Source organism: Streptomyces sp. NBC_01429 (genome assembly GCF_036231945.1).
In the GTDB taxonomy this organism is placed as follows: domain Bacteria; phylum Actinomycetota; class Actinomycetes; order Streptomycetales; family Streptomycetaceae; genus Streptomyces.
The window spans coordinates 2,238,529-2,295,464 of record NZ_CP109599.1 but is presented as its reverse complement, the minus strand read 5'-3'; the positions used below and the strand labels follow the sequence as shown (position 1 = coordinate 2,295,464).

Here is a 56,936-nt window from a genome sequence, read left to right as displayed (position 1 = left end):
GCGGGTGGTGCGCGCGTCGTCCAGCGAGAGGGCGGCCGTCGAGTGGATCGCGATCGCGGAGAGGTGGTTGGCGACCACGTCGTGCAACTCGCGGGCCATCCGCGCCCGCTCGGCCGTCACGGCCTGGGCGCGGTCCATCTCGGCGAGCAGCGCGATCTGCTCGGTCCGCAGCCGGGCGGCCTCGGCGGCGTCACGGTGGCCCCGGACCTGGGCCCCGGTGATGGCGGGCAGGAAGCAGACCAGACCGATGGCCAGTCCGAGCAGCAGACCGTCGGCCCGCTGGAGCCAGGCGGTGAGCCCGATCGCGGCCCCCACCGTGAGCAGCCCGGTCGTCCAGGGGATACGGCGGGCCGCCACCGGGCTCCCGTACAGCACCGCCGCGTACACGATGTCGGTGTACATCAGGATCGTCGCCAGGCTGCCCGTCGTGAACTGATTCACGATCAGCGCCACCGTGCCGACCAGCAGGATGGTCCGTGGCGCGGTCCTGCGCAGCAGTTCGAGACCGGCCATGACGGCCAGCGGCGCCAGCACCCACGCCCCGGGCAGCAGGGCCGCGGTGCCCTGGGTGCGTACCCCGACGGCCCACAGCACCAGTCCGCCCACCAGCCCGGCGACGGCGAGCAGCACGCCGTCGCGGTGCGGCTTGAAGGAGCGGAGGGAAGCGGTCACCGCACCATCCAACACGGCGGGCCCGCATCGGGCCTCCGCACCACGGGGGAGCGCCCGCTACATCGAAGGATGCAGTCACGTTTCGTCACCGGCGACGACGTGACACGCGCGCACGGACGGGAGGCTGGAGGGGAAGAGGAAGGGAGTAAGCGCCGTGATCGTCACACTGATCGTCATCTGCGAGGCCGGCTTCTGGGTACTGCTGGCCGCCGGGCTGGCCCTGCGCTACCTGGCGGGGAAGCCGCGCCTCGGCGCGGCGGTCCTGCTGCTCGAACCGCTGCTGGAGGTCGTCCTGCTGACCGCCACGGTCGTCGACCTCAAGAACGGCGCCGAGCCGGACTGGAAGCACGGTCTGGCCGCGCTCTACATCGGCTTCACCGTCGGCTACGGCCACTACACGGTCCGGCGGATCGACGCCCACGCCGCCCACCGCCTCGCCGGCGGGCCGCCCCCGGTGAAACCGCCGCGCCACGGGACGGCCCGCGCCCGCTACGAGGGCGGGCTGTGGCTGCGCACCGCCGTGGCGGCCGTGGTCGCCGTCGCACTGCTCCAGCTCGCGATCCTGTACGTGGGCGACGCGGCCAGGACCGGGCCGCTGACCGACTGGCAGCTGACCGCGGTCCGGGTCGCCGGGATCCACGGAGTCATCGCGCTGACGTATCTGCCCTGGCCCAAGAAGCCCCCGAGGGACGGTGAACCCGCCCACGCGGAGCACTCCGCGCCGCTGACGAAGCGCTGACGAAGCGCTGACGGGCGGGGTTGACGGGAGCGCTGACGGGGCGTTGACGGGCGGGGTCGCTCAGCGCTCGCCGCCCGGGACCCACAGCACGTCCCCGACCTCCTTGTTCGCCACCCGGGCCAGGATGAACAGCAGGTCGGAGAGGCGGTTGAGGTAGGTCGCCGTCAGCACGTTCATGGACTCGCCGTGTTCGTCGATCGCCGCCCAGGTCGAGCGCTCGGCCCGCCGCACGACCGTGCACGCCTGGTGCAGCAGCGCGGCGCCCGGGGTGCCGCCGGGGAGGATGAAGCTGCGCAGCTTCTCCAGCGTCTCCAGGAAGTGGTCGCAGTCGCCCTCCAGCTTGTCGATGTACGACTGCTCGACCCGAAGCGGCGGGTACTCGGGCTCCGCCACGACCGGCGTGGACAGGTCGGCGCCCACGTCGAACAGATCGTTCTGCACCCGGACCAGCACCTTGACGACCTCCGGGGCGAGCTGCCCCAGCGCGATCGCCGTACCGATGACGGCGTTGGCCTCGTTGGCGTCGGCGTAGGCGGCGATCCGCACGTCGGTCTTGGCGGTCCGGCTCATGTCACCGAGCGCGGTGGTGCCCTTGTCGCCGGTGCGGGTGTAGATGCGCGTCAGATTGACCATGCGGCCAGGGTAGTGAGAACGGCCGGGTGCCGGTGCGCCGACCGGCCGGTCCCAGCGACGCGTGCTCAAGTACGCGCCGCACCATGCCCGATGGGCCGCTCCGGTGTGATGTCCGTCATGTGAGACGTGACGCGCATCTCTTCACCGTCACACGGCCGTCCACGACCGCTAACCTCCGGCACAGCACGGAAACGTAAAACAGGCGTTACGGCTGAACAAAAGCCGTTCGAGAATCGTGGGGTGCGTCGTGGCCGGGAAGCTCGCTGTCGTCGGAGCCGGACTCATGGGGTCCGGTATCGCCCAGGTCTCCGCCCAGGCGGGCTGGGACGTCGTGCTGCGGGACGTCACCGATGCCGCGCTGGCCAGGGGGATGGACGGGATCAGGTCCTCGTACGGCAGGTTCGTCGCGAAGGGCAAGCTGGAGGAGGCCGACGCCGACACGGCGCTGTCCCGGATCACCACGACCACCGATCTGGACGCCGTGGCCGACGCGGACATCGTCGTCGAGGCCGTCTTCGAGAAGCTCGACGTCAAGCACGAGATCTTCCGGGCGCTCGACAAGCTCGTACGGGACGACGCGGTCCTCGCGTCCAACACCTCCGCCATCCCCATCACCAAGATCGCGGCCGTGACCGAGCGCCCCGAACGGGTGGTCGGTACGCACTTCTTCTCGCCCGTGCCGATGATGCGGCTCTGCGAACTGGTGCGCGGGTACAAGACCAGTGACGAAACGCTGGCCACCGCAAGGCGGTTCGCGGAGTCGGTGGGCAAGACCTGTATCGTCGTCAACCGCGACGTCGCGGGCTTCGTCACCACCCGGCTGATCTCCGCCCTCGTCGTCGAGGCCGCCAAGCTCTACGAGTCGGGCGTCGCGTCCGCCGAGGACATCGACGTCGCCTGCCAACTGGGGTTCGGCCACGCGATGGGCCCGCTCGCCACCGCCGACCTGACCGGTGTCGACATCCTCCTCCACGCGACCGGCAACATCTACACCGAGTCCCAGGACGAGAAGTTCGCCCCGCCGGAGCTGATGCGCCGGATGGTGGACGCGGGTGACATCGGGCGCAAGAGCGGGCAGGGGTTCTACAAGCACTGAGCCGCATCGGTCGATTTCCCTCACCCCACAGGGTGAATTCGGTATCGGTTCGCTCACGAACGGCAACTTCCGCGGCCGTCAGGCAGTCAGTTGTTGAAAGTACGGAAAAGACGGATTCAGGGACCGAGCACGGAAAAGCACTCTCGGGGAGCGCATATGCACATCAGGGGCGACCACGCCGAGCTGGTCGTCGGGGGCCGCCTCGACGTCCGCAGCGCGGCGGACGCCCGTACGGTCCTGCACTCGGCCGTCGACGACGGAGTCGGCGATCTGGTGCTCGACCTGACCGGACTGGACTCCTGGGACGCCACCGGACTCGGCGTCATCATGGGAGCCCACCGACGCGCCGGGCGGTGCGGCCGGAGGCTTGTGCTGAGGGGTGTCCCCCCGCAGATGCAGCGTCTGCTGGTGGCCACCCGGCTGCACCGCATCCTCGCCATCGAGGGCGGCATCGCCGCTGAATCGCTTCCTCGGGTCTGACCTGCGCGCCGTCCTCGCCGGACGGGACATGACGGCCCGGACCGGTCACATCGCGCAATCCTCATAAGACCGTGATGTCTTGGACTGCGTGCCACCCCGGCCGATCGTAGATACTGGTCCGAGGTCTAGGGTTCGGCCGTCTGCGCATTGACCGACCCGTAGAGCAGGCACCGGACCAGAAGCGACAGATGGGCGTGTGAGGCCGGGGGCAACGGCACGCCACGATCTGGGGGGCTTTCACCATGGACCCGATACACCGGGGACCGGAAGAGTACGGTCACGACGGAGCACGCGACGGCGGTGGCGAACACCCCGGCGAGAGCACGGGCGTGGCGCACGGCGCGCCGCACGGCGCGCCCGGTGGCGCGTCACACGACGCGCCGCGTGACACACCGCGCGACGTGACACCACCCGCGTCCGCGCAGCCGCCCGCGCGCTCCGAAGTCGTCACCGCCTCCTCGGGCGCCGTCGCGCACATCAAGGGCGGCGGCCCCGTCACCCCGCCGCCCGCGCGCACCGTCCAGCTCATCTCGGGCGACCTCCTGCTGACCGTCAACCCCGTCGACGGCAGCGAGATCGAGCACTGCCCGCCCGGCCACCGCACCGCCACGCCCGCCCGGCGCACCGCCGAGGAGCGCGCGGCGCTCCAGCGCGCGGGCCGCCCGCCCGTGCCCCCGGGACCCGCCGCGCCGCCGCTGCCGCTGCTCGAACGCGGCCAGGAGCGCGAGCGCGTGACGGAGCTGCTGGGACGCGGCCGGTCCGTACGCCTCACCGGCGCGCCCGGCTCCGGCCGTACCGCGCTGCTCGAAGCCGTCGCGGCCGACTGCGCGGCCCTCGCGCCCGACGGCGTCGTCCGCCTCTCCGGGCACCGCCGCACCGGCACCGAGCTGCTGTACGAGCTGTACGCGGCCGTCCACCGGGCCCCGCTCGTCCGGCCCGACCGCGCCGCACTGCGCGAACTGGTCCGTGACATCGGCGCGGTGGTCGTCCTCGACGATCTGGAACTGGGCGCCGAGGCGCTGGACGAACTCCTCGCCGCCACCCCCGAATGCGCCTACCTGCTGGCCGCCACCCCCGAGACCGAACCGCCCTCGGCGGACGCGCGCCTGGAGGAGGTCCCGCTCGGCGGACTCGGCCGCGGCTCCTCGCTCGAACTGCTGGAGCGCGTCGTGGAACGGGCGCTCACCGACGAGGAGGCCAACTGGGCGGGCGACCTCTGGTTCGAGTCCGAGGGCCTGCCGCTGCGCTTCGTCCAGGCGGGCGCGCTGCTGCGCCAGCGCGACCGGCTGCGCGCCGGAGCCGAGGTCTCCGACGAGTTCGAGCCCTTCGAACGCCCCGCCGAACCCGCCCAGGACGCCCTCTCCGCCCGCTCCTTCGAACGCGTCACCAGCGACACGCCCCGCGAGAGCGCGGACGGGCCCGACGCCTACGACATCCCGCTGCCCACCCTCGGCGAGGGCGCCGCGCCCGCCGCGCTGCTCGCCTCCCGGCTGAGCGAAGCCGCCCGCGCCACCCTGCGGTTCGCCGTCGCGCTCGGCGGCGAGGTCCCGCACCAGGCCCATCTGCCGGCCCTGGTCGGCGACACCCACGCCGACGCGGCCCTCGGCGAACTCATGAGCTGCGGCCTGCTCACCCCGGTCGGTCCGCGCTACCGGCTCGCCCCCGGCGTCGCCGCGCAGCTGACCGAGCGGGGATACGCGGACGACGCGACCGCCCACGCCCACACCGCCGCCCAGCACTACGCCTGGTGGGCCGGACACCCCTCCGTCACCCCCGAGCGCGCCGTCGCCGAGGCCGACGCCATCCTCGCCGCGATGGGCCCGCTGGTGCCCGGCCAGGAGGCCGTCCACCCCAGCGCCGCCGTACTGCTGGCCCGCAGCGCCGCGCCCGCCTTCCTGGCCGGGCTGCACTGGGGCGCCTGGGAGCGCGTCCTGCGCTCCGGATCCGAGGCCGCGCGGCTCGCCGGCGAGGTCGCCGAGGAGGCGTACTTCCACCACGAGCTGGGCGTCCTCGCGCTCTGCCTCGGCAATCTCGACCGGGCCCGCGCCGAGCTGGAGGCGTCCATCGGGATGCGCGGCGCCGTCGCCGACAAGATCGGCACGGTCGCGGGCCGCCGGGCGCTGGCCCTGGTCACGGACCGCGAGGGCAGGCTGCCCGGGGCTGAGGCACCGACCGTACGGTACGAGGGAACGCCGTCGCCCGCCGCCGTCACACCGCCCCAGCCGTACGGCGCGGACCCGGCGTACGGAGCGGGGCCGCCCGCCGGGCCGGGCTCCGGCGCGGGGACCGGCATCGGTGTCGGCGTCGGAACCGGCTCCGGCATCGGGTCCGGCGTCGGCATCGGCTCCGGCTCCGGCTCCGGCTCCGGCGAGAACGTCACACAGCCGGTCGCGCACAACGAGCAGGGGCCCGTCACCGTCGTCTCCCGGCCCGGCGCGCACGGCCGCCGCCGCCCGGCGTTCGGCGGCGCCCGCCGCAACCTGGTCGCGGCCGGCGCGGGCGCGGTGCTCGCCGCCGTCCTGGGCACGGTGGTGACCCTGGGCGCGACCTCCGGCAACAAGGACGTACCGGCGGACAAGCTCCGTACGGAACAGTCGGCGGACCCGGACAGCGACGACGACACCACCCCCGCGGAACAGCCCGTCGACAACGCGAACAACGACCCCGGCGGGCCGTGGACCGAGCGGAACGCCCCGGACGCCCCGGCCCCGACGGGCAGCGCCGGCCCCTCCGAGACGGAGTCCCCCTCCGAGGACAGCCCGTCGGACGGTGAGACGACCCCCGACGGCGAGAGTCCGTCCGAGCCGGAGGAGTCCTCCGGCCTTCCGTCGGAGCCCTCGGCCTCGCACTCCACGACGCCGCCGAGCAGCCCCTCGTCCCCGGCGTCCCCGTCGACGCCCCCGCCCACGGAGGAGCCGTCCCCCGAGGAGCCCACGGACACGGAGTCCGACCCGCCGCCGTCCTCGCCCCAGACGTCGCTGAGCGGCCCGATGCCGAGCACGACCGTCAGCGCGGACGAGCCGACGGCGACGGCCTCGGACGAGCCGGACACCACGGGCGGGACGGTGCTGTAGCCGCGCGGCGCGCGGTGCGCGGAAAGGGGCGGCCCCGCGGGGCCGCCCCTTCCTCAGTACGAGTGATGTCTCAGAACAGCCGCAGCTTGTCGTCCTCGATGCCGCGCATGCCGTTGTAGTCCAGGACGACGCATCCGATGCCCCGGTCCGTCGCCAGCACCCGGGCCTGCGGCTTGATCTCCTGGGCCGCGAACACCCCTCTGACCGGGGCCAGATGGGGGTCGCGGTTGAGGAGTTCCAGATAGCGGGTGAGCTGCTCGACGCCGTCGATCTCGCCACGCCGCTTGATCTCCACGGCCACCGTCGCGCCGTCCGCGTCGCGGCACAGGATGTCCACCGGGCCGATCGCCGTCGGGTACTCGCGGCGGATCAGGGTGTAGCCCTCGCCCAGTGTCTCGATCCGGTCGGCGAGCAGTTCCTGGAGGTGTGCCTCCACGCCGTCCTTGATGAGACCGGGGTCGACGCCCAGCTCATGGGAGGAGTCGTGCAGGACCTCTTCCATGGTGATGATCAATTTCTCGCCCGCTTTGTTCACGACGGTCCATACGCCGGCCTCGTCGTCCACACCCTCTTTCAGGGTGCACGGCGGAGACATCCAGTTGAGCGGTTTGTACGCCCGGTCGTCGGCGTGGATCGACACACTGCCGTCGGCCTTGACCAGGATGAGGCGGGGGGAGGAGGGCAGATGGGCGGTGAGGCGGCCCGCGTAGTCGACGGAGCAGCGGGCGATGACGAGACGCATGGTCGGCAACGCTACTCGACCGTCGGCGCCGCGCGCGATTCGCCCCGGAAGCCCCGTTCGTTATTGGCCGGTTGTGGTCCCATTCTCCTGGTGCGGGCGGGGCGGCGCGCCTAACGTGGAAGCAGGAGGTCGCCGGTCGTGCACGCTGCGTCGTCGTCGCCTCCTTCCCTGCCCGTAAGGCCCCGGGGCTCTCCCGGGGTCGCGAGAGGAGAACCCATGTCGCTCGACGTCTCACCGGCGCTGTTGGATCAGGCCGAGCGAGGCGAGGTTGACGAAGCGGCTTTCGTCGACTGCGTCCGGACCTCCCTGCCCTACGCATGGGAGATGATCAGTTCTCTGGTGGCTCAGCTGAAGGTGGACGGTGGACAGTTCGCCGACAACCAGACGCCCCCGCCGGACGAGCAGGCACGCGGGCAGCTGCTGCGCGCGCTTGCCAGTGATGCCATTCGTGGCGCTCTTCAGCGACATTTCGGAGTGCGGCTCGCATTCCAGAACTGCCACCGTGTCGCGGTGTTTCCGCTGGACCACTCGGTCGACGAGCGGCTGTCCCGCTTCACCTCGGTGAGGGGCCAGCTGCTCAACCAGTCACCCGAACTCCGGGACTGCTGACGCCTCTTGCTGCCGCTCCGCGCCGTGAGTGCCGTCACGGGTCCGGAGCGGCAGCCGGGCTACGGGCGGGTGGGGACGCGGGCGCGGGTCAGGCGAGGAGCGGCAGTACGTCGGCCCCCAGGCGCCGTACGTTCTCCTCCGTCGCCGCCAGATCGCCCGAGCCTTCCACGAGCAGCGCGAACCGTGTGATGCCCGTGCGCTCGGCGGTCGCCGCCAGCCGGTCCGCCGCCAGCCGGGGCCCGCCCACCGGGTGCAGACCGCACAGCAGTTCCGTGTACGCGACGGGGTCGCGCATCGTGCGCTCCCTGCCGTCGACCGTCACATGCGCGCCGAGCCCCTGGCGCAGCCAGCCCGGCATCGCCTTGACCAGGGTCTCCGCCGCCTCGGTCCGGTGGTCCGCGATCTGAGCCACCCCGGCCGACACATGCGCGGCCTCCGCGATCTCCGCCGCCGGGCGGCCCGCCGCGCGGGCGTGCGTGCGCCAGAGGCCGACCATCTCCGCCTTCTCCTCGTCGCCGCAGTGCATACCCAGCAGCATCGGCAGACCGTGCTCCGCGGCCAGTTTCACGCTCGTCGGCGAGGTACAGGCCATGATCGTCTCGGGACCGCCGGGACCAACGGAGCCGCCGGAGCCACTGCCCGGACCGCTGCCGGGACGGCCGGAGCCGGCCGCGCCGCCGGTGGACCGCCCCGTCTCCTGGTCCGGGGCGATCAGCTCGTCGGGCCGGGGGACGACCTGGACCTCGCGGAAGCCGAAGCGGTCCCCGGAGGCCGATACGCGCGGCTCGCGCAGCCAGCGCAGCAGGAGGCCGAGGGACTCGGGAAAGTCCCGCTCGTAGGCCCTCAGACCGGTCCCGAACACCTCCAGGTCGACCCAGGGGCCGCCCCTGCCCACCCCGAGTGTGAACCGCCCGCCGGACAGCAGATGCAGGAGCGCCGCCTGCTCGCCGAGCGCCACCGGATGTACGTTCGGCAACACGCTGACCGCCGTACCCACCCGGATGTGTCGGGTGCGGCCGAGGAGCAGCCCGGCCAGGGTCACGGCCGACGGGCAGACGCCGTACGGCACGAAGTGGTGCTCGGCCAGCCAGACCGAGTCGAGCCCGGACTCCTCCGCCAGCTCGGTGGTGCGTACCGCCCGGTGCAGGGCTTCCCCCTGTCCCTGGCCCGGGAACTGGGCGGCCAGTACAAAAGCTCCAACACGCATCGCCTTCTGCCTCCTTGCGGCCGACGCGACTCCCCCTACCGGCAACAACGTCTGACACGTGCCAAAGGCACGGCCAAACGTAAAAGTCTTGCGATTGTCCGGTAAGTACCTTCTGTGTATTCATGGGTTCGCGCCGCGCGGGACGTGTACCCGGCGCGAGGAGCCGTAGGCTGGGGCAGATCGTGCCGTCCGTCCCGTGAGGTGTCCTGTGTCCCCGCGCCGCAACCGCCCACGAGGCGGCGAGAGTCCGACCGAGAGCGCCGGCGAGGCGGGGGAGCGGTACGGGGGCTTCCAGAGATCCGAAACATGGCAGGGCGAGAACTGGTCAGTCCGCCACGTGGCCGGGGCAAGTGCCGCGGGCAAGCGGTACCGCTGCCCGGGATGCGACCAGGAGATCCCCTCCTCGGTGCCGCACGTGGTGGCCTGGCCCGAGTACAGCGGGGTGGAGGAGCGGCGCCACTGGCACCAGGCGTGCTGGAAGGCGAAGGACCGCCGCACCTCGCGGGTGCAGCGGTCCCGTAACGCGCCGAAGTACTGAGACCGGGCGGCCGACGCTCACACGTCGCGCCGGTCGAGCGAGAAGAACGCCCCCGCCATCGCGACCGCGGTCACCCCGAGCATGATCCACAGCGGCTCCCAGCCCTGCGGTCCCGAGGCGGCGGTGTCGAGGGAGACGTCGCTGCCGTAGAACACCGCCAGCTGGGCCGGGATGCTGTAGGTGAACAGGGCCTCGCGCAGGGAGGCCAGCGACTCCGAGAACATGAAGATCGCCATGACCAGCGGCAGCAGAACCACCCCGATCATCACGGTGATCGCGCCTGCCGAGTGCCGGATCAGCGCGCCGACCGCCAGCGACAGCAGCCCCAGCAGGGCCAGGTAGAGGCTGACTCCCACGGTCGAACTGAGCCACTCGTCACCGGTGGGCGAGCGGCCGTCCAGGACGGCGACCTGGAGCGCGCCCACCACCAGCGTGGTGACCGTCGAGACCACGAAGACGAGCAGGAAGAAGACCAGCGACTTCGCCGCCAGCACCCGGGCCCGGCTGGGGCACGCGGTCAGGGTCGTACGGATCAGGCCCGTGCCGTACTCGGAGGCGATGACCAGCACTCCCAGCGTGATCACGCACATGGTGCCGAGCAGGACACCGAAGAAACCGAGGATGAGCACGTTCTGGTTGCCGACGTCACCGGTGGCGGCGACCGCCGCCGCCACCAGCAGCCCGGTGCCCGCCATCAGCGCGATCATCACGCCGAGCGTCCACATGGTGGACCGTACGGAGCGGATCTTGGTCCACTCCGAGGTCACGGCGTCGCCGAGATGAGCGCGCCGGGCCGGGATCGGCGAGGTGTACCCGAAGAGGCCGCCGACCGGCGCGGGGCCGTGCTGCGGCCCGGGGTGCTGCGGCGGGGTGCCCTGCTGCGGCGGGGCGCCGGGCCGCGGGGCCTGCGGGTAACCGGGCTGCTGGTACGGGGTCGTCATCGGGCGTCCTCGTCGGTGTCGCTCTTCGTGGGTCCCGCGGCCGGTGCGGGGGCCGTGGCGTACGGGTTCCGGCCGGGCGGCGGCGGGGCGTACCAGCCCTGCTGCGGCACCTCGGGCACGACCGGCGTCACGTACCCCTGCGAACCCGCCCCGTAACCCGGCTGCGGGGGCTGGAATCCGGCCAGTTCGTCGGCCGTCGAACGGTAGTCCACCGTGCTCTGCGTCATCCGCATGTACGCCTCCTCCAGCGACGCCTGGTGCGGCGACAGCTCCCAGAGCCGCACCCCGGCCTCGTGCGCCAGATCGCTGATGCGCGGCAGCGCCAGCCCCGTGATCCGCAGCGCGCCGCCCGGCTCGGACAGCACCTGGCCGCCGGCCTCCGCCAGCACCGTCGTCAGCTTCTCGCGCTGCCCCGGGTCGCCCTCCGGAGTACGGACCCGGGCGAAGTCCGCCGAGTTCGCGGAGATGAAGTCCTTGACGCTCATGTCCGCGAGGAGCCGGCCCCGGCCGATCACGATCAGGTGGTCGGCGGTCACCGCCATCTCGCTCATCAGGTGCGAGGAGACGAAGACCGTCCTGCCCTCGCTCGCGAGCTGCTTCATCAGATTGCGCACCCAGAGGATCCCCTCCGGGTCCAGACCGTTCACCGGCTCGTCGAACAGCAGCACCTGCGGGTCGCCGAGCAGCGCCGCCGCGATGCCCAGCCGCTGCCCCATACCGAGCGAGAAGCCGTTCGTCCGCTTCCTGGCGACGTCCTGGAGCCCGACCACACCGAGCACCTCGTCCACCCTGGTGGCCGGGATGCCGGAGAGCTGGGCCAGCGACAGCAGATGGTTGCGCGCGCTGCGCCCGCCGTGCACCGCCTTGGCGTCGAGCAGCGCGCCGACCTGGCGCGGTGCGTTGGGCAGCGCGCGGAACGGGTGTCCGCCGACCTTCACGTCTCCCGAGGTCGGCCGGTCCAGCCCGACGATCATGCGCATCGTCGTCGATTTTCCGGAACCGTTGGGGCCGAGGAACCCGGTGACGTGTCCGGGCCGCACCTGGAAGGAAAGGTTGTGCACGGCCGTCTGGGCGCCGTAGCGCTTGGTCAGGCCGATCGCCTCGATCATTCTCCAGCCCCATCGACAGATCAGGTCGTCGGGGCAGTGGCCTCTGTGCGCCGAAAGCCCCCGTTAGAGTTAGGAGGATATCCGGGCCTTGACGGTTCCGGCCAAGCCGTTGCGGCGGAGCGTCGCTACGCGTCCCGCTTCCGCATCACCACGTACCCGCCGACCAGCGCCGCCACCACCCAGAGCACCAGGATCCCCAGGCCGCCCCACGGCCCGTACGGCCGGCCGGCCGAGTTCATCGCGTCCGGCACCACCTGAAGAATCCGGGATCCGGCCTGGTCCGGGAAGTAGTGGGCCACGTCCTTGGCGCCAGGGACCGCCGAGAGGATCTGCGAGACCAGGAAGAAGAACGGCATCAGGATGCCGAGCGCCAGCATCGAGCTGCGCAGCATCGCCGCGACGCCCATCGAGAACACGGCGATCAGCGCCATGTAGAGCCCGCTGCCGATCACCGCGCGCAGTACGTTCGGCTCGCCGATGCCCGTACCGTGGTCGCCCAGCAGCGCCTGGCCGAGGAAGAACGACAGGAAGCCGGTCGCGAGCCCGACCACCAGCGCCAGCACCCCGGCCACCAGGATCTTGCTGAAGAGGAACGTCGCGCGCTGCGGGACGGCCGCCAGTGAGGTGCGGATCATGCCCGAGCTGTACTCCGAGCCGACCACCAGCACCCCGAAGACCACCATCGCCAGCTGCCCGAGGATCATCCCGGAGAAGCTGGTGTACGTCGGGTCGAAGGTGGCCTGCTGGGCCGCGGTCAGATCGCCGAACTGCGAGTTGATCAGCGCGGAGAGCGCCGCGCCCAGGGCCACGGTCACCACCAGGGCGCTGATCAGGGTCCAGGTCGTCGAGGAGACCGTACGGATCTTGGTCCACTCCGACCGGAGGACCGCCGGTACCGATGCCATGCTCAGGCTCCCTTGCCCTGGTCGTTCCCGCCCCGGCCGGGCGTCCCCCACCCCGGCGAGCCCCACCCGGTCGCGGGCGGGGCCGCCCCGCCCGGGCCGCCCGGGTTCGTGTGGGCGTGGTACTCGACCGACTCCGCCGTCATCTGCATGAACGCCTCCTCCAGCGAGGCGCGCTGGGAACTCAGCTCATGCAGGACGATGCCGTGGCGCGCGGCCAGCTCACCGAGCCGCTCGGGCTCCACCCCGTCGATCTCCAGCACCCCGCCGGCCCCCTCGACCGCGGTGAGACCGGCTTCGTCCAGGGCGTCCTTCAGCCGCTCGCGGTCCGGTGAGCGCAGCCGGGTGTAGCTGCGGGAATTCTCGTGAATGAAGTCGGCCATCGAGGTGTTCGCCAGCAGTCTGCCCTGTCCGATCACGATCAAATGGTCTGCCGTCAGGGCCATTTCACTCATCAGATGGCTGGAGACGAAGACCGTACGGCCCTCGGCGGCGAGCCCCTTCATCAGATTGCGGATCCAGTGGATTCCCTCCGGGTCCAGACCATTCACCGGCTCGTCGAACATCAGGATCTCGGGATCGCCGAGCAGCGCGGACGCGATACCGAGCCGCTGCCCCATCCCCATGGAGAAACCTTTCGACTTGCCCTTCGCCACCGAGGTCAGCCCGACCATGTCGAGCACTTCGGTGATCCGGCTCGCCGGAATGCGGTTGCTCTGCGCCAGACAGAGGAGATTGTTGTAGGCGCTGCGCCCGCCGTGCATGGCCTTGGCCTCCAGCAGCGCGCCGATGTACTTGAGGGGCTCGGAGAGTTCCCGGTAGTGCTTCCCGTCGATCCTGACCGTTCCGCTGGTCGGGTTGTCCAGATCGAGCATCATCCGCATCGTCGTCGACTTGCCCGCGCCGTTGGGTCCCAGAAAACCCGTCACCACTCCGGGTCTCACCGTGAAGGAGAGATCGTCCACGGCGACCTTGCGGCCGAAGCGTTTGGTGAGCCCCGCAACCTCGATCATGCGGCCAACCTAAAGGCGCACAAAGCCCCCCGCCACCCGAGTGGCGAGGGGCTTGCACGATCGTTACGTAATCGTACGGGCCGACTGTGGACCGTACGACTGCCCTGCGAACGGGGCCTGCGCGCCCGTAACGAACGGAGCCGTCGGTTCAGCGGGACTGCTGAGCCGGGACACCGCGCGAGATCGGCTCGTCGTCGGCCGGGGTGCCCGCGGCGGCCACCGCGGCTCCGGTCAGCGTGGCCAGCATCTCGCGGACGTTGGTCAGCTGCGCGTTGATCGAGTCGCGGCGGTTGGTGAGCGCCGCCAGCTCGCGCTCCGATTCGCTGCGGATCCGGTCGGCCTTGGCGTTCGCGTCGGCCACGATGTCCTCGGACTGACGCTGGGCCGTCTCGACGGTCTGCCGGGCCCGGCGCTCCGCGTCCGTACGCAGCTTCTCGGCCTCCAGACGCAGCTGCTCGGCGCGGTGCTCGATCTCCGCCAGCCGCTTCTCGGCCTTCGCCTGACGGGACGCCAGATCGCGCTCCGACTGCTCGCGCCGCTTGGCGAGGTTCGTCTCGAAGTCCGCGGCGGCCTGGGCGGCCTTGGCGCGGGTCTCCTCGAAGAGCGCGTCCGCCTCCTCGCGCTTGGACTGCGCGTCCTTCTGCGCGTCCGAACGGAGCGTGGCGGCGTCGCCCTTCGCCTTGTCGACGATGCGGACGCCTTCGTCCTCGGCCTTCGCCTTGCGCTCGGTGGCGAACGCCTCGGCGTCGTTGCGCACCTGCTGGGCCGCGGACTCGGCCAGTTCGCGGTGCTGCTCGGACGCGCGACGGGCCTCCTCGCGCAGGTCCTTCGCCTCCTCCTCGGCGAGACGGAGGATCTTCTCGACGCGGGCGCCGAGTCCGGCGTACGACGGTTCCGCGTCGGTGACCTGGGCCTGGGCGTTCTGCGTTTCGAGGTGGAGTTCCTCGATGCGCTTCTCAAGAGCGGTGATACGGGACAGCGCGCTGTCACGGTCGGCGACGAGTTTGGTAATGCGGTCGTCCACCTGACCGCGGTCGTAACCACGCCGCACGAGCTCGAAGCCGAATGGGGAGGAAGTGTCGCTCATGGGGTTCCTGTCGAATGAGACCGGTGAGGTGATAGGGGGAATCCTAGGGGCCTAAGCGGCGTGTCATCGAGCGGATGCGGGTTTGATCTGGAGAATGTCCAGCCTTTTGAGTGGCTAGCCGTCGGAAGACTTGCCACTCGAACGGGTTGTTCCCGCCGCGGCGCCCGCCTTGACGGGATTGTCCTTCGCGGGACCCGAAGGCGACTCGAACGACTCCAGCGCCTCCAACACGTCCTGGACCCGGGAGATCTCGGTCTGGATGTCCTCCCTCCTGCGCACCAGGATGTCGAGTTCGCGTTTGCCCTCCTCGACCATCCGTTTCGCCTCCTGGTCGGCGTCGGCGCGCAACTTCTCGCCCTGCCGGGTGAGATCGGCCTTCTTCTGCTCGGCTTCCTTGAGGAGTCCCTCCGCCTTGCGCACCGCGGCGATCCGGACCTTGCTCGCCTCCGAATTGGCGTCCGCGACCAGCTCCTTGGCCTTCTGCTCGGCCTCGGACCGCTGCTCGTTGGCGGCCTTCATCAGATTGTCGACGCGCTCGCCCGCGGTCCTCAGCTGCTCCGCCGTCTCCCGGCGGGCCCGCTCGTGGAGCTGCTCGATCTCGCCCTCGGTCCTGACCCGCAGCTCCTCGGTCCGCTCCCGTATGGCCGTGGAGTCCCGGCGCGCGCCCACCAGCAGCTCGTCCGCGTCCGTACGGGCCTTCTCCACCAGGGAGTTGCCCTCGACCGTCGCGTCCGCCGAGATACGGCCGGCCTCCTTGCGGGCCGCCGCCACCATCCGGTCGGCCTGCGCCTCGGCCTCGGTGGCGACGTTGAGCGCCTCCTCCTGAGCCTTGTTGATGAGCTGGTCGGCCTGCTCGGCGGCGTCGGAGCGGCGCTTGGCCGCGTCCTTGCGCGCCTCGTCCAGCAGCCAGTCCGTCTCCTCCTGCGCCTCGTTCCTGACCCGCTCGGCCGCCGCCTCGCTCTCCGAGGTGAGCCGCGCGGCCTCGGACCGCAGCCGCTCGGCGGCCTGTTGGGCGGAGCCCACCGTCTCGGCGGCCTCGGCGCGCATCCGCTCGGACTCGCCGGTGGCCTCCCCGATGAGCCGGTCGGCCTGCGCCGCCGCCTCGCTCCGGATCCGGTTGGCGTCCTCGCGGGCGTCCGCGCGGGCGCGGGAGGCGTCCTGCTCGGCCGAGGCGAGTGAGTCCGACGCCTCGGTCCGTACCCGCCGCACGTACTCCGCGGTCTCGGAGCGCAGCCGCTCCGCCTCCGCGATCGCCTCGTTGACGGTGCGTTCGGCCAGCGCCTGCGCGGCGTCGCTCTCCTCCTGCGCCCTGACGAGCAGCCGGTTCGCGTCCTCGGCGGCGCGCTCCCGCTCCGCGAACGCGTCCGCCCGCACCCGGTCCGACTCGTCCTGCGCCTCGGCCCGCACCCGGTCAGCGGCCTGCTCGGCGGCGGCCTGCCGCTCGACGATCTCCTGCTCGGCCTGGTCCTGGAGACCGGCCACCGAGTCCCGTACCTGCTGGGCGGTCTGCTCGCCGGCCGCCACCAGCTCCGTGGCGCGGTAGTCCGCCTCGGAGACCAGCCGCTGTGCCTCGGTCTGCGCGTCCTCCACCCGTTTACGGGCCGACGCGAGCAGCTCCTCGCTCTGCTCGCGGGCCCGCTCGCGCTCCTGGTCCGCCTCAGCGCGGGCGCCGGTCAGCGTCTCCTCGGCCTCGCGGCGGCGGCGTACCGCCTCCTCCTGCGCGGCGGCCAGCGCCTCGGCGGCCTCCGTACCGACCCGCTCGGCGGCGGCCGCCGCCTCGGACCTGGTGCGGTCGGCGCTCTCCTGCGCCTCGCTCTTGAGCCGCTCCGCCTCCGCGGCGGCCTCCGACCGCAGCCGTACCGCGGCGCTCTCCGCCTCGGCGCGCGCCTGCGCGGCGTCGGAGGCGGCCTCGGCACGCAGCCGCTCCGCCTCCTCCTCGGCCTGCGCCTGGAGCGTACGCACCCGCTCGGCCGCCTCGGTGCGCAGCCGGTCCGTCTCCTCGGCGGCCTCGCGGCGGATCCGCTCGCCCTCGGTACGGGCCTCGCCGAGCGCCTCCTCGGCGGAGGCGAGCCGCTGCTCCGCCTCCGTGTGCAGCCGGGTCAGCTCGTCCGCAGCCTCGGCCTTGCGCGACTCGACGCCGCGCTCGGTCTCCTCGCGCAGCCCGGCGGCGGCCTTCTCGGCGGCGGCCGTGGTGGCCTCCGCCTGCTCCTCGCTCTCCACGCGCAGCCGCTCGGCCTCGGCGCGGGTGCGCTCCAGGGTGTCCTCGGCCTGCCGGCGCAGCGTGGTGGCGCGCTCGATGGCCTCGGTGCGTACCCGCTCGCTCTCGGCCGTGGCGCCGGAGCGCAGCTCGTCCGCGTCGGCCTTGGCCTTGGCGAGCAGCTCCTCGGCGGTCTTCGCCGCCTCCTCGATCTTCTGGACGGCCTCGCGGCGCGCCTCGCCGCGGATCCGCTCGCCCTCGGCGACCGCCTCGGAGCGCAGCTGCTCGGCCTCGCCGCGCAGCCTGCGGGCCTCTTCCTGAAGCTCGACGGTCTTGGCGCGGTACTCCTTGGTGTCGTCCTTGGCCGCGCCCTTGAGCTGGTCGGCCTGCTCGGCGGCCTCGCCGCGCAGCCGGTCCGCCTCCGCCTCGGCCTCGCGGCGGATCCGCTCGGCCTCCTCGCTCGCGGACCTGGTGGTGGCCTGCGCGTCGTCGGACGCCTTGGTCAGCACCTCCTCGGCGGTACGGGCGGCCTTGGCGAGCTGCGCCGCGGTGTCCTCCGCCGCGACCGTACGGGCCTTCTCGGCGGCGTCAGCGACCAGCTTCTCGCCCTCGGCGCGGGCGTCGGCGAGCGCCTGCTCGGCCTCGGACTTGGTGGCCTCGGCCTCCTTCGTCGCCTCGCCGACCATCCGGGCGATCTCGGACTTGGCCGTACGGGTGCGCTGCTCGTTCTGCGACTCGACGCCGGACAGCCGCTTGGCGGCGGCCTCCTTCGCCTCCCCGACGACCTTCTCGGCCTCGGCCCGCGCCTCGCGCAGCCGCTCCGTCGCCTGCTGCATCCGCTGCTCGGCGGCCCGGCTCAACTCGGCGGCCTGCTGGCGGGCCTGGTCGGCCTCGGCGGCCGTGGACGAGCGCAGCTGCTCGGCGTGGCCCGCGGCCTCCTGCGCCTGTGCCGAGGCGGCGTTCAGCAGCCGCTCGGCGTCCTTGCGGGCGCGCAGCAGGATCGACTCCGCCTCGGCGCGGGACGACTCGGCCTCGGAGCCCAGGCGGCGACGCGCCTCCTCGGCGACCCGGGCGGCCTCGGAGCGGGCGGCGGACAGGGCCTGCTCGGCCTCGGCGCGCGACTCGTCGAGCAGCCGCCGCGCCTGTGCCTCCGTACGGGCCCTGAGCTGCTCGGCCCACGCCACGTTCTCGTTGACGTGCGACTCGACGGTCTGCCGGCGCTCGGCCAGCTCCTGGTCGAGCCGCTGGCGCCGCTGGACGGCCTCCGCGTGCAGCTCGGCCTGGAGCCGCGCCTGGTGCTCGGCGTGCTCCTGGAGGATCCGCTGCGTCTGGGCGCGCGCCTCGCGCAGCTCGCGCTCGGCGTCCGCGCGCATCTGCTCGGCCTGCATCTGGGCGTTGCGCAGGTGCTGTTCGGCCTGATAGCCGAGGTCTCCGCTGTCATAGGACGGACGGGTCGCCAGACTGCGGCGCGCCTCGTGAAGCTTGGCGCGCAATACCTCGACCTGGTAACCGAGGTCCTCGGCGTGCTGGACGGCCTTCTCCCGCGCGGTCTTCAGCCGGTCCATCTCGGCTTCGAACCGCGAAAGGTGGTCGTCGTCAGCTCGGTGGCTCTCCTGGCGTTCGTAGCCCCGCACTGCGCGGTCCCATCCGTCCCCTGGTCGCAACTGCCCAATTGAGCACCGCTCTCGGCGAGCGGTCCCCCGGGGAATGGTGACAGATCATCGACAGGGGCGCGGCCCCGGCCCGGCCCCGGCCCGGAGCGCCCCACTCTACCGGGCCGGGAATCCTTAAGGTCAGTGCTCCGGACGGGAGGTGACGAGTTCTGTGAGGACTCCGTGACAGTCCTTGGGGTGGAGGAAGGTGATGCGCGAGCCCATGGAACCGGTGCGCGGCTCCTCGTAGAGGACGCGTACGCCCTTGTCACGCACGGCCTGGGCGTCACCGTCCACGTCGGCGGTGCCGAACGCGATGTGGTGCACACCCTCGCCGTTCTTCGCCAGCCACTTCCCCACGGCCGAATCCTCCCTTACGGATTCGAGGAGCTGAAGGTAGGAAGCCCCGCCGTCGGACGTCTCGTTGATCTTGAGCATGGCCTCTCGTACGCCCTGCTCCTCGTTGACCTCGGTGTGGAACACCTCGAAGCCGTACGTCGCCCGGTAGAACTCGACGGTCGCATCGAGGTCGAAACAGGCGATTCCGATGTGGTCGATTCGCGTCAGCATGGAGACAGTGCAGCGGTACGAGGGCGATTACGCAACGTGCGCGCCGTCACACGCGCCGCCGGGTGACCCGGGGCGGTACCGCTCAGTACATTTGAAGTGAACCATCGTTCACACCGCGGCACCGTCACCAAGCGCCACACCCACCCTCACTCCTCACGCTCCACGCAAAGGGGATCGCGTCTCATGTCTGGATCGAACACCACCACCTCCGTGATCGTCGCGGGCGCCCGTACCCCGATGGGGCGGCTCCTCGGCTCGCTCACGCCCTTCAGCGGCGCCGATCTGGGCGGCTTCGCCATCAAGGCCGCGCTGGAGCGGGCCGGCATCGGCGGCGAGCAGGTGCAGTACGTGATCATGGGCCAGGTGCTCCAGGCCGGGGCCGGGCAGATCCCGGCCCGCCAGGCCGCCGTCAAGGCCGGTATCCCGATGAACGTTCCCGCGCTCACCGTCAACAAGGTCTGTCTCTCCGGGCTGGACGCGATCGCGCTGGCCGACCAGCTGATCCGCGCGGGCGAGTTCGACGTGATCGTCGCGGGCGGCCAGGAATCCATGACCAACGCGCCGCATCTGCTGCCCAAGTCCCGCGCGGGGTACAAGTACGGCGCGGTCGAGATGCTCGACTCGATGGCGCACGACGGGCTGACCGACTCCTTCGAGAACATCGCGATGGGCGCCTCCACCGAGCACCACAACACCCGGCTGGGCATCGAGCGGCTCCCGCAGGACGAGTTCGGCGCGCTCTCCCACCAGCGGGCCGCCGCGGCCCGGAAGAACGGTGTCTTCGAGGCGGAGATCACCCCCGTGGAGATCCCGCAGCGCAAGGGCGAGCCGGTGATCTTCGGCGAGGACGAGGGGATCCGCCCCGAGACGACCGCGGAGTCCCTGGGCCGGCTGCGGCCCGCCTTCGCGAAGGACGGCACGATCACGGCCGGCACGGCCTCGCAGATCTCCGACGGCGCGGCGGCTGTCGTGGTGATGAGCAAGGCCAGGGCGCTCGAACTGGGGCTGGACTGGATCGCCGAGATCGGCGCGCACGGCAATGTGGCGGGCCCGGACAACTCGCTCCAGTCCCAGCCGTCGAACGCGATCCGGCACGCGCTGGAGAAGGAGGGCATCGGCGTCGAGGACCTCGATCTGATCGAGATCAACGAGGCGTTCGCTGCGGTCGCCGTGCAGTCAATGAAGGACCTCGGGGTGTCCCCGGAAAAGGTGAACGTGAACGGCGGCGCGATCGCCCTCGGCCATCCGATCGGCATGTCCGGCGCCCGTATCGTGCTGCATCTGGCGCTGGAGCTGAAGCGGCGCGGCGGCGGGACCGGCGCGGCGGCGCTGTGCGGCGGCGGGGGCCAGGGAGACGCGCTGATCGTACGGGTGGCCGGGTAGTACGTACCGGGCAGCGCGTACGCAGTACGTACCGGGCAGCGCATACGGTACGCATCGAACCGACGGGAGCTGTGATGCAGGACGTCCCCGAGCTGGTGGCTCAGGCACGGGAGGGCCGGCCGCGCGCCGTGGCCCGGCTGATCTCACTGGTGGAGGGGGCGTCCCCGCAACTGCGCGAGGTGATGGCGGCGCTCGCGCCCCTCGCGGGCAACGCGTACGTCGTGGGGCTGACCGGGCCGCCGGGGGCGGGCAAGTCGACGTCGACCTCGGCGCTGATCTCCGCGTACCGGCGCGCGGGCAAGCGGGTCGCGGTGCTCGCCGTCGACCCCTCCTCGCCGTTCTCCGGGGGCGCGCTCCTCGGTGACCGCGTACGGATGTCCGAGCACGCCTCCGATCCCGGTGTCTATATCCGCTCCATGGCCACCCGGGGCCATCTGGGCGGGCTGGCCAGGTCGGCGCCGCAGGCGATCCGGGTGCTGGACGCGGCGGGGTGCGACGTGATCGTGGTGGAGACCGTCGGGGTCGGCCAGTCGGAGGTCGAGATCGCCTCCCAGGCCGACACCTCGGTGGTCCTGCTGGCCCCAGGCATGGGCGACTCCATCCAGGCGGCCAAGGCGGGCATCCTGGAGATCGGCGACGTGTACGTGGTCAACAAGGCCGACCGGGACGGCGCCGACGCCACGGCCCGCGAGCTGAACCACATGCTCGCCCTGGGCGAGCAGCGCGCCGCCGGCGACTGGCGCCCGCCCATCGTCAAGACCGTCGCCTCGCGCGGGGAAGGCATCGACGAGGTCGTCGAGGCCCTGGAGAAGCACCGCGCCTGGATGGAGGAGCACGGCGTCCTGGCCGCCCGCCGCACCCGCCGCGCCGCCCACGAGGTGGAGACCCTCGCCGTCACCGCCCTGCGCGAGCGCATCGGCGACCTGCACGGCGACCGCCGGCTGGACGTCCTCGCTGAGCGGATCGTGGCGGGCGACCTCGACCCGTACACGGCGGCCGACGAACTGGTGGCGGGGATCACGGGCGGGCGCTGACCGGGCGGGCGCCGACCGGCCGTCGGCCCCCGCCCGGACCGTCTTCGAGGCGTCCCGCGCGTCTCATGTGTCTCCTTCGCAACACGCCCTAGGCGTACCGGCCGTGCCGCGCCCCTCAGTCGTCGTCGCCGTCGGCGTGGTCGTCGTCGCGGTCCGCCGTGACCTTGGCGGTCCGCGCGTCGACGTTCAGCTCGTGCTCACGGCCGTCCTTGCCGCGCACCTCGACCTCCCAGTGGGCGCCCGGGGTGTCGTCGTCGATCTCGGCGGACGTCACGCTGCCCGGTACGGAGGCGAGGGCGGCGGCCGCGGCCCGCCGGACGTCCACCGCGGCGGCGCGCAGCGCGGCCCGGTCCTCGGCGTCGTCGTCCCCGTCGTCGTCCCGGTCCGCGCGGTCCACACGCACCGCGCCGGTGAGCGCGTCCACCGTCAGCTCGCGCCGGACGTCGTCCGTGCCGAACAGGTCGACCTCCCAGCGGCCGGCGCGGTCGTCGTCCCGCTCGACGGAGGACACGGCGCCGGGGAACTTCGCGAGCGCCGCGGCCACCGCCTCGCTCGCGGTGAGCTCCTCGCGGTCCCCGGGCGCGGCCGTCGCCGTCGGGGTGGAGGTGGCCGTGACGGTCGTGGAGGGCGTCGCGGCCGGGGGCGGATCGTCGGTCGCCGAGGTGGCCGTCGGCGCCGGAGTCGGCCGCTCCGCCCGTGCGATGTCGGTGCTGTGCGAGGTGGCGAGCGCCGTGTAGGTGCCGCCGCCGATCAGTGCCGCCGCGGTGATCGCGGAGATGGCGAGCTTCAGCTTCATGGGGGGTCCTCCCGAGTCGGTCCGTGGTGATCCGTGTCGATCCGGTTCTCAATGTGTCCCACGGAAGCTGAAGGCCGCCTGAATTCGGCTGAAGTGATCTTCAGGTTCTGTTTGGCAGGGTGGGGCCATGCGCTTGCTGATCGTGGAGGACGAAAAGCGGCTCGCGGTCTCCCTCGCCGGGGGACTGCGGGCCGAAGGCTTCGCCGTCGATGTCGTTCACGACGGCCTCGAAGGGCTGCACCGCGCGAGCGAGGGCGTCTACGACCTCGTCGTGCTCGACATCATGCTGCCCGGCCTGAACGGCTACCGGGTCTGCGCGGCCCTGCGCGCCGCCGGGCACGACGTGCCGATCCTGATGCTCACCGCGAAGGACGGCGAGTACGACGAGGCTGAGGGGCTCGACACGGGCGCCGACGACTATCTGACCAAGCCGTTCTCGTACGTCGTGCTCGTCGCCCGGGTCAGGGCGCTGCTGCGCCGGCGCGGGTCGGCCGGTGCCTCGCCCGTGCTGCGGATCGGGGCGCTGAGCGTGGACACGGCGGCCCGCCGGGTCTTCCGGGACGAGACCGAAGTGGCCCTGACGGCGAAGGAGTTCGCCGTACTGGAGCAGCTGGCGGTGCGGGCGGGCGAGGTGGTCGGCAAGCAGTGGATCCTGGAGCACGTCTGGGACTTCGCCTACGACGGCGACCCGAACATCATCGAGGTCTACATCAGCGCGCTGCGGCGCAAGCTCGGCGCCGCGGCGATCCAGACGGTGCGCGGCGCCGGATACCGGCTGGTCGCGTCGTGAGACGCCGCGTGGGACGCCGCCGGTTCGGCTCCGTACGCGCCAGGGCGTCCCTGGGCGCGACGGCCGTGGTGGCGGTCGCGCTGCTGGCCGCCGGGCTCGCGGTGCTCCTCTCGCTGCGCTCGAACCTCACGGAGCAGGCGGACCGGCAGGCCGACAGGGCGGCGCGCGAGGTCGCGCTGGACATCGCCTCCCAGGCCCCGGACCGGGTCGCGTACGCGGACCTCGAACTGCCCGACGAGGAGGACCATCCGGTGCAGGTGACCGACGAGGACGGCCGGCTGCTGGTGGCCAGTGAGGGGCTGGAACGGATCAGCGGCACCGGAGTCCGCGCGGTACGGGCGGCGGCCACTCCCGGACCGGGCGCGAGCAGCACCGGCTCCGGCTCCGCCGACGGGGACGACGACTCCGGCGACGCCGACGGGGACGACGACTCCGGCGACGCCGACGGGGACGATTCGAACGACTCCGACGACAGCCACGACCGGGGCGGGAGCGACGACGACCCCGCCGTCGGCGAGATCGGCGACACCACCTCGTACGGCTCGGGCAGCGCCACCGTGGACGGTGACACCGCCGACTACCGCTTCGCGACGATCGAGGCGACCGACCGCGCGGGGGAGACGGTCCTCGTCCACGCGGGCGCCTCACTCGCGGACCGGCAGGACGCCGTTCGCACCACCGGGCTCTCCATGCTGGCGGGGCTGCCGGTCCTGCTGCTGGTCGTCGGGGGAGTGACCTGGCTGATGACCCGTCGGGCGCTCAGGCCCGTGGAGGGCATCCGGCGCGAACTGGCCGCCATCACCGCCTCCGAGGACCTGTCCAGACGGGTTCCTGAGCCCGCCACGCACGACGAGGTGGCGCGGCTGGCCCGGACGACCAACGAGACGCTCACCGCGCTGGAGGCGTCCGTGGAGCGGCAGCGCCGCTTCGTCGCCGACGCCTCGCACGAGCTGCGCAGCCCCATCGCCTCACTCCGTACGCAGCTGGAGGTGGGCGAGGCGCATCCGGCGCTGCTGGACGTTCCCGGCGCGGTCGCCGACACCGTACGGCTCCAGCGGCTCGCGGCCGATCTGCTGCTGCTGGCCCGGCTGGACGCGGGGGAGCGGCCCGCCCGCGCCGCCCGGTTCGATCTGGGCGCGCTGGTGCACGAGGAGGTGTCGCAGCGGACCCTGGACCGGATCCCGGTCGCGGTCGATGTGCTGCCGGGGGCGGAAGTGGCCGGATCACGCGGTCAGTTGGCCCGGGTGCTGGGCAATCTGCTGGACAACGCGCAGCGCCACGCCGCCGGTTCGGTCACCGCGTCCGTACGGCGGTCGGGCTCCACGGTGGTGCTCGCGGTCGCCGACGACGGCCCCGGGGTGCCGGACGCGGAGCGCGAGCGCGTCTTCGAACGGTTCGTACGGCTCGACGACGCCCGCAGCCGCGACGACGGCGGCGCCGGGCTCGGTCTGGCCATCGCCCGCGATGTGGCCGAGCGGCACGGCGGTACGCTCACGGCCGGCCGCGCGGAGTGCGGCGGCGCCCTGTTCGAGCTGCGGCTGCCCTCGGCCGACGACGGCCCGACGCCCGCCTGAAGGCAAGGGGTGTGTCGGGCCGGCCGCGCGGCGCGAGGGCCGTCGCGAGCGGGCTCAGGCCTTGCCGCGCCGTCCGTGCAGATGCTCCGCGACCGGGGTCAGTGACGCCCGCAGCTCCGCGAGCGCCTCGGGCGAGAGCAGATCGATGAAGTGCCTGCGCACGGACTCGACATGGTGCGGCGCGACCTGCTGCATGGTCTCCATGCCGCTGTCCGTCAGCACCGCGAAGAGGCCGCGCCGGTCCGACTCGCAGTGCTCCCTGCGGACCAGTCCGGCCGTCTCCATCCGGGTGATCTGGTGCGAGAGTCGGCTCTTGGACTGGAGGGTGGTGGCGGCGAGGTCGCTCATCCGCATGCGCCGGTCATCCGACTCGGAGAGATTCACCAGGATCTCGTAGTCGTTCATGGTCAGGCCGAACGGCTGGAGGTCTTTCTCCAACTGGTGCGTCAGCAGCTTGTTGACATCCAGATGCGTGCGCCATGCGCACTGCTCCGCGTCGCTCAGCCAGCGGGTGGCCGTCTCGGTCTCCATGTATCTATTCTACCTAAGAAGTTGAATTCTGGACGAAAATGGTGGCCCGTGGGGTGTGACGCCAGCCACGCGCGCGAAGAGGGACCACGCGTTCGACATCACACTCCGCAGACTACCGCTCACAGCCCGAAGCGACGCTGGAGGTCGCCCAGCTGTCCCGAGCCCCCCGCCGGAGCGCCGCTGCCGGGCACCCCCGCCTCGGGGGTCACCGTGCCCGTCGGCTGCTCCGTCATCAGCTCCTCGGTCGACTGGAGCAGCACCGTCCCCGCCCCGACGAACTCGAACTGGTGCTCCTCGCCCGAGGTGCCCCCGATGCCCGTCAATGACCGGATCCCGCCGAGCACACCCGACATATAGCCATGATCGTAATGGTGGCAGGGGGACGGGCAGTCCGCCCAGCCCACCAGCGCCTGCGGATCCACCCGCAGCGGCGGCTCCATGAACACCACCGGACCGTTCGACGCGGCGACGAACTTCCCCGTGCCGATCAGGGTCAGAAAGCCCGGCACGATCGACTGCTTGAGCGCCAGCGTCGGCTGGTACGCCAGCAGATTCCCGGACCGGATCGTCAGATTCCCGTCCTCCAGGTCGAAGGAGTTGACGTCGAACGCCCGGTCGGCCAGCAGCATCTTGCCGCTGCCCTCGGCGACCACCCAGTCGGCGGCGTGCAGCGGCGAGTGGAAGCTGCTGCGCACCAGCCCCTCGAAGCGCCCATGGCCGATCCCGTCGAAGCTGATCTCCCCGTAATAGGCGATCATCTTCCCCTTCTGGAGGAACCACCGGCTCCCCTTCAGATCCACGCAGAAGGTGTACGCGTTGACGTTGTCGTCGACCGGCAGCGTCATCGGATCGAAGATCACCGGCGCGCTCGCGGCTCCCGTGCTCACAGCTTCTCCTCCGACGCCTGGACGTACACCGCACCGCTGCCGCTCAGCTCCAGCTGGAACGCCTCGCCCGAGCCGCGCCCCACCATCTCGCGCCAGCCGAGCGCGGCGGAGAGCTTGTTCCGTACGTCGCCGTGGTGGGCCACGTACGCCTGCGGGTCCACCCGGATCTCCGCGCCCGGGGTGATCGGCAGCTCGATCACCCCGCCGTGTGCCATCACCGCGACCGCGCCATGCCCCTTGAGCGTGGTGGTGAACAGCCCCTGGCCGGTGACCTGGCCGCGCACCATGCCCATCACCCCGCCCTGCGAGCCCATGAACATCGTCCCCTGCTGGAGCGTCCCGTCGAAGGCGAGCAGCCGGTCCGCCTCGACGTACAGCGTGTCCCCGGCGAGGTTGATGACCTGGATGTGGTGCCCGCCGTGGCCGAACAGCACCGTGCCGCTGCCCTCGACCGTCATGAGCGGGGTCGCCTCGTTGGCCACGCGCCGGCCGATCATCGACATGAGGCCGCCCTGGCCGCCCCGGATGTTCGGCGTGAAGCCGACCTCCCCCCGGTAGGCGAGCATCGCGCCGCGCTGGCTGAACAGCTTCTGGCCGGGGGCCACCGTGGCCTCGACCATCTTCGAGTTGATCTCGCGGAACGGCACTAGAGATCGCCCCCGATCGTGTTCCGCTCGCTCGGCTGGACGTACACGAGCCCCTCGCCCTCGAAGCGGATCTGGAAGGACTCGCCCGAGCCCTCGCCGATGAGCGTCCGGAAGTTCACCCCGGACTGGAGCTTCTGCTGAAGCTTGCCCTGGTGCGCGATGTACGCCCCCGGGTCCACGTACAGCGGGTACCGCTGCGACACCCGCAGGATCACCGCCTCGCCGTCCGACATGATCGCCGCCTGCCCCGTGCCCTCCACGGTGGTCGTGAACAGGCCATTTCCCGACGCCCCGCCGCGCAGGCCGGTGAAGGTCGTGCCCGTGCGCAGACCCGCGTCCGTGCAGAGCAGATTGCTCGACTCGACATAGAGCTTGTCGCCGTGCAGCGAGACGAGGTTGATCTCGCTCGCCCGGTCGGCGAAATAGCAGGTGCCCTGGCCCTTCACCTCCATCACGGTCATCTGTTCGCCGGTGAGCCGGCGCGTCACCATCCCGCGCAGCCCCTCACCGCCCCCCGTCAACTTCTTGAAGGTCATCCGGCCGTCGTACGCGACCATCGACCCGTTCTTCGCTTTGACGGCGTCGCCGGTCATCTCGACGGCGAGCACCCTGCTGCCTTGCAGTCGGAACTGAGCCACAGCTCGAAGGTATCCGGCCCCACCGGTGGAAAACAGGGCTTCCACCCCCGATCCGCCCCGGAGTCGCCCCTGAACGGACCCCCGGTCCCCGCCCCGTACCGACCCTGACAGCGGTCGCCCGGGGCCGGGCTGTCACAATGACCGGAGCTTGTGCACGCGTTCACAAGATCGCGCGCACGAGATCACGTAGCCCCCGACCGACGAAGGTGCCTGCTCGTGGACATCAAGACCGCTTCCGCCCTCCACCGCCTCCGCCTGGTCTCCGCCCCGGAGGCCGTCTCCTTCCTGCTGCTGCTCGTCTGCTCGGTGCTCAAGCGCACGACGGAGTTCAACGCGGTCCCCGTGATGGGCGCCGTCCACGGCGTTCTCTTCATCCTCTACGTGATCTTCTGGGCCGACGCCTGGAACCGCACCAAGTGGTCCCTCGGGACGGCCGCGCTCTACTTCGTCCTCTCCGTCCTGCCGCTCGGCGGCTTCTACGCCGACCGCAGGCTCAAGCGCGCGGCCGACGACGCCGTCATCGCCTCCCGCGCCCGCCGCGAAGGTACGGTGAGCGCATGATCGTCGCCTTCTCCGTCTCCCCCCTCGGCGTGGGGGAGGACGTCGGTGAGTATGTCGCCGACGCCGTCAGGGTCGTCCGTGAGTCCGGTCTGCCGAACCGTACGGACGCCATGTTCACCTCGATCGAGGGCGAGTGGGACGAGGTGATGGACGTCGTCAAGCGCGCCGTCGCCGCCGTCGAGGCCCGCGCCGGGCGCGTCTCGCTGGTCCTCAAGGCCGACATCCGGCCCGGCGTCACCGACGGGCTCACCTCGAAGGTCGAGACCGTCGAGCGCCACCTCGCCTCGTGAACCCCGTCCGACGCCCCGTACGCAGTAACCCGCGAGGGTAAAACCCCTCGCACGGACGCCTCCAGTCGACACGCCGGTCAATCTCCCTTTCTGTGGGGATATCGACCTCGCGACTCAGCTGGAGGCACCGTGCGGCCCGAGGGCTACGACCACGACCTCGATCCCGACGACGACCCCGACTACGACTACGACCTCCACAGCCGTCTGGCCGGCCCGCTCACGGAGCCGGACCCGAGGGCCCCCTACCGGGTGGAGTACCGCAGTCTGCTGGCTCGGGAGCCCCGCCGAATACGGGCCGTGCTGCTGATGGCCCTGGCGCCGGTCCTCTCCGGCTCCCTGCTGGTCTACCTGGTCTGGCCCAGCCACCGCACCGAGCGCGAGGGCGGCGACCGCTGGCTCATCGTCTTCGACCACGTGATGCTCGGCTCGATCGGGTTCATCGCCCTGTTCATGCTGGTCAACGTCGCCTCGGTGGCCCACGCCACCATGGTCGCCAGGGACCCGATACCCGTCGCCGCCGAGACCGGCACCCGGATCGCCTTCCTCACCACGTACGTCCCCGGCAAGGAGCCGCTCGCCATGGCGCGGGCCACGCTCGAAGGAGCCGTACGGCTGCGCCACAGCGGCCCCCTCGACATCTGGCTGCTCGACGAGGGCGACGACCCCGCCGCGCGGGCGCTCTGCGCGGAGCTGGGGGTGCGTCACTTCACCCGTAAGGGCGTCCCCCAGTGGAACCGTGCGAAGGGCGTCCACAGGGCGCGCACCAAGCACGGCAACTACAACGCCTGGCTCGCCATGCACGGCGACGACTACGACTTCTTCGCCTCCGTCGACACCGACCACATACCGCTCCCCAACTTCCTGGAACGGATGGCGGGTTACTTCCGCGACCCGGACGTCGCCTTCGTCGTCGGACCGCAGGTGTACGGCAACTACACCTCGCCCGTCACCAAGGCCGCCGAGTCCCAGCAGTTCCTGTTCCACGCGCTGATCCAGCGGGCCGGCAACCGCTACCACGCCCCGATGTTCGTCGGCACCAACAACGTCGTACGGATCAAGGCGCTCAAGCAGATAGGCGGGCTGTACGACTCGATCACCGAGGACATGGCCACCGGTTTCGAGCTGCACCGCACGAGAAACCCGCTCACCGGCCGGTTCTGGCGCTCCGTCTACACCCCCGACGTACTGGCCGTGGGGGAGGGGCCCGCGTCCTGGACCGACTTCTTCACCCAGCAGCTGCGCTGGTCCCGGGGCACCTACGAGACGCTCCTCAAGCAGTACTGGAAGGCACCCTTCCGGGTGCCGCCGGGGCGGCTGCTCAGCTACACGCTGATGCTCGTGTACTACCCGATGACGGCCGTCAACTGGTTCCTCGGCATCCTCAGCTGCGTCCTCTTCCTCTGGCTCGGCGCCTCGGGCACCCAGGTCTCCTCCTCGGTCCTGCTGATGCTCTACAGCGACGCCGCCGCCCTCCAGATCGGCCTCTACCTCTGGAACAGGCGCCACAACGTCTCGCCCCACGAACCCAGCGGCTCGGGCGGACTCGCCGGGATGGCCATGTCGGCGCTCTCCGCGCCCATCTACCTCAAGTCGCTCGGCGCGGCGCTGCTGCGCGCCAACGGGCGCTTCGTCGTCACCCCCAAGGGCGGCCAGGCCAGCCCCGACCGGCTGATGACGTTCCGGCTCCACCTCTTCTGGGCCGCCGTCCTCGTCACCTCGCTCATCGCGTCCGTCTTCCTCGGCCACACCCATGTGGCGATGCGCACCTGGGCCGCACTGGCGCTGGTGATCGCGCTCGCACCGGTCGCCGTCTGGGGCTGGACGCTGCGGCGCGAGCGCGCGGAACGCGCGGAACGTACGGCCGCCCTCACCGCGACCGTACCGGCGGAGCGGCCCGCCGAGCGGCCCGCGGGCGAGGAGCCGCGGCCCGCGTACGCCGCCACCGCGGTGCAGACCGCCACGAAGGTGCAGGCCGCGACCGTATCGACGTCAGGAGGGAACTGAGCCATGGCCAAGCGCACCAGGAAGGTCGGGACGTCGCGGTACCGGCCGTCCGACAAGTTCAAGAAGACGCTGCTGGGCGGCGGGGCACTGGTGGTGCTCGTCGGCCTCAACGCCCCCGCGGCCTACTCCTTCGCCGCCGAGAAGTACCACGCGTACAAGATCGCCCAGCCCGGCTACAAGCGGCAGTACGGCTCGTGGGCCATGCTCGACGTCCCCAAGCGATTCCGTACGAACGCGATCCACGCGGCCCTGCTGCACAGCGGCAAGGTGCTGATCATCGCCGGGTCGGGCAACAACCAGAAGAAGTTCGACGAGGGCTCCTTCGACACCATCCTCTGGAACCCGGCCGACGACTCCTTCAAGAAGATCCCCACCCCCGAGGACTTCTTCTGCGCCGGCCACTCCCAGCTCCCCGACGGCCGGCTACTGGTGGCGGGCGGCACCGCGCGCTACGAGGTCCTCGACGGCGAGGTCAGCCGGGCGGGCGGCGGGATGCGCGTCAAGAACGAGAACCCGGACCGGGCCCACACGTTCAAGAAGGGCACCCGCTTCCGCTCCCCGTCGGGCGTCGAGTACGTCAGCACCTCCGACGTCAGGGTCCCCAAGGCGAAGAAGGAGTTCAAGGTCGGCTACGGCAAGAGCGGCCGGATGCTCCCCTGGCAGACCAAGATCACCCCCGGTGAGGCCCGGGTCTTCGTGGAGGCGGTCGACAAGGGCCCGCAGGCGCTGACGACCCAGGCCGCGCAGTACGAGATCCTCGGGCTGAAGGGCAAGGACGCGGACAACCTCTACGGCCTCGCGCAGAAGCTCACCACGGAGAAGCAGGACTTCCAGGGCATCAAGTCGGCCTACGAATTCGACCCCAGGGCCGAGAAGTACGTCCCCGTCGACCCGATGAAGGAGGCCCGCTGGTACCCCACCCTGGTCACCCTGGACGACGGCAAGGTCCTCGCCGTCTCCGGCCTCGACGACGTCGGCGCCGTGGTCACCGGGGACAACGAGCTGTACGACCCGAAGACCAAGAAGTGGACCCAGGGCCCCACCCGTTACTTCCCCACCTACCCCGCGCTCTTCCTCACCAAGGGCGGCAAGCTCTTCTACTCCGGCTCCAACGCCGGCTACGGACCCGCCGACAAGGGCCGGCAGCCGGGGCTGTGGGACCTGAAGAAGAACACCTTCACCAAGGTCGACGGCCTCACCGACCCCGACCAGACGGAGACCTCCGCCTCCCTGATGCTGCCCCCGGTCCAGGACCAGCGGGTGATGCTGCTGGGCGGCGGCGGTGTCGGCGAGTCCTCCAAGGCCACCGCCCGCACCGCCATCGTCGACCTCAACAAGGACAGCCCGGCCTTCCGGGAGGGCCCGAAGCTGCCGCAGGGCACCCGCTACCTGAGCAGCGTGCTGCTGCCCGACGACACGGTGTTCACCACCGGCGGCTCCTCCGACTACCGGGGCCGCAGCGCCAGCGACATCCTCAAGGCGCAGTTCTACGAGCCCGCGACCAACTCGTTCCGCGCGGCGGCGGACCCCACGGTCGGCCGCAACTACCACTCGGAGGCGCTGCTGCTCCCCGACGGCCGGGTCGTCACCTTCGGCTCCGATCCGCTGTTCAACGACGCCGACAACACCAAACTCGGCACGTTCGAACAGCGGGTGGAGATCTACACGCCGCCCTACCTCCAGGGCGACCAGGGCAAGAAGGAGAACCGCCCGGATCTCGGCGCGGGGCCCGGCAAGCTCGACGCCAAGGGCCGCGCGACCTTCCGTACCCCGCACCCGGACCGCATCGCCAAGGCCCGTCTGATGCGCCCGAGCGCCGTCACCCACACGACGGACGTGGAGCAGCGTTCCGTGGAGCTGAAACTCAGCAGGTCGAAGAACGCGGTGACCGTCGAGGCCCCGAACGACCGCGCCGTGGTCCCGCCGGGCTGGTACATGCTCTTCGCGACGGACAAGGCGGGCGTCCCGTCGGAGGCGAAGTGGATCCAGGTCACCTGACGCACCACGGGGACGCGCGTCAGCCCTTCGCCCGGCGCGCCAGCCCGAGCGCGTACTCCGGCCACCAGGTGCCGGCGGCCGGGCCGCCCCGGCACGGGCCGTCGGAGTCGCCGGGGCGTTTGATCCAGAGGAAGGCGTCGAGGAGTTCGTTGCCGGTGTTGGTGGTGGGCGGGGTGCCCAGGGCCCGCCCCGTGGGGTTGCACCAGGCCTGGTCGCGGTCGCCGGAGAGGGGGCCCGCGCCGTTCCTGCTGGTGTCCACCGTGAAGTGAGCGTCGCCCAGCAGGCCGGAGAGCTGGGTGCCGTAGCTCTTGACCGCGTCGTTGGTCTGGAAGTTGGACACGTTCAGCGAGAAGCCGTCGGCCGCCTCGACACCGGCGCGCCGGAGCGTGTCGGCGAGCTTGCCGGGGTCGGTGACCCAGGCCGGGTTGCCCGCGTCCAGATAGACGCGGGTGTGCGGCCGGCGCTTGAGGGTGCCGATGGCCTCGGAGAGCAGTTCGTACCGCTCGTCCTGGTGCTGCTCGGGGGTGCAGCCGTCCGCGAGGTGGGGTACGGCGTCCGGCTCCAGGACGACGATCGCGTCGGCGTCGCCGATCGCGTCGGCGAAGGCGCCGATCCACGAGCGGTAGGCGGCGGCGTCGTGCGCGCCACCGGCGGAGTAGAGGCCGCAGTCGCGGTGCGGGATGTTGTACGCGACGAGGACGGCGGTGCGCTTGTCGGCCTTCGCGCCCCGTACGGTCCGGCGGACCTGCGGTTCGGGGTTGTCCCCGGCCGGCCACTCGGCCACCGCGCGCTCCGAGATGCGCCGGAGGATCTTGGCCTCGTCCTTGCGCCCCTGGTTCTCCCACACCTTGACCTGCCGGGCCGCGTCGCTGTCCGGATCGACCCAGAACGGCGACGCCGCGGAGGGAGCGGCCTCGCCCAGGACCGACGCCGGGCCGGTCTGCCCCGGGGCGGAGGCGGCGGAGGGCGACGGGCCGGACGAGAAGGCCGAGCAGCCGGTCACGGCCAGCCCGATGAGGGCCGCCACGGCGGCGGCTGCGGTGCGTGAGCGGTGTGGTCTGCGGCCGGACATCCATACCCCTCGGAGAACGACTGGGGAACGTACGGGAATGGCAAGACCGGCATATCGTTACATAACGATCAGCTGGTTCCGGGATGCGACACCGCGAGGGCGCTGCCGGGCGGCGTCCGCCCGTACCGGTGCGCCGGGCCGACCGAGGGGCGAGACGGGGCTGAAGGCCGGGATGGCCAGTGGGTAAGGTCGATGCCGTGTCAAAGCCGCTCGGTCTCCCCTTCGACCCCATCGCCCGCGCCGACGAACTGTGGAAGCGGCGCTGGGGGCCCGTCCCCTCCATGGGGGCGATCACCTCGATCATGCGCGCGCATCAGATCCTGCTCGCCGGAGTGGACGCGGTGGTCAAACCGTACGGGCTGACCTTCGCCCGGTACGAGGCGCTGGTGCTGCTCACCTTCTCGCAGGCGGGCGAGCTGCCGATGTCCAAGATCGGTGAGCGGCTGATGGTCCACCCGACGTCGGTCACCAACACGGTGGACCGGCTCGTCACCTCCGGTCTGGTCGACAAGCGGCCCAACCCCGCCGACGGCCGGGGCACCCTCGCCTCCATCACCGACAAGGGGCGGGAAGTGGTGGAGGCCGCCACCAAGGACCTGATGGACATGGACTTCGGCCTGGGCGCGTACGACGCCGAGGAGTGCGCGGAGATCTTCGCGATGCTGCGCCCGCTGCGCGTCGCGGCGCAGGACTTCGACGAGTAGCGGGGCGGTGCGGTGGCGCACCGGGGGCGTGGGAGTGCGTGCGGGGGCGCGCGAAGATCGCCCAATGTGCCCCGTTAGGCTCCTCGCATGAAGTCAAATGTGCTGTCGCGCTACCGGGTGATGGCGTACATCACCGCCGTCTGGCTGCTGGTCTTCACCGTCGCGATCGTCATGAAGTACGGGTTCGACACCGGCGACACGATGCTGATCTCCCAGATCCACGGCGTGCTGTTCATCATTTACGTCGTCTTCGCCTTCGACCTGGGTTCCAAGGCGAAGTGGCCCTTCGGCAAGCTGCTCTGGGTGCTGGCCGCCGGCTGCATCCCGGCCGCGTCGTTCTTCGTGGAGCCGAAGATCACGCGTGAGATCCGGCCGCTCCTCACGGACCGCGAGCCGGTCGCCGCCAAGGCGTAGCGCCCCTCGTAGCGGCACTTCCCTCCCCGCCCGCACGATGTGCGGGCGGTTCTCCATCGACATTTACTTGGACGTCCTAGTAAATTTGAAGGTATGAACGCTGACGCTGACGCGATCGAGGAGGGCCGCCGACGCTGGCAGGCCCGCTACGACAAGGCCCGCAAGCGTGAGGCGGACTTCACCACGCTCTCCGGCGACCCGGTGGAGCCGGTCTACGGGCCCCGGCCCGGTGACACGTACGAGGGATTCGAGCGGATCGGCTGGCCCGGCGAGTACCCGTTCACCCGGGGCCTCCACCCGACCGGCTACCGGGGCAGGACCTGGACCATCCGCCAGTTCGCCGGCTTCGGCAACGCGCGGCAGACCAACGAGCGCTACAAGACGATCCTCGCCAACGGCGGCGGCGGGCTCTCCGTCGCCTTCGACATGCCCACGCTCATGGGCCGCGACTCCGACGACCCCCGCGCGCTCGGCGAGGTCGGCCACTGCGGGGTCGCCATCGACTCGGCAGCCGACATGGAGGTCCTCTTCGACGGCATCCCGCTCGGGGAGGTCACCACCTCCATGACGATCAGCGGCCCGGCCGTCCCCGTCTTCTGCATGTACCTCGTCGCGGCGGAGCGCCAGGGCGTCGACCCGGCCGTGCTCAACGGCACGCTCCAGACGGACATCTTCAAGGAGTACATCGCGCAGAAGGAGTGGCTGTTCCAGCCCGAGCCCCATCTGCGGCTGATCGGCGACCTGATGGAGCACTGCGCCGTCGCCATCCCCGCGTACAAGCCCCTCTCGGTCTCCGGCTACCACATCCGCGAGGCGGGCTCGACGGCCGCGCAGGAGCTGGCGTACACCCTCGCGGACGGCTTCGGCTATGTGGAGCTGGGGCTCAGCCGGGGGATGAACGTCGACGTCTTCGCGTCCGGCCTCTCCTTCTTCTTCGACGCGCACCTCGACTTCTTCGAGGAGATCGCCAAGTTCCGCGCGGCCCGGCGGATCTGGGCGCGCTGGATGCGGGACGTGTACGGGGCGCGCACCGACAAGGCGCAGTGGCTGCGCTTCCACACCCAGACCGCCGGCGTCTCGCTCACCGCCCAGCAGCCGTACAACAACGTCGTACGGACGGCGGTGGAGGCGCTGTCGGCCGTCCTGGGCGGTACGAACTCGCTGCACACCAACGCGCTGGACGAGACCCTCGCCCTGCCGAGCGAGCAGGCCGCCGAGATCGCGCTCCGCACCCAGCAGGTGCTGATGGAGGAGACCGGCGTCGCCAATGTCGCCGACCCCCTCGGCGGCTCCTGGTACGTCGAGCAGCTCACCGACCGGATCGAGGCCGACGCCGAGAAGATCTTCGAGCAGATCAAGGAACGGGGGCTGCGGGCCCACCCGGACGGGCTGCACCCCATCGGTCCCGTCACCTCCGGGATCCTGCGCGGGATCGAGGACGGCTGGTTCACCGGCGAGATCGCCGAGTCGGCGTTCCAGTACCAGCGCGCGCTGGAGAAGGGCGACAAGAAGGTCGTCGGTGTCAACGCGCACCACGGCTCGGTCACCGGCGATCTGGAGATCCTGCGGGTCAGCCACGAGGTGGAGCGCGATCAGGTGCGGACCCTCGGCGAGCGCAGGGGCGCCCGTGACGACGCCCGCGTCCGCGGCTCCCTCGCGTCGATGCTGACGGCGGCGCGCGACGGCTCGAACATGATCGCCCCGATGCTGGAGGCGGTACGGGCCGAGGCGACGCTCGGCGAGATCTGCGACGCGCTGAGGGACGAGTGGGGGACGTACACGGAGCCGCCCGGCTTCTAGTTCCTCTCGTTCGGCTCGGCCCGCGCCGACCGCGCGAGCCGGGCGGCGAGCGCCGCGACCAGGCCGCGCAGCTCGTCCGGCCGTTCGATGACGAACGGCCGGTCCAGCGAAGCGAGTACGCCGGGCAGCCAGTCGAGCCGCTCCACCCGCAGCTCGACGCGTGACCAGCGCTCGGACCCCTCGGAACTCTCGGCCGTCCCGCTCGCCGCCTCCGCCGTCTCCTCCTCCTCCTCCTCCTCCTCCACGAGCGCGACGCTCGCGGGCAGCCGGGTGCGGATCAGCTCGGCCGTCGCCCGGATCCGCAGCGTGACCTCGTGCCGGTACGGAGCCGTGGCGAGCCCCGTCAGGACGCGCTCCACCGGATCGACCCCGGCGGGCGGTTCGAACGAGCCGGGCAGGATCCTCGCACCGGCGATACGGTCCAGCCGGAACGTCCGGTCCTCGCCGATCGCGGGATCCTGACCCGTCACGTACCACCTGCCCGCGTGGGCGACCAGCCCGTACGGACGCAGGACGCGTTCGCCGCTCCGGCCGTCGGCGGCCGTGTACCGGACCGAGACCGGCCGGTGATGGCGCACCGCGTCGGCGATCGCGAGCAGGACCGCGGTCTCCGGGGCCGCCGCGGCACGCGGCGCGGCGGTGAAGGCGAGGGAGCCGAGCACGGCGTCGATCCTGCGGCCGAGCCGTTCGGGCAGCACCCGCCGGATCTTGGCCGCCGCCGTCCCGCTCGCCGCCCCCGCGGCCGTCAGCAGCCCGGCCCGCTCGCCCGCGACCAGCCCGAGCAGCACGGCGAGCGCCTCGTCGTCGCTCAGCATGAGCGGCGGCATGCGGTAGCCGGAGGCGAGCCGGTAGCCGCCGTAGCGGCCGCGCACCGACTCGACGGGCACATCGAGGTCGAGGAGGTGGTCGACGTACCGCCGCACCGTGCGCTCGTCGACGCCGAGCCGGTCGGCGAGTTCGGCCACGGTCCTGATGCCGCCCGACTGGAGGAGCTCCAGCAGGGTGAGCACGCGAGCGATGGGTCGGGACATACCCGGAAGTCTCTCGCGGATACCGGGCGGATTCTGTCCGGTATCGGTCGTAGCGTGCGATCAGAAGCACCGACCGGTGCGATCAGCAGTACCGACCGACTGGAGAGAACCCCATGGACTTCGTCTCGATCCGCGTCATCACCGACGATGTCGACCGCCTCGTCGACTTCTACGAGCGCGCCACCGGAGTGCGGGCGGACCGTGTCACCGAGGACTTCGCCGAGCTGAGGACCGCCTCGGCCACCCTCGCCATCGCCCGGACCCGTACCGTCCCGCTGTTCGCTCCCGGAGCCGCCCGTCCGGGCGACAACCGGAGCGTCATCCTCGAATTCCTGGTCGAGGACGTGGACAGCGTCCACCGGAACCTGACCGGCGTCGTGGCGGACTTCGTCAACGAGCCCACCACCATGCCCTGGGGCAACCGCTCGCTCCTGTTCCGCGACCCCGACGGCAACCTCGTCAACTTCTTCACCCCCGTCACCCCGGCCGCCGTCGAGAAGTTCACCTCCCCTCGCTGATACCTCTCAAACAGAGCTAAAATGGGGCGTATGGCCACGGACGAGTTCCCCGACTCGCTCGCCGCCGCCCTGGCGGGCGTCCAGCGCACCATCCGGCGGCGGCTGCGCGACACCCTGACCGCCCCGCCGCTGCGGGGCGCGCAGGTCGAACTGCTGCGACTGGTCGCCGCCCGCCCCGGAATACGGGTGTCGGACGCCGCCAAGGAGCTGTATCTCGCCGGGAACTCCGTCTCCACCCTGGTCAATCAGCTCAGCCGGGCGGGCTATCTGCGCCGCGAGACCGATCCGGAGGACCGGCGCTCCGCCCTGCTCCTGCCGACCCGGGCCGCCGCTTCCCGGCTGAGCGACTGGGAGGCGCGCCGCTCCGCTCTCGTACGGGAGCAGGTGGCGCGGCTGACCGAGGAGGACAGGGCGGCCCTCGCGGCGGCCCTGCCCGCGCTGCGCAGGCTCGCCCTGAACCTGCGCGAGGAAGTGGAGGGGCCATGACCCGGACATCGGCCGGCACGGGAGATCCCGCGGGCGCCGCGGACCCCGGCGGCGCCGGGGGCGCCGACGCCGTCAGGTGCGGCGGACTGACGTACGCGTTCGGAGAGACCAAGGCGGTCGACGGCCTCGACCTCTCGGTCGTCCCCGGCGAGGTCTTCGGGCTGCTCGGCCCGAACGGCGCGGGCAAGACCACCGCCATCCGCTGCATCACCACGCTGCTGCCCGTCCCGGCCGGCATGGTGCGGGTCTTCGGGCACGACGCGGCCAAGGAGAAGATGGCGGTCCGCCGCCTGCTCGGCTACGTACCGCAGCAGCTGTCCGCCGACGCCGCGCTGACCGGCCGCGAGAACGTCACGCTGTTCGCCCGCGTCTTCGACGTCCCGCGCCGCGAGCGCGCCGAGCGCGTCGCCCAGGCGCTGGAGGCCGTCGATCTGACCGGCGCCGCCGACCGGATGGCCAAGACGTACTCCGGCGGCATGATCCGCCGGCTCGAACTCGCCCAGGCGCTCGTCAGCGCGCCCCGGCTGCTGATGCTGGACGAACCGACCATCGGCCTGGACCCGATCGCCCGGACGAGCGTGTGGGAGCACATCAACTCCGTACGGGAGGCCACCGGCATGACCGTCCTGGTCACCACGCACTACATGGACGAGGCCGATCAGTACTGCGACCGGGTCGCCCTGATGCACCGGGGCCGCGTCCACGCCCTCGGCACCCCCGACGAGCTGCGCGCCGAGCTGGGGAAGCGCAGGGTGGCCGCCGGAGCCGCCGGGGACAAGGACCCGCTGCCGACCCTGGAAGACGTCTTCCGGGATGTGGCGGGCAGCGGACTGGACGAGGAAGGAGGCGACTTCCGCGATGTCAGGAGCACCCGAACGACGGCGAACCGCGTCGGCTGAGGCATCCGGCGCCACCGGAGTCGGGGCCGCCGGACCCGGCGGCGGCCGGCCGAACCTGCTGCTCGTACCGCCGAAGGCCCGCACCGGCTGGCGCGTGCTGCCCGCCAGGGTCGCGGCGATGTGCGTGGTGGAGCTCCAGAAGCTGCGCCACGACCGGACCGAGCTGTACACGAGGGCCGTCCAGCCCGCGCTGTGGCTGCTGATCTTCGGTGAGACCTTCACCAGGATCAAGGCCATCCCGACCGGCGGCATCCCGTACATCGACTTCCTCGCACCCGGCATCATCGCCCAGTCCGCGATGTTCATCGCGATCTTCTACGGCATCATGATCATTTGGGAGCGGGACGCCGGGATTCTGACCAAACTGCTGGTCACCCCGACCCCCAGGGCGGCTCTGATCAGCGGCAAGGCGTTCGCCTCGGGGGTGAAGGCGCTGATCCAGGCGGTCGTGGTGATCGTCATCGCCGCGGCCCTCGGGGTGGGACTGACCTGGAATCCGCTGCGGCTGCTCGGCGTGGCCGTCGCGGTGATCCTCGGCTCGGCCTTCTTCTCCTGCCTGTCGATGACGATCGCCGGTATCGTGCTCACCCGCGACCGGCTGATGGGCATCGGACAGGCCATCACCATGCCGCTGTTCTTCGCCTCGAACGCGCTCTATCCGGTGGCGATCATGCCCGGCTGGCTCCAGGTCATCAGCAAGATCAACCCGCTGAGCTATCAGGTCGACGCGTTGCGCGGGCTGCTGCTCGGTACCCCGTCGCATCTGCTGCTGGACTTCGGTGTGCTGCTGGTGGCGGCGCTGCTGGGGATCGCGGCGGCCTCGTCCCTGCTGGGACGGCTGGCGAGATGACGGCATCGGCCGCTACGTCGCCGGCGGCGGCCGCCGCGCCCCCGGCGGCCGCTCGTCCGGGCGGGGCCGACACGGCGGCCAGTCCGCCCAGCAGCAGGGCCGCCAGCGTGCGGGCCCACTCCTCGTCCACCGGCTCCGCGCTGACCAGCGAACGGTGCACCACCGCCCCGGCGATCACGTCGAAGACCAGATCCGCGGTACGGGCCGCGCTCGCCGCGTCCCGCTCGCGGGGGAGTTCACCGCGCTCCTGCGCGCGCTCCCTGCCCAGCAGCACCAGCCGCTTCTGCCGCGCCACGATCGAGTCGCGGATACGGCGGCGCAGCGCGCGGTCCCTGGTGGACTCCGCGACGACCGCCATCAGCGACGTCTTGGTCTCCGGCCGGTCCAGCAGCGCCCCGAACTGGAGCACCACGCCCGTCACATCGGCGGACAGGCTGCCGCTGTCGGGCAGTTCCAGCTCGTCGAAGAGGACCGCGACCGCGTCCACCACCAGTTCGCTCTTGCCGGGCCACCGCCGGTAGAGCGTGGTCTTGGCGACGCCCGCCCGCGCCGCCACATCGCCCATCGTCAGCCTGGACCAGCCCAGCTCGCCCAGTGCGGCCCGGGTCGCCTCCAGGATCGCCGTGTCGGCCTCGGCGCTGCGGGGACGGCCCCCGCGCGGCCCGGAGCGGCTGTCACGGGCCGGTGAGCCGCCGTCACGGGAACGTCCGTCGCTGCGCATGCCCGCGACCATACCGGCCGGTACGTGGCTCGGCCCCCGCACCGGAGGAGGGGAAGTCTGTACAGCTGACCGACGGGAAAGTTACGCTACGACCCGTAGCGAAAGCGCCGCGCGCCCGGAGGCGCGCCCACCGCTTTTCTCCAGGGCCCGCGGAGGGGGGAGGATGTACTCATGCAGCCTAGGAACATGTCCATGAGCGGCGTCGTCGACCTCGCCGCGGTGAAGGCGGCCGGCGAAGCCAAGGTGAAGGCGGAGCAGGCCAGGGCCGAGGCGGCCCGTCAGGGCGGAGCCGGCGCCGTACCCCCTTCCCGTCTGGTGATCGACGTCGATGAGGCGGGCTTCGAGCGCGAAGTCCTCCAGCGTTCCACCGAGGTCCCGGTCGTCATCGACTTCTGGGCCGAGTGGTGCGAGCCGTGCAAGCAGTTGAGCCCCGTACTGGAGCGGCTGGCGCGCGAGTACAGCGGCCGGTTCGTGCTCGCCAAGATCGATGTCGACGCCAATCAGATGCTGATGCAGCAGTTCGGGATCCAGGGCATCCCCGCCGTCTTCGCGGTGGTGGCCGGCCAGGCGCTGCCCCTCTTCCAGGGCGCGGCCCCCGAGACCCAGATCCGGCAGACCCTCGACCAGCTGATCCAGGTGGGTGAGGAGCGCTTCGGACTCACCGGGATCGCGGTCGACGCGGAGGGCGACGAGGACGCGGACGCCGAGGCCGAGGAGGCTCCCGTACCGGCGGGCCCGTACGACGCCCTGCTGGCCGCGGCCGTGGAGGCGTTGGACGCCAACGACTTCGCGGGCGCCTCCGCCGCGTACCGGAACGTCCTGTCCGACGACCCGGGCAACACGGAGGCCAAGCTCGGTCTCGCCCAGGCCGAACTGCTCGCGCGGGTGCAGGGACTCGACCCCACGGCGGTGCGGAAGGAAGCGGCGGAGCGGCCGGCCGATCTCGCGGCCCAGTTCGCCGCCGCCGACCTCGATCTGGTCGGCGGCCATGTGGACGACGCCTTCGGGCGGCTGGTCGATGTCGTACGCCGTACGTTCGGTGACGACCGGGAGGCGGCGCGGGTGCGGCTGCTGGAGCTGTTCGAGGTCATCGGCGGTGACGACCCCCGGGTGACGGGGGCCCGTTCGGCTCTGGCCAGAGTGCTCTTCTAATCTGTTGACGTGCCGGCCCCGTGCCGGTGCGGCCGACTCCGCGGCACCACTGCGGATTTGGCGACTCAACGACAACAGTGGCCGCGCTTTACCAAATCTTGATAAAAGCGGCCACTGTTACTCGCAGTAAATCAACCCCCCCGCTCTGTCCCGCTATGGGCAACAATCACCGCTTGTGTCGCACCGATACGCGGCACCCTGTGTGGCCGTTCGATACCACCGGGTCGTTTATCGGTTATCGGGTCGTTACTAGCCAGTAACGAACCCCCTTGTGCCACGGGCGTGAATGCACGACGATCGGCGACGCTCGGTCCAATTCCGTACCAGCACGGCAGCCGGCCGTGCCCGTCGGAGCTGGGTCCCCATCGGGCGGTCCGGTGGCACTGCCGCCGGTCCGGACAGGGGGGTTCCTGCCACAACAGGCAGGGCCTGTCCAGAGGTTGCGCGAACGCGTGGCCAGTGGTTGTCGCTCGGGGGTGATCGCCGGTGCTTCGGACGCGGTTAGCGCCTCCGGAACGGGCGCTCTCCTTCCCGAGGACGTAGCACTTCTCCCATCCCAGGACGGGCTTCCACCCGATCCGGAGATGTACGTCCGAGAAGGAGGACATTCATGGAGTCCCAGATTCGTGGCGGGACCAGATGGAAGCGGTTCGCCGTCGTCATGGTGCCAAGTGTGGCCGCGACGGCGGCGATAGGTGTGGCTCTCGCACAAGGGGCACTGGCGGCGTCGTTCAGTGTGTCCGGCCAGAGTTTCAAGGTGAGCGCGGACCAGCTGGTCGGTTACGACTTCATTCAGTACGGCAGCATCGACGCGGGAACGGATCTCAAGGGGAACAAGACCGCGAATCCGGTCGCCGTCTCCGGATTCAGCCGGGCCACGATCACCAACATGTGCCAGTCGGTGGTCACTCCGGACGTGCCGCTCTTCGGCAGCGTCAGCCTGGAGCTGAGGGCCGGTACGAACGCGAAGAAGCCGGTCACGGCGACCAACATCTACATCGATATCGCGCAGTTGGACGCCGACGCCGAATTCGAGAACATCGACATCGGTGTGGCGGCCGGTGACAAGACCAACAAGACCGGCATCAACCCCGGTGACCAGGCCAACCCGTTCGGCTTCGCGCAGCGGGCCGACAAGGCGACGCTCAGCCACGTGGAGCAGACGGCCTGGGCGACCACGGCCGGCACCTTCAAGCTCAGCAATCTGAGTCTGAAGCTGCACAAGGGCGTCAAGGAGTGCTACTAAGCACCCGCCCGGGCGGGCGGGTTTCCTCAGCCAAGGGGCCCGTCCGCCCCATCCGAACTCTCTCTCACGCAACACCGGTACCAGGGAGCTGTTTTCCATGAGCGCCGAGTCCACAGGTTCCCGCGGATTCACCTACTGGCGGCTGAGGTTCCGTGCCTGGCGGGGTACCCGGCCATTCTGGGCCGGACTGCTCACTCTCCTCAGCGGACTGCCGATCGCCTACTTTCCCTACGCCGAGTTGCATTTCGGCGGTCTCACGGTGGCCATGTCCACCACGGCCGGGGCGGGTTCGCTGATCATCGGCGTACTGCTGGTGACCCTGGGGCTGACGATGTGGTTCCAGAGCATCGTCCGGGTGTTCGCCGGAGTCGCCGCGATTCTGCTGGCGCTCGTATCGATCCCCGTCTCCAACATCGGCGGATTCCTGATGGGCTTCCTGCTCGCCCTGCTCGGAGGGGCGCTCTCGATCTCCTGGGCGCCCGGGACCCCGGCCGAGCCGGTCTCCGAGTACGACACCCCCCACGCGACACCGGCCCCCGGCGGCACCGGTGTCTCCTACCTTCCCGGTCCGCGCGATGGGGAGGGCTCCAACGTGACGGATACGACTGCCCAAGCCAACGGCGGGAGGAACAGTGCGGGGTGACGACGCGCAGCGCATCGCGGCCGGAGGCGATGGGGACAGAGTGAGGAAAGGGCCGCGCCACGCGGCCCCCAGGAAATCCCTTCTGACGAAGCTTCAGATACCGGCGGGCAAGGCGATGGCCCTGGCCGCCATGCCGACGGCCGTCTTCGTGGGCATGGGGCTCACGCCCAGGCTCGCGATGGCCGACGACAAGGAGATCCCCTTCGCGCCCGGTCCGTGCGTGACGCGCTCGGACGAGCCGGACGCGTCGGAGTCGCCCTCGGCCTCGGCCTCTCCCTCACCGTCGTCCTCGGAATCCGCGAACGCGAGCGGGTCGCCGTCCCCTTCGGCGTCGGGCTCGGGCTCAAGTCCGGACTCCAAGGAGTCCGAACCGTCCGGGAGTTCGGACACGGACACCGGTGCGGACGCGGGTACGGGTACGAGCGCGGAGGCCGACAAGCGGACGGCGAAGGGCCAGGAGCCCGCGGCCGCCGCGTCCCCGGAGCCGACGGCCACCCCCACTCCCACGCCGACCCCGTCGAAGTCGGCCGGTCTGATCGACCTCGACCCGCTGGGCCTGGGCGACGTACTGGGCGGGCTCCTCGGCGGCGGCAAGGGCGCGACGGACGAGCCGGAGCCGAGCCCCTCGGCCACGGCGACCGGGAAGCCGGACACGGAAGCGTCCAGCAGCCCGTCAGCCACCACCCCTTCCGGCGGATCGACGCCATCGAAGCCGGACAAGGACGACGACGCGGCGGACACCGGGGCCAAGGCCGACAGCGGCAGGACCGGCGAGGACGACGACGCCACCGACGCCGCCAAGGACGCGATCAAGGACGCCGCTGACCGGGCCGGCGCCTCGGTCGAGGAGCTGGACGAGTCCGCCCAGGGCCTCGACGCCCACGCGGACGACGCCATCCCGTCGGGCGCGGACGGCAAGGAGCCCTTCCCCTGCCCGACCGCCGACCCGGAGGCGCTGGCCGCCGCGCAGCGCGAGCCGGGAATCCCGCTGGTGCCCGACGACCCGTGGCAGCTCAACAGCTCGCTTCTGACGCTGACCGGCCTCGACTACAAAGGCATCGTCGAGGTCGAGACCGGCAGCGGCAAGATCAAGAAGGCGCTCAAGTTCACCGCGTCCTCGCTGGACATCAAGGACCTGCACCAGACCGTGGTCTACCCCGCGGGCAGGACGGCGCACGTCAAGGCCCGCGCCGGTTCCACCTCCACGATCCGCGACGGCGAGGTGACCATGTACACGGAGGAGCTGAAGGGCAATCTCTTCGGCCTCATCCCGGTCACCTTCAGCCCCCGGACCCCGCCCCCGCTGAACGTCCCCTTTGCCTTCTTCACCGACGCGCACGTCATCCAGGCGGGCCAGTTCGGCGGCACGCTCACCATCCCCGGCCTGCAGAACTACCTCACGGACTGACGGAGCCCACCGACCTCCGGGAGCCGCGGGCCGGGAGGCCGGGAGCCGGGAGCCGCGGAAAGGCCGGTGGCCCGCACCGATCAGGTCGGTGCGGGCCACCGGCCGTGAACTGCCGGGGTCGGGTGAGGCGTCAGGCCTTGTCGGTGCCGCCCAGGTGGTGCACGCGGACCATGTTCGTCGTGCCCGGGACGCCGGGAGGGGAGCCCGCGGTGATGATCATGGCGTCGCCCTCGTTGTAGCGCTGGAGCTTGAGCAGCTCCTCGTCCACCAGGTCGACCATCTCGTCCGTGCTGCTGACCCAGCGCACGATGAAGGACTCCACGCCCCAGCTCAGCGCGAGCTGGTTGCGGGTCGACTCGTCCGTGGTGAAGGCCAGGATCGGCTGCTCCGTGCGGTAGCGGGAGAGACGGCGGGCCGTGTCGCCGGACTGCGTGAAGGCGACCAGCGCCTTGCCGCCCAGGAAGTCCGCGATCTCGCAGGCCGCGCGGGCGACCGAACCGCCCTGCGTGCGGGGCTTCTTGCCGGGGACCAGCGGCTGGAGGCCCTTGGAGAGCAGCTCCTCCTCCGCCGCGACCACGATCTTCGACATCGTCTTGACGGTCTCGATCGGGTACGCGCCGACCGAGGACTCCGCGGAGAGCATGACCGCGTCCGCGCCGTCCAGGATGGCGTTGGCGACGTCGGACGCCTCGGCGCGGGTCGGCCGGGAGTTGGTGATCATCGACTCCATCATCTGGGTCGCCACGATCACCGGCTTGGCGTTGCGGCGGCACAGCTCGATGAGCCGCTTCTGCACCATCGGGACCTTTTCGAGCGGATACTCGACGGCCAGGTCGCCGCGGGCCACCATGACGCTGTCGAAGGCCGCGACGACGGACTCCATGTTGGCCACCGCCTGCGGCTTCTCGACCTTGGCGATGACGGGGACCCGGCGGCCCTCCTCGTCCATGATCTTGTGGACGTCGAGCACGTCGGTGGCGTCACGGACGAACGAGAGCGCGACCATGTCGCAGCCCATCCGCAGCCCGAAGCGCAGGTCGTCGATGTCCTTCTCCGACAGGGCGGGCACGTTGACCGCCGCGCCGGGCAGGTTGATGCCCTTGTGGTCGGAGATCACACCGCCCTCGATGACGATGGACTTGACCCGCGGACCCTCGACCGAGACGACCCGCAGCTCGACGTTGCCGTCGTTGATCAGGATCTGGTCGCCCTTGGAGACATCGCCGGGCAGACCCTTGTACGTGGTGCCGCAGATCGACTTGTCGCCGGCGACGTCCTCGGTGGTGATGGTGAACTCGTCACCGCGCACCAGCTCGACGGGGCCCTCGGCGAAGGTCTCCAGGCGGATCTTGGGGCCCTGGAGGTCCACGAGCACGCCCACGGCGCGGCCGGTGTCGGCCGCCGCCTTGCGGACGCGGTGGTACCGCTCCTCGTGCTCCGGGTGGCTTCCGTGGCTCATGTTGAGGCGGGCCACATTCATACCGGCCTCGATGAGCGACTTCAGCTGCTCGTACGAGTCGACGGCTGGGCCCAGTGTGCAGACGATTTTGGAACGGCGCATGAGGCGGATCCTATCGGTTTGTTTCGTCGCGGAATATTCCGTCTGGTGGAAAGTACAAATGGGCGGGGGTCCGCTCAGGCGATAGCCGTTCGACCTTCGTCCACCAGCGCGAAAGTCTGCTGCGCGATTTCCAGCTCCTCGTCGGTCGGGACAACGGCCACCGCCACCCGCGCGTCCCGCGGCGAGATGACCCGCGGCTTGTCGGAACGTACGGCATTGAGCCCGGCGTCCACCGCCAGGCCCAGGTTCTCCAGGCCCGCCATCGCAGCTTCCCGTACCGGCGCCGCGTTTTCCCCGACACCCGCCGTGAAGACCACCGCGTCCACCCGGCCGAGTACCGCCGTGTACGCGCCGATGTACTTCTTCAGCCGGTGGATGTAGACGTCGAAGGCGAGCCGCGCCCGCTCGTCCCCCTCGTCCACCCGGCGGCGGATCTCCCGCATGTCGTTGTCCCCGCAGAGGCCGACCAGACCGCTCTTCTTGTTCAGAAGTTCATCGATCTCGTCCACGGACATTCCGGCCACCCGCTTGAGGTGGAAGGTGACCGCCGGATCGATGTCCCCCGAGCGCGTCCCCATCACCAGCCCCTCCAGCGGGGTCAGCCCCATCGACGTGTCCACGCAGCGCCCGCCCGCGACCGCCGACGCCGAGGCGCCGTTGCCCAGGTGCAGCACGATGACGTTCACCTCGGAGGGGTCCTTGCCGAGCAGTTCGGCCGTCTTCCGCGAGACGTACGCGTGCGAGGTGCCGTGGAAGCCGTAGCGGCGGATGCGGTGCGCGTCGGCCGTCGCCACGTCGATCGCGTACCGGGCGGCGTGCTCCGGCATCGTCGTGTGGAACGCGGTGTCGAAGACCGCGACCTGCGGCAGGTCGGGGCGCAGCCGCTGGGCGGTACGGATCCCGGTGAGGTTGGCCGGGTTGTGCAGCGGCGCCACCGGCACCAGCCGCTCGATCTCGGCGAGCACGGCGTCGTCGACGACGGTCGGCGCGGTGAACTTCAGCCCGCCGTGGACGACCCGGTGGCCGATCGCCGCCAGCTCGGGGGAGTCGAGGCCGAGCCCGTCGCGCGACAGCTCCGCCGCGACCGCCTCCAGCGCCGCCGTGTGGTCGGCGATCGGGCCCGTACGCTCCCGCTTCCCGCCCTCGCCCGCAGCCTCGCCCTCGCCCGCACCCTCGCCGTCGCCGGGGCGCGGGGTGTGCACCAGACGGGAGGTCTCCTCACCGATCCGCTCCACCAGCCCGACCGCGAGCCGGGAGCTGTCGCGCATGTCCAGCAGCTGGTACTTCAGCGACGAGGAACCGGAGTTGAGCACGAGGACACGGGTGGCACGCGAAGTCACGGGGAGAGAGCTTTCTGTCGTCGTCACGGTGGAAGTGACGGGGGAAGTCGCGGTGGAAGTCATGGGGGAGGTGGCTGGGGTCTTCGCGGACGTCACGCGGTCTCGTCCTGCTGCGCCTGGATCGCCGTGATCGCGACCGTGTTGACGATGTCCTGCACCAGCGCCCCGCGCGACAGGTCGTTGACCGGCTTGCGCAGACCCTGGAGCACCGGGCCCACGGCCACGGCGCCCGCCGACCGCTGCACGGCCTTGTACGTGTTGTTGCCGGTGTTCAGGTCCGGGAAGATCAGCACCGTGGCCTGGCCCGCGACCTCGGAGCCGGGGAGCTTGGTCGCTGCGACCGACGGCTCGACCGCCGCGTCGTACTGGATCGGGCCCTCGATCCGCAGATCGGGCCGGGCCGCGCGCACCAGCCCGGTCGCCTCGCGCACCTTGTCGACGTCCGCGCCGGAGCCCGAGGTGCCCGTCGAGTACGAGAGCATCGCGATCCGCGGCTCGACCCCGAAGCGGGCGGCGGTGGCGGCGGACTGCACGGCGATGTCGGCGAGCTGCTCCGCGTTCGGGTCCGGGTTGACCGCGCAGTCCCCGTACACGAGCACCTTCTCGGCGAGGCACATGAAGAAGACCGACGAGACGCTCGACGCGTCGGGCTTGGTCTTGATGATCTCGAAGGCCGGCCGGATCGTCGCCGCCGTCGAGTGGACCGAGCCGGAGACCATGCCGTCGGCCAGGCCCTCCCGCACCATCAGCGTGCCGAAGTAGTTCGGGTCCGCCACCACGTCGTACGCCAGCTCCACCGTCACGCCCTTGTGGGCCCGCAGCTTCGCGTAGCTCTCGGCGAAGCCCTGGCGCAGCTCGGAGGCGGCCGGGTCGATCAGCTGCGTCGCGGTCAGGTCGATACCGAGGTCGGCGGCCTTCTTGCGGATGACGTCGACATCGCCGAGCAGCGTCAGATCGCACACGTCACGCCGCAGCAGCACGTCGGCGGCGCGCAGCACGCGCTCCTCGGTGCCCTCGGGCAGCACCACCCGGCGCCGGTGGGCGCGGGCCTGCTCCAGCAGCTCGTGCTCGAACATCATCGGGGTGACCCGGCCGCTGCGCGCCACCGACAGCCGCGCCAGCAGCCCCGCGGTGTCCACATGGCGCTCGAAGAGGCCGAGCGCGGTCTCCGCCTTGCGTGGCGTGGCCGCGTTCAACTTCCCTTCCATGCCGAAGAGTTCGGTGGCGGTGGGGAAGGATCTGCCCGGTACGGAGACGACCGGCGTGCCGGGCGCCAGCCGGGCGGCCAGGGTCAGTACGGAGTCGTCGGGCCGCTCGTCCAGGGTGAGCAGGACGCCCGCGATCGGCGGTGTGCCGGCCGAGTGCGCGGCCAGCGCGCCCACCACCAGATCGGCGCGGTCGCCGGGGGTGACCACCATGCAGCCGGGCGTCAGCGCGTTCAGGAAGTTCGGCAGCATCGCGCCGCCGAAGACGAAGTCCAGCGCGTTCCTGGCCAGCCCCGAGTCGTCCCCGAGCAGCACCGTGCCGCCCAGCGCCTGGGTGATCTGCGCGACGGTGGGGGCGGCCAGCGCCGGCTCGTCCGGCACGACGTAGCAGGGGGCCGGGAGCTGGGCGGTGAGCCGCTCGGCTATCGCGGCCCGGTCCTCGGCGGCGACCCGGTTGACGACCATGGCCAGGATGTCGCAGCCCAGCACCTCGTAGGCGCGGTGGGCGTTGCGCGCCTCGGCCCGTACGGACTCGGCGGTCTGGCCCTTGCCGCCCACCACGGGGATCACCGAGGCGCCGAACTCGTTCGCGAGCCGGGCGTTCAGCGACAGCTCGTCCGGGAGCTGGGTGTCCGCGAAGTCCGTGCCGAGCACGAGCACCACCTCGTACTCCCGCGCCACCCGGTGGAAGCGCTCCACCAGCCGCGAGACCAGCTCGTCGGTGCCCTGCTCGGCCTGGATCGCGGCGGCCTCGTGATAGTCCAGCCCGTACACCGCCGACGGGTCCTGCGACAGCCGGTAGCGGGCGCGCAGCAGGTCGAAGAGACGGTCGGGGCCGTCGTGCACCAGCGGACGGAAGACCCCCACCCGGTCCACCTGGCGGGTCAGGAGCTCCATGACTCCCAGCTCCACGACCTGACGGCCGTCACCTCGCTCGATCCCCGTCACGTACACGCTGCGCGTCACGCGTGCTCTCCCGTCCCTGTTCGTGGGACATCCGGAGCCGGGCCGCCGGGGGGTCGTCCCCGCGGCCCGTGGGATGTCCCGGCTGATGTGAACAATGATTCCCGTGGGCGATTCCCGTTCGGGCGGTAATCCCCCTTGACAATACCTCTGCGGCTGGTTTAGGCGCCCGGGGGAGCGGTGGCGGGGGCCGGGGTGAGTGGCCCCGGTCACCGGGGGAAGGAACCGTGGGAGGATCGGACCCGGCGCATGACCGGGGGCAGTGGGCCCGCCCTCCCCCGGGGAAGAGCACCCCACTGGCGAGCACGAGCGAGCAGGAGACACAGCACGATGCGTATCGGAGTTCTCACCGCAGGCGGCGACTGTCCCGGCCTGAACGCAGTGATCCGCTCGGTCGTGCACCGCGCCATGACCGGGCACGGAGACGAAGTCGTCGGTTTCGAGGACGGTTTCAAGGGCCTCCTCGACGGCCACTTCCGGCCGCTCGATCTCGACGCGGTCAGCGGGATTCTCGCGCGCGGCGGCACCATCCTCGGCTCGGCCCGGCTGGAGCGCGGACGGCTGCGCGAAGCCGCCGAGAACTGCGCCGAGTTGGCCCACCGCTACGGGATCGACGCGCTGATCCCGATCGGCGGCGAAGGCACACTGACGGCAGCGCGGCTGCTTTCGGACGCGGGAATGCCCGTGGTGGGCGTCCCGAAGACCATCGACAACGATATCTACTCCACCGACCGCACGTTCGGTTTCGATACGGCGGTCACCGTCGCCACCGAAGCCATCGACCGGCTGAAGACCACCGCCGAGTCCCACCAGCGGGTGATGGTGGTCGAGGTCATGGGCCGGCACGCGGGCTGGATCGCGCTGGAGTCCGGCATGGCGGGCGGCGCGCACGGGATCTGTCTGCCCGAGCGGCCCTTCGAGGTCGACAGCCTGGTCAAGATGGTCGAGGCCCGCTTCTCCCGGGGCAAGAAGTTCGCCGTCGTCTGTGTGGCCGAGGGCGCGCACCCGGCGCAGGGCTCCATGGAGTACGGCAAGGGCGAGATCGACCAGTTCGGGCACGAGCGCTTCCGGGGCATCGGCAACGTCCTCGCCGCCGAGCTGGAGCGGCGCCTCGGCAAGGAGGCCAGGCCGGTCATCCTCGGTCACGTCCAGCGCGGCGGCACCCCCACCGCGTACGACCGCGTACTGGCCACCCGCTTCGGCTGGCACGCGGTGGAGGCGGCGCACCGGGGCGAGTTCGGGCGCATGACGGCGCTGCGCGGGACGCGCATCGAGATGGTGCCGCTGGCGGAGGCGGTCACGCAGCTGAAGACGGTGCCGGAGGAGCGGATGTTCGAGGCTGAGTCGGTCTTCTAGGGGGTGCTCCGGGGCCCTTACCTCTGGTGGCGGTCCGGGCCCGGACCGCCACCAGAGGTAAGGGCGCGGCTCAGGGCCGGCGAAGCCGCGGGTACGGAACGCGAAAGCGCGGGGCGGACGGCGCCGCTTGCCGGGCTACGCACGACCGGCGCCGTCAGTCTGTCCTTGCGGGACGAGGAGGTGAGCGGCTACGTGTGGCGGAGCCCTGACACGGTCGAGGACGAGCGGTTGCGGAGTCGCGTCATCGCGGCTGTTCCCTCGGGTGCGTGACAGCGCGCGCCGCCTCTGGGTGCCGCCCGACGTCGGCTCTCCGGCCGAGCCGGTCGTGGCACCCGTCTCCCGTGCGGCGACCCCTCCGGCTCACCGGGACGCCGGCACCCATCGGTACTGCAACTCCGGCCGCCCCACGTGCCCGTACTGCGGGCTGCGGGCCGCTCTGCCGTTGGTGACCAGGTGTTCCAGATAGCGGCGTGCGGTGATCCGGGAGATGCCCACCTCCACGCCCGCCTCGGCGGCGGTCAGTCCGGTGGCGGAGGCGCGCAGTGTGCGGGTCACCGCTTCCAGTGTCGGCGCGCTCAGCCCTTTGGGAAGCGACGACGGCTGGGGCGCCCGCAGCGCGCCCAGTGCCCGGTCCACCTCCTCCTGGCCGCTCGCCTCGCCGGCCGCCCCGCGGAACTCCGCGTACCGGGTGAGCCGGTCGCGCAGGGTGGCGAAGGTGAAGGGCTTCAGCACGTACTGGACGACCCCGAGCGACACCCCCTCCCGTACGACCGTGAGATCGCGCGCCGAGGTCACCGCGATGACGTCCGCCTGGTGCCCGGCGGCCCGCAGGCTGCGCAGCAGCTGGAGTCCGTGCCCGTCGGGGAGGTAGAGGTCGAGCAGGATCAGGTCCGTCTCCGTACGCTCCAGCAGTCTGGCGGCCTCCACCCGGGAGTGCGCGACGCCCACCGCGGTGAAGCCGGGCACCCGTCCCACGTACAGCTGGTGCGCGTCGGCCGCTACGGGGTCGTCCTCGACCACCAGGACCCGGATGTCGGGATCCGTCGGACGTGCCGCGCTCATGAGGACACCTCGGCCGAGGGCGTACCGGACGGGGACGCGTTGGACGGGGAGCCGTCGGCCGCGGACGTCCCGGCACCGGCCAGCCGCGTGCCCAGCGGCAGTCGTACGACGAACTCCGCCCCGTCCGGCGGTTCCTGAGTCTGCGTCAACTCCACTGTGCCGTGCGCCCGGTGTACGGCCTGACGCACGAGCGCGAGCCCGAGCCCGCGCCCGGGACCCCGTGTCGACCAGCCGCGCCGGAAGACCTCGTCCCGGTCGCCGGGATCGACCCCGGCGCCGGTGTCCCGTACGCCGAGGAGCAGTTCGCCGTCCTGCGCCAGCGCCGTCACGGTGACCCGCGCGCCCTCGCCGCCCTGCGCCGCGTCCACGGCGTTGTCGATCAGATTGCCGAGGATGGTCACCAGGTCGCGGGCCGGCAGTGTCGCGGGCAGCAACCCGTCGTCGATCCGGCTGTCCTCGGCGAGCACCAGCTCCACCCCCCGCTCGTTGGCCTGCGCCGCCTTGCCCAGCAGCAGCGCGGCGAGCACCGGCTCGCCGACCGCGCCGACCACCCGGTCCGTCAGCGCCTGCGCCAGCTCCAGCTCCGCCGTCGCGAACTCCACCGCCTGCTCCACCCGTCCCAGCTCGATCAGGGAGACCACCGTGTGCAGCCGGTTGGCCGCCTCGTGCGCCTGCGAGCGCAGTGCCTGGGTGAAGCCGCGCTCCGAATCCAGCTCACCCGACAGCGCCTGAAGTTCGGTGTGGTCGCGCAGGGTGATGACCGTACCGCGCTGCTCACCGCCGACCACCGGACGGGTGTTGACCACCACGATCCGGTCGTCGGTCATATGGACCTCGTCCACCCGCGGCTCGGAGGAGAGGAGCGCCCCGGTGAGCGGCGCGGGCAGGCCGAGTTCCGAGACCGGGCGGCCGACGGCCGACTCGTCGAGGCCCAGCAGCTCCCGGCCGCCGTCGTTCATCAGGGCGATCCTGCGCTCGCCGTCGAGCATCAGCAGCCCCTCGCGCACGGCGTGCAGCGCGGCCTGGTGGTAGTCGTGCATCCGGCTCAGCTCGGCCGAGTTCATCCCGTGGGTGTGCCGCCGCAGCCGCGCGTTTATCACGTACGTACCGAGCCCGCCGAGGACCAGCGCCGCGCCCGCCGCCAGCGCCAGCACCTTGACCTGCTGGGTCACCTCCGAGGAGATCCGGTCCACCGTGATGCCGACGCTGACCAGCCCGGTGATCCGGTCGCCGTCCTTGACGGGGGTGACCGCCCGCACCGAGGGGCCCAGCGTGCCGGTGTACGTCTCGGTGAAGGTCCGCCCCTTCAGCGCGGGCTCGGTACGCCCCAGGAAACGCATCCCGATCTGCGTCGGGTCGGGGTGCGTCCAGCGGATCCCCTGCGGATTCATGATCGTGATGAAGTCGATCCCGGTGTCCAGCCGCACCCGCTCCGCGTACGGCTGGAGCGCGGCGCTCGGATCGGGCGTACGGATCGCGTCCCGTACAGAGGGCGAATCGGCCAGCGCGTGCGCGGTGGCCAGAACCTGCTTGCGCGCGGTCTCGTCGGTATGGGCGCGCCCGGTGACGTACGCGAACAGCGCGCATCCCGCGACGACGGCGGCGACCAGCACGACCTGCATGGCGAAGAGCTGCGCGGCGAGGGAGCGGGGACGGGGCAGGTGCATGAAACAAGAATGCCTGGCCTGATTCATATGAACGAAATGAACGTAAGGGTGACCGGCATCACAGCGTGATGGATAGTCCTCGGGACCCCTCGGGACAGGGACGGGGGATTTGCAGGGACGAGTCAAGGAGGACCCGTGGCCGCAAGGCGGGACCGTACCCACTATCTGTACATAGCGGTGATCGCAGCCGTCGCGCTCGGCATTCTGGTGGGCTTCACGGCTCCTGGCGTGGCCGTCGAACTGAAGCCGCTCGGTACCGGCTTCGTGAATCTCATCAAGATGATGATCTCGCCGGTCATCTTCTGCACGATCGTGCTGGGTGTGGGTTCGGTCAGGAAGGCCGCGAAGGTCGGTGCGGTCGGCGGGCTCGCCCTCGCCTACTTCATGGCGATGTCGACCGTGGCCCTGGCCGTCGGCCTGCTCGTCGGCAACATCCTCCAGCCGGGTGCCGGTCTGCACATCACCGAGGCCACCAAGGGCGCGGGCGCGGCCCAGGCCGAGGGTGCGAGCGAGTCCACCGCGGACTTCCTGCTCTCGGTCATCCCGAAGACGATGGTGTCCGCCTTCACCGAGGGATCGGTCCTCCAGACCCTGCTGGTCGCGCTGCTCGCCGGCTTCGCCATCCAGGCGATGGGCAAGTCGGGCGAGCCCATCATCCGGGGCATCGGCCACATCCAGCGGCTCGTCTTCCGCATCCTCGGCATGATCATGTGGGCCGCGCCGGTGGGTGCCTTCGGCGCCATCGCCGCGGTCGTCGGCGAGACGGGGCTCGACGCCCTGAAGTCCCTCGCGATGATCATGATCGGCTTCTACGTCACCTGTGCGCTCTTCGTCTTCCTGGTCCTGGGCGCGCTGCTGCGGCTGGTCGCGGGCGTCAGCATCTTCTCGCTGCTGAAGTACCTGGGCCGCGAGTTCCTGCTCATCCTGTCCACCTCGTCCTCCGAGTCGGCGCTGCCGCGCCTGATCGCGAAGATGGAGCACCTGGGTGTCAGCAAGCCCGTCGTCGGCATCACCGTGCCGACCGGCTACTCGTTCAACCTGGACGGCACGGCCATCTATCTGACGATGGCCTCCCTGTTCATCGCCGAGTCCATGGGCGACCCGCTGGCGATCGGCGAGCAGATCTCCCTGCTCCTCTTCATGATCGTCGCCTCGAAGGGCGCGGCGGGCGTCACCGGCGCCGGTCTCGCGACCCTCGCGGGCGGTCTCCAGTCGCACCGGCCCGAACTGGTCGACGGCGTGGGCCTGATCGTCGGTATCGACCGCTTCATGAGCGAGGCGCGTGCCATGACGAACTTCGCGGGCAACGCGGTCGCCACGGTCCTCATCGGTACCTGGACCAAGGAGATCGACAAGGGCCGGGTCGACGAGGTGCTGGCCGGAAAGTTCCCGTTCGACGAGAAGACGCTGGTGGACGACCACGGGCCCGCGCCCGAGGAGCCCGAGGCCGGGACCGGGACCGACAAGCCCGCGCCCGCCGCCGCTCCCGGGACCGCCGCCCCCGAGACCGTCCCCGCGGCCGGTGGCGACAAGACCCAGGCCGGGGTCTGACACACCCCAACCCCCCACCCCCCCGGCCCTGCCAAGGTGCCGCGACCGGCAACGCTCGCCGGAGGCGGCACCGGAGACCGGCCCGCACGGAGACGCCTTCCGTGCGGGCCGGTCCGCTGTGCTCTTGGGGGCCTCTTCCCGGCGTTTCCTCAGCGGGGCTCCGGTACGGCCTCGCGCACCGGAGCGTGTACCGCCGCGCGTACTGCCGCACGCGCGGTCGCGAACAGCGCCTCGTCGTCCGGCTCCGTGCTCGCCCACGCCACGTGCCCGTCGGGCCGTACGAGCGCGGCGCGCACCCCGGACCACTCGGCACGCGCCGTCCCGGCCAGGGGCGCGCTGTGGACCGCGACGCCGCGAGCGCGGGCGAGGTCCGCCAGCCGGTCGCCGGTCGTGTCCGCGCCCGTGTCCGCGCCCGTGAGATCCAGGTTCAGGTCCGAGTTCGAGTCCGAGTCCGAGTCCGGGTCCCGGTCCAGGCCCAGCAGGACATGGCGCCCCTCACGCAGCAGCGCGAACAGCCCGCTCCCGCCGCCCTCGAACGCCAGGTCGGGCGCGCGCCGCCCGGTCAGCGGATGGACCTCGGCGGTGCCGGTACCCACCGGGACCCCGGGGTGCACCGGGGGACCGGGCGGATAGGCGACATCGAGGGCGGCGAGCCGCTCGGCGAGCTCCCCGGAGAACGCGGGTACGGTCGCGACGAGCCGGCTCAGGAACGCCCGCAGCGCCTGCCCCTCCGCCGTGTAGGCCGTCATCAGCGCCGTCTGCGCCCGGGTGCTCTCCAGCAGGGCGGCGCCGACCGGGTGCCGCTCGGCGTGGTAGCTGTCCAGCAGACCGTCGGGTGCGGTGCCCCGGACGGTCGCCGCCAGCTTCCAGCCCAGGTTGGTGGCGTCCTGGAA

At 71.3% G+C, this 56,936-nt stretch carries 51 protein-coding genes and 1 pseudogene (2 of these 52 only partly in view); 27 read left to right on the top strand and 25 right to left on the bottom strand.

Translation table 11 applies throughout. From position 1 onward, the window contains the following. Positions 1-672 carry the 5' portion of a sensor histidine kinase gene (locus tag OG627_RS09475; protein ID WP_329063349.1) on the bottom strand. The gene continues 558 nt to the left of window position 1, outside the view, so only the first 672 of its 1,230 coding nucleotides appear in the window; its start codon is at positions 670-672; its stop codon lies off the left edge, out of view. 154 nt (positions 673-826) lie between these two features. On the opposite strand from OG627_RS09475, the gene OG627_RS09470 reads away from it, so the two are divergent. Then, positions 827-1,411 (top strand): hypothetical protein, encoded by a 585-nt coding sequence (locus tag OG627_RS09470; protein WP_329063347.1) that lies wholly within the window; start codon positions 827-829, stop codon positions 1,409-1,411. 60 nt (positions 1,412-1,471) lie between these two features. Here the strand turns inward: OG627_RS09470 and OG627_RS09465 are convergent, their stop codons facing one another. Then, positions 1,472-2,044: a cob(I)yrinic acid a,c-diamide adenosyltransferase gene (locus OG627_RS09465; protein WP_329063346.1), complete on the bottom strand. Its 573-nt coding sequence runs from the start codon at positions 2,042-2,044 to the stop codon at positions 1,472-1,474. A 247-nt stretch (positions 2,045-2,291) separates the two neighbouring features. Between OG627_RS09465 and OG627_RS09460 the strand changes: the two genes are divergently transcribed. The 3 genes from OG627_RS09460 (at position 2,292) to OG627_RS09450 (ending at position 6,694) form a co-directional block, all read left to right on the top strand. Then, entirely contained in the window at positions 2,292-3,140 is an 849-nt protein-coding gene (locus tag OG627_RS09460; protein ID WP_329063344.1) for a 3-hydroxyacyl-CoA dehydrogenase family protein, read from the top strand. Between the two features lie 156 nt (positions 3,141-3,296). Beyond that, on the top strand, positions 3,297-3,620 hold the full coding sequence (locus OG627_RS09455; RefSeq protein WP_114624143.1) for an STAS domain-containing protein: 324 nt from the start codon (positions 3,297-3,299) through the stop codon (positions 3,618-3,620). Between the two features lie 242 nt (positions 3,621-3,862). After that, complete coding sequence (locus OG627_RS09450) at positions 3,863-6,694, top strand: ATP-binding protein (RefSeq protein WP_329063337.1); 2,832 nt, start codon at positions 3,863-3,865, stop codon at positions 6,692-6,694. A 70-nt stretch (positions 6,695-6,764) separates the two neighbouring features. On the opposite strand, the gene nucS is transcribed toward OG627_RS09450, so the two are convergent. Beyond that, positions 6,765-7,436, bottom strand: a complete 672-nt coding sequence (gene nucS, locus OG627_RS09445) for an endonuclease NucS (RefSeq protein WP_329063335.1) — start codon at positions 7,434-7,436, stop codon at positions 6,765-6,767. A 216-nt stretch (positions 7,437-7,652) separates the two neighbouring features. Between nucS and OG627_RS09440 the strand changes: the two genes are divergently transcribed. Continuing rightward, a complete protein-coding gene (locus OG627_RS09440) occupies positions 7,653-8,045 on the top strand; it encodes an SCO5389 family protein (RefSeq protein WP_329063333.1) in 393 nt (130 codons plus the stop codon). Positions 8,046-8,133: 88 nt separating this feature from the next. On the opposite strand, the gene OG627_RS09435 is transcribed toward OG627_RS09440, so the two are convergent. Further along, positions 8,134-9,252, bottom strand: a complete 1,119-nt coding sequence (locus OG627_RS09435; protein ID WP_329063331.1) for an LLM class flavin-dependent oxidoreductase — start codon at positions 9,250-9,252, stop codon at positions 8,134-8,136. Between the two features lie 208 nt (positions 9,253-9,460). Here OG627_RS09435 and OG627_RS09430 point away from each other — a divergent pair, with 208 nt between their 5' ends. Further along, the gene (locus OG627_RS09430; protein ID WP_329072525.1) at positions 9,461-9,790 is read left to right on the top strand and encodes an ATP/GTP-binding protein; all 330 of its coding nucleotides are present in this window, start codon (positions 9,461-9,463) and stop codon (positions 9,788-9,790) included. Positions 9,791-9,807: 17 nt separating this feature from the next. Here OG627_RS09430 and OG627_RS09425 read toward each other — a convergent pair whose 3' ends face one another. The 7 genes from OG627_RS09425 to mce form a co-directional block, all read right to left on the bottom strand. Beyond that, entirely contained in the window at positions 9,808-10,731 is a 924-nt protein-coding gene (locus OG627_RS09425; protein ID WP_329063329.1) for an ABC transporter permease subunit, read from the bottom strand. Then, positions 10,728-11,840 (bottom strand): ABC transporter ATP-binding protein, encoded by a 1,113-nt coding sequence (locus tag OG627_RS09420; protein WP_329063327.1) that lies wholly within the window; start codon positions 11,838-11,840, stop codon positions 10,728-10,730. The genes OG627_RS09425 and OG627_RS09420 overlap by 4 nt, the downstream gene beginning before the upstream one ends. Positions 11,841-11,965: 125 nt before the next feature. After that, the gene (locus tag OG627_RS09415; protein WP_329063326.1) at positions 11,966-12,745 is read right to left on the bottom strand and encodes an ABC transporter permease subunit; all 780 of its coding nucleotides are present in this window, start codon (positions 12,743-12,745) and stop codon (positions 11,966-11,968) included. A 2-nt stretch (positions 12,746-12,747) separates the two neighbouring features. Next, entirely contained in the window at positions 12,748-13,755 is a 1,008-nt protein-coding gene (locus OG627_RS09410) for an ABC transporter ATP-binding protein (RefSeq protein ID WP_329063324.1), read from the bottom strand. A gap of 148 nt (positions 13,756-13,903) precedes the next feature. Continuing rightward, positions 13,904-14,842, bottom strand: a complete 939-nt coding sequence (locus OG627_RS09405) for a cellulose-binding protein (protein ID WP_329063321.1) — start codon at positions 14,840-14,842, stop codon at positions 13,904-13,906. A 114-nt stretch (positions 14,843-14,956) separates the two neighbouring features. Next, on the bottom strand, positions 14,957-18,673 hold the full coding sequence (gene scy / locus OG627_RS09400) for a polarized growth protein Scy (RefSeq protein WP_329063319.1): 3,717 nt from the start codon (positions 18,671-18,673) through the stop codon (positions 14,957-14,959). 159 nt (positions 18,674-18,832) lie between these two features. After that, positions 18,833-19,261, bottom strand: coding sequence for a methylmalonyl-CoA epimerase (gene mce, locus OG627_RS09395; RefSeq protein ID WP_329063317.1), 429 nt, complete (start codon positions 19,259-19,261; stop codon positions 18,833-18,835). 183 nt (positions 19,262-19,444) lie between these two features. Between mce and OG627_RS09390 the strand changes: the two genes are divergently transcribed. Together OG627_RS09390 and meaB are read left to right on the top strand one after the other, a co-directional pair. Further along, positions 19,445-20,644, top strand: a complete 1,200-nt coding sequence (locus OG627_RS09390) for an acetyl-CoA C-acetyltransferase (RefSeq protein ID WP_329063315.1) — start codon at positions 19,445-19,447, stop codon at positions 20,642-20,644. Positions 20,645-20,718: 74 nt separating this feature from the next. Then, positions 20,719-21,678, top strand: a complete 960-nt coding sequence (gene meaB, locus OG627_RS09385; protein WP_329063313.1) for a methylmalonyl Co-A mutase-associated GTPase MeaB — start codon at positions 20,719-20,721, stop codon at positions 21,676-21,678. 115 nt (positions 21,679-21,793) lie between these two features. Here meaB and OG627_RS09380 read toward each other — a convergent pair whose 3' ends face one another. Next, positions 21,794-22,474 carry a PepSY domain-containing protein gene (locus tag OG627_RS09380; protein ID WP_329063312.1) on the bottom strand — a complete coding sequence of 227 codons (681 nt, stop codon included), beginning with the start codon at positions 22,472-22,474 and terminating at the stop codon, positions 21,794-21,796. 127 nt (positions 22,475-22,601) lie between these two features. Between OG627_RS09380 and OG627_RS09375 the strand changes: the two genes are divergently transcribed. Both OG627_RS09375 and OG627_RS09370 read left to right on the top strand, forming a co-directional pair. Then, entirely contained in the window at positions 22,602-23,264 is a 663-nt protein-coding gene (locus OG627_RS09375; RefSeq protein WP_329063310.1) for a response regulator transcription factor, read from the top strand. After that, complete coding sequence (locus OG627_RS09370) at positions 23,261-24,838, top strand: sensor histidine kinase (protein ID WP_329063308.1); 1,578 nt, start codon at positions 23,261-23,263, stop codon at positions 24,836-24,838. The genes OG627_RS09375 and OG627_RS09370 overlap by 4 nt, the downstream gene beginning before the upstream one ends. Positions 24,839-24,892: 54 nt before the next feature. On the opposite strand, the gene OG627_RS09365 is transcribed toward OG627_RS09370, so the two are convergent. The 4 genes from OG627_RS09365 to OG627_RS09350 form a co-directional block, all read right to left on the bottom strand. Beyond that, positions 24,893-25,369 carry a MarR family winged helix-turn-helix transcriptional regulator gene (locus OG627_RS09365; RefSeq protein WP_329063306.1) on the bottom strand — a complete coding sequence of 159 codons (477 nt, stop codon included), beginning with the start codon at positions 25,367-25,369 and terminating at the stop codon, positions 24,893-24,895. 119 nt (positions 25,370-25,488) lie between these two features. After that, positions 25,489-26,214, bottom strand: coding sequence for an AIM24 family protein (locus OG627_RS09360; protein WP_329072523.1), 726 nt, complete (start codon positions 26,212-26,214; stop codon positions 25,489-25,491). Between the two features lie 38 nt (positions 26,215-26,252). Next, positions 26,253-26,903: an AIM24 family protein gene (locus OG627_RS09355; RefSeq protein ID WP_329063304.1), complete on the bottom strand. Its 651-nt coding sequence runs from the start codon at positions 26,901-26,903 to the stop codon at positions 26,253-26,255. Then, on the bottom strand, positions 26,903-27,541 hold the full coding sequence (locus OG627_RS09350; RefSeq protein WP_329063302.1) for an AIM24 family protein: 639 nt from the start codon (positions 27,539-27,541) through the stop codon (positions 26,903-26,905). The genes OG627_RS09355 and OG627_RS09350 overlap by 1 nt, the downstream gene beginning before the upstream one ends. Before the next feature lie 216 nt (positions 27,542-27,757). Between OG627_RS09350 and OG627_RS09345 the strand changes: the two genes are divergently transcribed. The 4 genes from OG627_RS09345 to OG627_RS09330 all read left to right on the top strand — a co-directional run bounded on the left by OG627_RS09345 (position 27,758) and on the right by OG627_RS09330 (position 32,394). Continuing rightward, entirely contained in the window at positions 27,758-28,102 is a 345-nt protein-coding gene (locus OG627_RS09345; RefSeq protein ID WP_329063299.1) for a DUF3817 domain-containing protein, read from the top strand. Beyond that, on the top strand, positions 28,099-28,392 hold the full coding sequence (locus OG627_RS09340; protein ID WP_030079249.1) for an MTH1187 family thiamine-binding protein: 294 nt from the start codon (positions 28,099-28,101) through the stop codon (positions 28,390-28,392). Before OG627_RS09345 ends, OG627_RS09340 begins: the two co-directional genes overlap by 4 nt. Before the next feature lie 129 nt (positions 28,393-28,521). After that, the gene (locus OG627_RS09335) at positions 28,522-30,396 is read left to right on the top strand and encodes a glycosyltransferase family 2 protein (RefSeq protein WP_329063297.1); all 1,875 of its coding nucleotides are present in this window, start codon (positions 28,522-28,524) and stop codon (positions 30,394-30,396) included. 3 nt (positions 30,397-30,399) lie between these two features. Beyond that, positions 30,400-32,394, top strand: coding sequence for a kelch motif-containing protein (locus tag OG627_RS09330; protein ID WP_329063295.1), 1,995 nt, complete (start codon positions 30,400-30,402; stop codon positions 32,392-32,394). 19 nt (positions 32,395-32,413) lie between these two features. Here the strand turns inward: OG627_RS09330 and OG627_RS09325 are convergent, their stop codons facing one another. After that, complete coding sequence (locus tag OG627_RS09325) at positions 32,414-33,466, bottom strand: glycoside hydrolase family 6 protein (protein ID WP_329063293.1); 1,053 nt, start codon at positions 33,464-33,466, stop codon at positions 32,414-32,416. 197 nt (positions 33,467-33,663) lie between these two features. Between OG627_RS09325 and OG627_RS09320 the strand changes: the two genes are divergently transcribed. The 3 genes from OG627_RS09320 (at position 33,664) to OG627_RS09310 (ending at position 36,384) form a co-directional block, all read left to right on the top strand. Then, complete coding sequence (locus OG627_RS09320; protein ID WP_329063291.1) at positions 33,664-34,170, top strand: MarR family winged helix-turn-helix transcriptional regulator; 507 nt, start codon at positions 33,664-33,666, stop codon at positions 34,168-34,170. 87 nt (positions 34,171-34,257) lie between these two features. Beyond that, entirely contained in the window at positions 34,258-34,584 is a 327-nt protein-coding gene (locus OG627_RS09315) for a DUF3817 domain-containing protein (protein WP_329063289.1), read from the top strand. Positions 34,585-34,677: 93 nt separating this feature from the next. Next, positions 34,678-36,384 (top strand): acyl-CoA mutase large subunit family protein, encoded by a 1,707-nt coding sequence (locus OG627_RS09310; protein ID WP_329063287.1) that lies wholly within the window; start codon positions 34,678-34,680, stop codon positions 36,382-36,384. On the opposite strand, the gene OG627_RS09305 is transcribed toward OG627_RS09310, so the two are convergent. After that, positions 36,381-37,415 carry a helix-turn-helix transcriptional regulator gene (locus OG627_RS09305; RefSeq protein ID WP_329063285.1) on the bottom strand — a complete coding sequence of 345 codons (1,035 nt, stop codon included), beginning with the start codon at positions 37,413-37,415 and terminating at the stop codon, positions 36,381-36,383. The genes OG627_RS09310 and OG627_RS09305 overlap by 4 nt on opposite strands. 113 nt (positions 37,416-37,528) lie before the next feature. Here OG627_RS09305 and OG627_RS09300 point away from each other — a divergent pair, with 113 nt between their 5' ends. The 4 genes from OG627_RS09300 to OG627_RS09285 are packed head-to-tail and all read left to right on the top strand — an operon-like array spanning position 37,529 to position 40,168. Further along, positions 37,529-37,933, top strand: coding sequence for a VOC family protein (locus OG627_RS09300; RefSeq protein ID WP_329063283.1), 405 nt, complete (start codon positions 37,529-37,531; stop codon positions 37,931-37,933). 30 nt (positions 37,934-37,963) lie between these two features. Then, positions 37,964-38,419 (top strand): MarR family winged helix-turn-helix transcriptional regulator, encoded by a 456-nt coding sequence (locus OG627_RS09295; protein ID WP_329063281.1) that lies wholly within the window; start codon positions 37,964-37,966, stop codon positions 38,417-38,419. After that, a complete protein-coding gene (locus OG627_RS09290) occupies positions 38,416-39,318 on the top strand; it encodes an ABC transporter ATP-binding protein (RefSeq protein ID WP_329063280.1) in 903 nt (300 codons plus the stop codon). Before OG627_RS09295 ends, OG627_RS09290 begins: the two co-directional genes overlap by 4 nt. After that, positions 39,278-40,168, top strand: a complete 891-nt coding sequence (locus OG627_RS09285; protein WP_329063279.1) for an ABC transporter permease — start codon at positions 39,278-39,280, stop codon at positions 40,166-40,168. Before OG627_RS09290 ends, OG627_RS09285 begins: the two co-directional genes overlap by 41 nt. Before the next feature lie 64 nt (positions 40,169-40,232). Here the strand turns inward: OG627_RS09285 and OG627_RS09280 are convergent. Continuing rightward, a pseudogene (locus OG627_RS09280) lies at positions 40,233-40,901 on the bottom strand (TetR/AcrR family transcriptional regulator); the annotation flags it as partial. A 159-nt stretch (positions 40,902-41,060) separates the two neighbouring features. Between OG627_RS09280 and OG627_RS09275 the strand changes: the two are divergent. The 4 genes from OG627_RS09275 (at position 41,061) to OG627_RS09260 (ending at position 45,338) form a co-directional block, all read left to right on the top strand. Next, positions 41,061-42,041, top strand: a complete 981-nt coding sequence (locus tag OG627_RS09275; protein ID WP_329063277.1) for a tetratricopeptide repeat protein — start codon at positions 41,061-41,063, stop codon at positions 42,039-42,041. 610 nt (positions 42,042-42,651) lie between these two features. Further along, a complete protein-coding gene (locus OG627_RS09270) occupies positions 42,652-43,287 on the top strand; it encodes a DUF6230 family protein (RefSeq protein ID WP_329063275.1) in 636 nt (211 codons plus the stop codon). A gap of 97 nt (positions 43,288-43,384) precedes the next feature. Further along, positions 43,385-43,930: a DUF6114 domain-containing protein gene (locus tag OG627_RS09265; RefSeq protein WP_329063273.1), complete on the top strand. Its 546-nt coding sequence runs from the start codon at positions 43,385-43,387 to the stop codon at positions 43,928-43,930. After that, positions 43,920-45,338 (top strand): hypothetical protein, encoded by a 1,419-nt coding sequence (locus OG627_RS09260; protein WP_329063271.1) that lies wholly within the window; start codon positions 43,920-43,922, stop codon positions 45,336-45,338. Before OG627_RS09265 ends, OG627_RS09260 begins: the two co-directional genes overlap by 11 nt. Positions 45,339-45,468: 130 nt before the next feature. Here OG627_RS09260 and pyk read toward each other — a convergent pair whose 3' ends face one another. From pyk to pta, 3 genes are all read right to left on the bottom strand, one after another. Continuing rightward, positions 45,469-46,899 (bottom strand): pyruvate kinase, encoded by a 1,431-nt coding sequence (gene pyk / locus OG627_RS09255; protein WP_329063269.1) that lies wholly within the window; start codon positions 46,897-46,899, stop codon positions 45,469-45,471. Between the two features lie 74 nt (positions 46,900-46,973). After that, positions 46,974-48,239 (bottom strand): acetate kinase, encoded by a 1,266-nt coding sequence (locus OG627_RS09250; protein ID WP_329063267.1) that lies wholly within the window; start codon positions 48,237-48,239, stop codon positions 46,974-46,976. A gap of 92 nt (positions 48,240-48,331) precedes the next feature. Next, positions 48,332-50,410 (bottom strand): phosphate acetyltransferase, encoded by a 2,079-nt coding sequence (gene pta / locus OG627_RS09245; protein WP_329063265.1) that lies wholly within the window; start codon positions 50,408-50,410, stop codon positions 48,332-48,334. A gap of 327 nt (positions 50,411-50,737) precedes the next feature. Between pta and OG627_RS09240 the strand changes: the two genes are divergently transcribed. Next, the gene (locus tag OG627_RS09240) at positions 50,738-51,763 is read left to right on the top strand and encodes an ATP-dependent 6-phosphofructokinase (RefSeq protein ID WP_329063262.1); all 1,026 of its coding nucleotides are present in this window, start codon (positions 50,738-50,740) and stop codon (positions 51,761-51,763) included. Positions 51,764-52,123: 360 nt separating this feature from the next. On the opposite strand, the gene OG627_RS09235 is transcribed toward OG627_RS09240, so the two are convergent. Together OG627_RS09235 and OG627_RS09230 are read right to left on the bottom strand one after the other, a co-directional pair. Beyond that, complete coding sequence (locus OG627_RS09235) at positions 52,124-52,825, bottom strand: response regulator (protein WP_329063261.1); 702 nt, start codon at positions 52,823-52,825, stop codon at positions 52,124-52,126. Then, complete coding sequence (locus OG627_RS09230) at positions 52,822-54,492, bottom strand: sensor histidine kinase (protein WP_329063259.1); 1,671 nt, start codon at positions 54,490-54,492, stop codon at positions 52,822-52,824. Before OG627_RS09230 ends, OG627_RS09235 begins: the two co-directional genes overlap by 4 nt. A gap of 135 nt (positions 54,493-54,627) precedes the next feature. Between OG627_RS09230 and OG627_RS09225 the strand changes: the two genes are divergently transcribed. Then, on the top strand, positions 54,628-56,043 hold the full coding sequence (locus OG627_RS09225) for a cation:dicarboxylate symporter family transporter (RefSeq protein WP_329063256.1): 1,416 nt from the start codon (positions 54,628-54,630) through the stop codon (positions 56,041-56,043). A gap of 149 nt (positions 56,044-56,192) precedes the next feature. On the opposite strand, the gene OG627_RS09220 is transcribed toward OG627_RS09225, so the two are convergent. Beyond that, a protein-coding gene (locus OG627_RS09220; protein WP_329063254.1) for an FAD-dependent monooxygenase crosses the window boundary here: on the bottom strand, positions 56,193-56,936 show its end. The gene runs 954 nt beyond the window's last position; the window shows 744 of its 1,698 coding nt (coding positions 955-1,698); its start codon lies off the right edge, out of view; its stop codon occupies positions 56,193-56,195.

Coding starts and splice junctions, on each gene's coding strand:
- OG627_RS09380 (WP_329063312.1), bottom strand. CDS start 22,474: ATGAAGCTGAAGCTCGCCATCTCCGCGATCACCGCGGCGGCACTGATC.
- OG627_RS09240 (WP_329063262.1), top strand. CDS start 50,738: ATGCGTATCGGAGTTCTCACCGCAGGCGGCGACTGTCCCGGCCTGAAC.
- OG627_RS09375 (WP_329063310.1), top strand. CDS start 22,602: ATGCGCTTGCTGATCGTGGAGGACGAAAAGCGGCTCGCGGTCTCCCTC.
- OG627_RS09360 (WP_329072523.1), bottom strand. CDS start 26,214: ATGACGCTGCCGGTCGACGACAACGTCAACGCGTACACCTTCTGCGTG.
- nucS (WP_329063335.1), bottom strand. CDS start 7,436: ATGCGTCTCGTCATCGCCCGCTGCTCCGTCGACTACGCGGGCCGCCTC.
- OG627_RS09230 (WP_329063259.1), bottom strand. CDS start 54,492: ATGCACCTGCCCCGTCCCCGCTCCCTCGCCGCGCAGCTCTTCGCCATG.
- OG627_RS09425 (WP_329063329.1), bottom strand. CDS start 10,731: ATGACGACCCCGTACCAGCAGCCCGGTTACCCGCAGGCCCCGCGGCCC.
- mce (WP_329063317.1), bottom strand. CDS start 19,261: ATGCTGACGCGAATCGACCACATCGGAATCGCCTGTTTCGACCTCGAT.
- OG627_RS09295 (WP_329063281.1), top strand. CDS start 37,964: ATGGCCACGGACGAGTTCCCCGACTCGCTCGCCGCCGCCCTGGCGGGC.
- OG627_RS09440 (WP_329063333.1), top strand. CDS start 7,653: ATGTCGCTCGACGTCTCACCGGCGCTGTTGGATCAGGCCGAGCGAGGC.
- OG627_RS09300 (WP_329063283.1), top strand. CDS start 37,529: ATGGACTTCGTCTCGATCCGCGTCATCACCGACGATGTCGACCGCCTC.
- OG627_RS09390 (WP_329063315.1), top strand. CDS start 19,445: ATGTCTGGATCGAACACCACCACCTCCGTGATCGTCGCGGGCGCCCGT.
- OG627_RS09365 (WP_329063306.1), bottom strand. CDS start 25,369: ATGGAGACCGAGACGGCCACCCGCTGGCTGAGCGACGCGGAGCAGTGC.
- OG627_RS09270 (WP_329063275.1), top strand. CDS start 42,652: ATGGAGTCCCAGATTCGTGGCGGGACCAGATGGAAGCGGTTCGCCGTC.
- OG627_RS09275 (WP_329063277.1), top strand. CDS start 41,061: ATGCAGCCTAGGAACATGTCCATGAGCGGCGTCGTCGACCTCGCCGCG.
- meaB (WP_329063313.1), top strand. CDS start 20,719: ATGCAGGACGTCCCCGAGCTGGTGGCTCAGGCACGGGAGGGCCGGCCG.
- pyk (WP_329063269.1), bottom strand. CDS start 46,899: ATGCGCCGTTCCAAAATCGTCTGCACACTGGGCCCAGCCGTCGACTCG.
- OG627_RS09435 (WP_329063331.1), bottom strand. CDS start 9,252: ATGCGTGTTGGAGCTTTTGTACTGGCCGCCCAGTTCCCGGGCCAGGGA.
- OG627_RS09455 (WP_114624143.1), top strand. CDS start 3,297: ATGCACATCAGGGGCGACCACGCCGAGCTGGTCGTCGGGGGCCGCCTC.
- OG627_RS09410 (WP_329063324.1), bottom strand. CDS start 13,755: ATGATCGAGGTTGCGGGGCTCACCAAACGCTTCGGCCGCAAGGTCGCC.
- OG627_RS09405 (WP_329063321.1), bottom strand. CDS start 14,842: ATGAGCGACACTTCCTCCCCATTCGGCTTCGAGCTCGTGCGGCGTGGT.
- OG627_RS09265 (WP_329063273.1), top strand. CDS start 43,385: ATGAGCGCCGAGTCCACAGGTTCCCGCGGATTCACCTACTGGCGGCTG.
- OG627_RS09235 (WP_329063261.1), bottom strand. CDS start 52,825: ATGAGCGCGGCACGTCCGACGGATCCCGACATCCGGGTCCTGGTGGTC.
- OG627_RS09310 (WP_329063287.1), top strand. CDS start 34,678: ATGAACGCTGACGCTGACGCGATCGAGGAGGGCCGCCGACGCTGGCAG.
- OG627_RS09285 (WP_329063279.1), top strand. CDS start 39,278: ATGTCAGGAGCACCCGAACGACGGCGAACCGCGTCGGCTGAGGCATCC.
- OG627_RS09340 (WP_030079249.1), top strand. CDS start 28,099: ATGATCGTCGCCTTCTCCGTCTCCCCCCTCGGCGTGGGGGAGGACGTC.
- OG627_RS09415 (WP_329063326.1), bottom strand. CDS start 12,745: ATGGCATCGGTACCGGCGGTCCTCCGGTCGGAGTGGACCAAGATCCGT.
- OG627_RS09315 (WP_329063289.1), top strand. CDS start 34,258: ATGAAGTCAAATGTGCTGTCGCGCTACCGGGTGATGGCGTACATCACC.
- OG627_RS09465 (WP_329063346.1), bottom strand. CDS start 2,044: ATGGTCAATCTGACGCGCATCTACACCCGCACCGGCGACAAGGGCACC.
- OG627_RS09290 (WP_329063280.1), top strand. CDS start 38,416: ATGACCCGGACATCGGCCGGCACGGGAGATCCCGCGGGCGCCGCGGAC.
- OG627_RS09330 (WP_329063295.1), top strand. CDS start 30,400: ATGGCCAAGCGCACCAGGAAGGTCGGGACGTCGCGGTACCGGCCGTCC.
- OG627_RS09450 (WP_329063337.1), top strand. CDS start 3,863: ATGGACCCGATACACCGGGGACCGGAAGAGTACGGTCACGACGGAGCA.
- OG627_RS09420 (WP_329063327.1), bottom strand. CDS start 11,840: ATGATCGAGGCGATCGGCCTGACCAAGCGCTACGGCGCCCAGACGGCC.
- OG627_RS09325 (WP_329063293.1), bottom strand. CDS start 33,466: ATGTCCGGCCGCAGACCACACCGCTCACGCACCGCAGCCGCCGCCGTG.
- OG627_RS09305 (WP_329063285.1), bottom strand. CDS start 37,415: ATGTCCCGACCCATCGCTCGCGTGCTCACCCTGCTGGAGCTCCTCCAG.